Annotated in this window: 56 protein-coding genes (1 of these 56 cut by a window edge); 26 read left to right on the top strand and 30 right to left on the bottom strand. The window is 62.7% G+C overall.

Annotation, left to right across the window (positions count from 1 at the left end):
- The 8 genes from M9978_RS19040 to M9978_RS19005 form a co-directional block, all read right to left on the bottom strand.
- Positions 1-535 carry the 5' end (the start) of an App1 family protein phosphatidate phosphatase gene (locus M9978_RS19040; protein ID WP_254296046.1) on the bottom strand. The gene continues 572 nt to the left of window position 1, outside the view, so the window shows 535 of its 1,107 coding nt (coding positions 1-535); its start codon is at positions 533-535; its stop codon lies beyond the left edge, outside the window.
- A gap of 193 nt (positions 536-728) precedes the next feature.
- Positions 729-1,850 carry a glycoside hydrolase family 130 protein gene (locus M9978_RS19035; protein WP_254296045.1) on the bottom strand — a complete coding sequence of 374 codons (1,122 nt, stop codon included), beginning with the start codon at positions 1,848-1,850 and terminating at the stop codon, positions 729-731.
- A complete protein-coding gene (locus M9978_RS19030; RefSeq protein WP_254296044.1) occupies positions 1,847-2,629 on the bottom strand; it encodes an SDR family oxidoreductase in 783 nt (260 codons plus the stop codon). Before M9978_RS19030 ends, M9978_RS19035 begins: the two co-directional genes overlap by 4 nt.
- A gap of 30 nt (positions 2,630-2,659) precedes the next feature.
- Positions 2,660-4,894 (bottom strand): hypothetical protein, encoded by a 2,235-nt coding sequence (locus tag M9978_RS19025; RefSeq protein WP_254296043.1) that lies wholly within the window; start codon positions 4,892-4,894, stop codon positions 2,660-2,662.
- A gap of 10 nt (positions 4,895-4,904) precedes the next feature.
- Positions 4,905-5,336, bottom strand: coding sequence for a DUF6766 family protein (locus M9978_RS19020; protein ID WP_254296042.1), 432 nt, complete (start codon positions 5,334-5,336; stop codon positions 4,905-4,907).
- Positions 5,337-5,345: 9 nt separating this feature from the next.
- Entirely contained in the window at positions 5,346-5,492 is a 147-nt protein-coding gene (locus M9978_RS19015) for a hypothetical protein (protein WP_254296041.1), read from the bottom strand.
- Entirely contained in the window at positions 5,489-5,668 is a 180-nt protein-coding gene (locus tag M9978_RS19010; RefSeq protein ID WP_254296089.1) for a DUF3606 domain-containing protein, read from the bottom strand. The genes M9978_RS19015 and M9978_RS19010 overlap by 4 nt, the downstream gene beginning before the upstream one ends.
- Positions 5,669-5,676: 8 nt before the next feature.
- Positions 5,677-5,973, bottom strand: a complete 297-nt coding sequence (locus M9978_RS19005) for a plasmid stabilization protein (RefSeq protein WP_254296039.1) — start codon at positions 5,971-5,973, stop codon at positions 5,677-5,679.
- A gap of 246 nt (positions 5,974-6,219) precedes the next feature.
- On the opposite strand from M9978_RS19005, the gene M9978_RS19000 reads away from it, so the two are divergent.
- From M9978_RS19000 to M9978_RS18980, 5 genes are all read left to right on the top strand, one after another.
- Positions 6,220-6,453, top strand: coding sequence for a DUF6894 family protein (locus M9978_RS19000; protein WP_436977204.1), 234 nt, complete (start codon positions 6,220-6,222; stop codon positions 6,451-6,453).
- A 475-nt stretch (positions 6,454-6,928) separates the two neighbouring features.
- Positions 6,929-7,648 carry a Crp/Fnr family transcriptional regulator gene (locus M9978_RS18995; RefSeq protein ID WP_254296036.1) on the top strand — a complete coding sequence of 240 codons (720 nt, stop codon included), beginning with the start codon at positions 6,929-6,931 and terminating at the stop codon, positions 7,646-7,648.
- Between the two features lie 228 nt (positions 7,649-7,876).
- Positions 7,877-8,353, top strand: a complete 477-nt coding sequence (locus tag M9978_RS18990; RefSeq protein ID WP_254296035.1) for an Hsp20 family protein — start codon at positions 7,877-7,879, stop codon at positions 8,351-8,353.
- 174 nt (positions 8,354-8,527) lie between these two features.
- Positions 8,528-9,325, top strand: coding sequence for a DUF1206 domain-containing protein (locus M9978_RS18985; RefSeq protein WP_254296034.1), 798 nt, complete (start codon positions 8,528-8,530; stop codon positions 9,323-9,325).
- A complete protein-coding gene (locus tag M9978_RS18980) occupies positions 9,322-10,536 on the top strand; it encodes an esterase-like activity of phytase family protein (RefSeq protein ID WP_254296033.1) in 1,215 nt (404 codons plus the stop codon). Before M9978_RS18985 ends, M9978_RS18980 begins: the two co-directional genes overlap by 4 nt.
- 69 nt (positions 10,537-10,605) lie before the next feature.
- Here M9978_RS18980 and M9978_RS18975 read toward each other — a convergent pair whose 3' ends face one another.
- Positions 10,606-11,136 (bottom strand): hemerythrin domain-containing protein, encoded by a 531-nt coding sequence (locus tag M9978_RS18975; RefSeq protein ID WP_254296031.1) that lies wholly within the window; start codon positions 11,134-11,136, stop codon positions 10,606-10,608.
- 237 nt (positions 11,137-11,373) lie between these two features.
- On the opposite strand from M9978_RS18975, the gene M9978_RS18970 reads away from it, so the two are divergent.
- Both M9978_RS18970 and M9978_RS18965 read left to right on the top strand, forming a co-directional pair.
- A complete protein-coding gene (locus tag M9978_RS18970; protein WP_254296029.1) occupies positions 11,374-11,958 on the top strand; it encodes a cysteine hydrolase family protein in 585 nt (194 codons plus the stop codon).
- A 603-nt stretch (positions 11,959-12,561) separates the two neighbouring features.
- Entirely contained in the window at positions 12,562-15,363 is a 2,802-nt protein-coding gene (locus M9978_RS18965) for an MHYT domain-containing protein (RefSeq protein WP_254296027.1), read from the top strand.
- A gap of 230 nt (positions 15,364-15,593) precedes the next feature.
- On the opposite strand, the gene M9978_RS18960 is transcribed toward M9978_RS18965, so the two are convergent.
- Positions 15,594-16,907 carry a cation:proton antiporter gene (locus M9978_RS18960; RefSeq protein ID WP_367305134.1) on the bottom strand — a complete coding sequence of 438 codons (1,314 nt, stop codon included), beginning with the start codon at positions 16,905-16,907 and terminating at the stop codon, positions 15,594-15,596.
- 488 nt (positions 16,908-17,395) lie between these two features.
- Between M9978_RS18960 and M9978_RS18955 the strand changes: the two genes are divergently transcribed.
- Positions 17,396-18,844: a M48 family metalloprotease gene (locus M9978_RS18955; protein ID WP_254296025.1), complete on the top strand. Its 1,449-nt coding sequence runs from the start codon at positions 17,396-17,398 to the stop codon at positions 18,842-18,844.
- 612 nt (positions 18,845-19,456) lie between these two features.
- On the opposite strand, the gene M9978_RS18950 is transcribed toward M9978_RS18955, so the two are convergent.
- The 5 genes from M9978_RS18950 to M9978_RS18930 all read right to left on the bottom strand — a co-directional run bounded on the left by M9978_RS18950 (position 19,457) and on the right by M9978_RS18930 (position 21,841).
- Positions 19,457-19,774: a PilZ domain-containing protein gene (locus M9978_RS18950; RefSeq protein WP_254296023.1), complete on the bottom strand. Its 318-nt coding sequence runs from the start codon at positions 19,772-19,774 to the stop codon at positions 19,457-19,459.
- 263 nt (positions 19,775-20,037) lie between these two features.
- Entirely contained in the window at positions 20,038-20,214 is a 177-nt protein-coding gene (locus tag M9978_RS23205) for an excalibur calcium-binding domain-containing protein (RefSeq protein ID WP_302054108.1), read from the bottom strand.
- 197 nt (positions 20,215-20,411) lie between these two features.
- Positions 20,412-20,909: a hypothetical protein gene (locus M9978_RS18940; RefSeq protein WP_254296021.1), complete on the bottom strand. Its 498-nt coding sequence runs from the start codon at positions 20,907-20,909 to the stop codon at positions 20,412-20,414.
- A gap of 172 nt (positions 20,910-21,081) precedes the next feature.
- Positions 21,082-21,309, bottom strand: coding sequence for a DUF6771 family protein (locus M9978_RS18935; RefSeq protein WP_367305136.1), 228 nt, complete (start codon positions 21,307-21,309; stop codon positions 21,082-21,084).
- 121 nt (positions 21,310-21,430) lie between these two features.
- Positions 21,431-21,841 (bottom strand): hypothetical protein, encoded by a 411-nt coding sequence (locus M9978_RS18930; RefSeq protein ID WP_254296017.1) that lies wholly within the window; start codon positions 21,839-21,841, stop codon positions 21,431-21,433.
- Positions 21,842-23,093: 1,252 nt separating this feature from the next.
- Here M9978_RS18930 and M9978_RS18925 point away from each other — a divergent pair.
- The 4 genes from M9978_RS18925 to M9978_RS18910 all read left to right on the top strand — a co-directional run bounded on the left by M9978_RS18925 (position 23,094) and on the right by M9978_RS18910 (position 29,318).
- The gene (locus M9978_RS18925; RefSeq protein ID WP_254296015.1) at positions 23,094-23,672 is read left to right on the top strand and encodes a hypothetical protein; all 579 of its coding nucleotides are present in this window, start codon (positions 23,094-23,096) and stop codon (positions 23,670-23,672) included.
- Positions 23,665-24,060, top strand: a complete 396-nt coding sequence (locus M9978_RS18920) for a hypothetical protein (protein ID WP_254296013.1) — start codon at positions 23,665-23,667, stop codon at positions 24,058-24,060. The genes M9978_RS18925 and M9978_RS18920 overlap by 8 nt, the downstream gene beginning before the upstream one ends.
- A gap of 566 nt (positions 24,061-24,626) precedes the next feature.
- Complete coding sequence (locus M9978_RS18915) at positions 24,627-27,950, top strand: TonB-dependent receptor domain-containing protein (RefSeq protein WP_254296010.1); 3,324 nt, start codon at positions 24,627-24,629, stop codon at positions 27,948-27,950.
- Between the two features lie 54 nt (positions 27,951-28,004).
- Positions 28,005-29,318 carry a pectate lyase gene (locus M9978_RS18910; RefSeq protein WP_254296008.1) on the top strand — a complete coding sequence of 438 codons (1,314 nt, stop codon included), beginning with the start codon at positions 28,005-28,007 and terminating at the stop codon, positions 29,316-29,318.
- Between the two features lie 189 nt (positions 29,319-29,507).
- On the opposite strand, the gene M9978_RS18905 is transcribed toward M9978_RS18910, so the two are convergent.
- A complete protein-coding gene (locus M9978_RS18905) occupies positions 29,508-29,951 on the bottom strand; it encodes a bestrophin-like domain (protein ID WP_254296006.1) in 444 nt (147 codons plus the stop codon).
- Positions 29,952-30,000: 49 nt separating this feature from the next.
- On the opposite strand from M9978_RS18905, the gene M9978_RS18900 reads away from it, so the two are divergent.
- From M9978_RS18900 to M9978_RS18885, 4 genes are all read left to right on the top strand, one after another.
- Positions 30,001-30,327, top strand: coding sequence for a hypothetical protein (locus M9978_RS18900; RefSeq protein ID WP_254296003.1), 327 nt, complete (start codon positions 30,001-30,003; stop codon positions 30,325-30,327).
- 263 nt (positions 30,328-30,590) lie between these two features.
- The gene (locus M9978_RS18895) at positions 30,591-30,770 is read left to right on the top strand and encodes a hypothetical protein (RefSeq protein ID WP_254296001.1); all 180 of its coding nucleotides are present in this window, start codon (positions 30,591-30,593) and stop codon (positions 30,768-30,770) included.
- 156 nt (positions 30,771-30,926) lie between these two features.
- Positions 30,927-31,106 (top strand): hypothetical protein, encoded by a 180-nt coding sequence (locus M9978_RS18890; RefSeq protein ID WP_254295999.1) that lies wholly within the window; start codon positions 30,927-30,929, stop codon positions 31,104-31,106.
- 25 nt (positions 31,107-31,131) lie between these two features.
- Entirely contained in the window at positions 31,132-31,749 is a 618-nt protein-coding gene (locus M9978_RS18885) for a Ros/MucR family transcriptional regulator (protein ID WP_436977203.1), read from the top strand.
- Between the two features lie 31 nt (positions 31,750-31,780).
- On the opposite strand, the gene M9978_RS18880 is transcribed toward M9978_RS18885, so the two are convergent.
- The 6 genes from M9978_RS18880 to M9978_RS18855 form a co-directional block, all read right to left on the bottom strand.
- Positions 31,781-31,957 carry a DUF6771 family protein gene (locus M9978_RS18880; protein ID WP_254295997.1) on the bottom strand — a complete coding sequence of 59 codons (177 nt, stop codon included), beginning with the start codon at positions 31,955-31,957 and terminating at the stop codon, positions 31,781-31,783.
- Positions 31,958-32,077: 120 nt separating this feature from the next.
- On the bottom strand, positions 32,078-32,668 hold the full coding sequence (locus tag M9978_RS18875) for a nuclear transport factor 2 family protein (RefSeq protein WP_254295995.1): 591 nt from the start codon (positions 32,666-32,668) through the stop codon (positions 32,078-32,080).
- A 67-nt stretch (positions 32,669-32,735) separates the two neighbouring features.
- Positions 32,736-34,220, bottom strand: a complete 1,485-nt coding sequence (locus M9978_RS18870) for an META domain-containing protein (protein WP_254295993.1) — start codon at positions 34,218-34,220, stop codon at positions 32,736-32,738.
- Positions 34,221-34,375: 155 nt separating this feature from the next.
- Positions 34,376-35,464, bottom strand: a complete 1,089-nt coding sequence (locus tag M9978_RS18865) for an ATP-binding protein (protein WP_254295991.1) — start codon at positions 35,462-35,464, stop codon at positions 34,376-34,378.
- A gap of 403 nt (positions 35,465-35,867) precedes the next feature.
- Positions 35,868-36,359 (bottom strand): hypothetical protein, encoded by a 492-nt coding sequence (locus M9978_RS18860; RefSeq protein ID WP_254295989.1) that lies wholly within the window; start codon positions 36,357-36,359, stop codon positions 35,868-35,870.
- A gap of 417 nt (positions 36,360-36,776) precedes the next feature.
- Positions 36,777-37,085: a hypothetical protein gene (locus M9978_RS18855; protein ID WP_254295987.1), complete on the bottom strand. Its 309-nt coding sequence runs from the start codon at positions 37,083-37,085 to the stop codon at positions 36,777-36,779.
- Positions 37,086-37,270: 185 nt separating this feature from the next.
- Between M9978_RS18855 and M9978_RS18850 the strand changes: the two genes are divergently transcribed.
- From M9978_RS18850 to M9978_RS18840, 3 genes are all read left to right on the top strand, one after another.
- Positions 37,271-37,621: a low affinity iron permease family protein gene (locus M9978_RS18850; RefSeq protein WP_254295985.1), complete on the top strand. Its 351-nt coding sequence runs from the start codon at positions 37,271-37,273 to the stop codon at positions 37,619-37,621.
- A gap of 69 nt (positions 37,622-37,690) precedes the next feature.
- The gene (locus M9978_RS18845; RefSeq protein WP_254295983.1) at positions 37,691-37,918 is read left to right on the top strand and encodes a response regulator; all 228 of its coding nucleotides are present in this window, start codon (positions 37,691-37,693) and stop codon (positions 37,916-37,918) included.
- A 317-nt stretch (positions 37,919-38,235) separates the two neighbouring features.
- Positions 38,236-38,724, top strand: a complete 489-nt coding sequence (locus M9978_RS18840) for a hypothetical protein (protein ID WP_254295981.1) — start codon at positions 38,236-38,238, stop codon at positions 38,722-38,724.
- Between the two features lie 636 nt (positions 38,725-39,360).
- On the opposite strand, the gene M9978_RS18835 is transcribed toward M9978_RS18840, so the two are convergent.
- On the bottom strand, positions 39,361-40,014 hold the full coding sequence (locus M9978_RS18835; RefSeq protein ID WP_254295979.1) for a PEPxxWA-CTERM sorting domain-containing protein: 654 nt from the start codon (positions 40,012-40,014) through the stop codon (positions 39,361-39,363).
- A 676-nt stretch (positions 40,015-40,690) separates the two neighbouring features.
- On the opposite strand from M9978_RS18835, the gene M9978_RS18830 reads away from it, so the two are divergent.
- Both M9978_RS18830 and M9978_RS18825 read left to right on the top strand, forming a co-directional pair.
- Positions 40,691-41,056, top strand: a complete 366-nt coding sequence (locus M9978_RS18830; protein ID WP_254295977.1) for a hypothetical protein — start codon at positions 40,691-40,693, stop codon at positions 41,054-41,056.
- A gap of 20 nt (positions 41,057-41,076) precedes the next feature.
- Complete coding sequence (locus tag M9978_RS18825; protein ID WP_254295975.1) at positions 41,077-41,310, top strand: hypothetical protein; 234 nt, start codon at positions 41,077-41,079, stop codon at positions 41,308-41,310.
- Positions 41,311-41,784: 474 nt separating this feature from the next.
- Here the strand turns inward: M9978_RS18825 and M9978_RS18820 are convergent, their stop codons facing one another.
- From M9978_RS18820 to M9978_RS18800, 5 genes are all read right to left on the bottom strand, one after another.
- Positions 41,785-43,155 (bottom strand): APC family permease, encoded by a 1,371-nt coding sequence (locus tag M9978_RS18820; RefSeq protein WP_254295973.1) that lies wholly within the window; start codon positions 43,153-43,155, stop codon positions 41,785-41,787.
- A gap of 270 nt (positions 43,156-43,425) precedes the next feature.
- Positions 43,426-45,942, bottom strand: a complete 2,517-nt coding sequence (locus M9978_RS18815) for an ABC transporter permease (protein ID WP_254295971.1) — start codon at positions 45,940-45,942, stop codon at positions 43,426-43,428.
- 24 nt (positions 45,943-45,966) lie between these two features.
- Positions 45,967-46,647, bottom strand: a complete 681-nt coding sequence (locus M9978_RS18810; RefSeq protein ID WP_254295969.1) for an ABC transporter ATP-binding protein — start codon at positions 46,645-46,647, stop codon at positions 45,967-45,969.
- Positions 46,648-46,649: 2 nt separating this feature from the next.
- Positions 46,650-47,972 carry an efflux RND transporter periplasmic adaptor subunit gene (locus M9978_RS18805; protein WP_254295967.1) on the bottom strand — a complete coding sequence of 441 codons (1,323 nt, stop codon included), beginning with the start codon at positions 47,970-47,972 and terminating at the stop codon, positions 46,650-46,652.
- Positions 47,972-48,223, bottom strand: coding sequence for a hypothetical protein (locus M9978_RS18800; RefSeq protein ID WP_254295964.1), 252 nt, complete (start codon positions 48,221-48,223; stop codon positions 47,972-47,974). The genes M9978_RS18805 and M9978_RS18800 overlap by 1 nt, the downstream gene beginning before the upstream one ends.
- A 131-nt stretch (positions 48,224-48,354) precedes the next feature.
- On the opposite strand from M9978_RS18800, the gene M9978_RS18795 reads away from it, so the two are divergent.
- Entirely contained in the window at positions 48,355-49,737 is a 1,383-nt protein-coding gene (locus M9978_RS18795) for a sigma-54-dependent transcriptional regulator (RefSeq protein ID WP_254295962.1), read from the top strand.
- Positions 49,727-51,058, top strand: a complete 1,332-nt coding sequence (locus M9978_RS18790) for a sensor histidine kinase (protein ID WP_254295960.1) — start codon at positions 49,727-49,729, stop codon at positions 51,056-51,058. Before M9978_RS18795 ends, M9978_RS18790 begins: the two co-directional genes overlap by 11 nt.
- A gap of 129 nt (positions 51,059-51,187) precedes the next feature.
- On the opposite strand, the gene M9978_RS18785 is transcribed toward M9978_RS18790, so the two are convergent.
- Positions 51,188-52,318: an extracellular catalytic domain type 1 short-chain-length polyhydroxyalkanoate depolymerase gene (locus M9978_RS18785; RefSeq protein WP_254295958.1), complete on the bottom strand. Its 1,131-nt coding sequence runs from the start codon at positions 52,316-52,318 to the stop codon at positions 51,188-51,190.
- A 93-nt stretch (positions 52,319-52,411) separates the two neighbouring features.
- Positions 52,412-54,610 (bottom strand): catalase, encoded by a 2,199-nt coding sequence (locus M9978_RS18780; RefSeq protein WP_254295956.1) that lies wholly within the window; start codon positions 54,608-54,610, stop codon positions 52,412-52,414.
- Between the two features lie 219 nt (positions 54,611-54,829).
- Between M9978_RS18780 and M9978_RS18775 the strand changes: the two genes are divergently transcribed.
- The 3 genes from M9978_RS18775 to M9978_RS18765 form a co-directional block, all read left to right on the top strand.
- Entirely contained in the window at positions 54,830-55,417 is a 588-nt protein-coding gene (locus M9978_RS18775; RefSeq protein ID WP_254295954.1) for an SRPBCC family protein, read from the top strand.
- Entirely contained in the window at positions 55,417-56,607 is a 1,191-nt protein-coding gene (locus tag M9978_RS18770; protein WP_254295952.1) for a zinc-dependent alcohol dehydrogenase, read from the top strand. The genes M9978_RS18775 and M9978_RS18770 overlap by 1 nt, the downstream gene beginning before the upstream one ends.
- A 4-nt stretch (positions 56,608-56,611) precedes the next feature.
- Positions 56,612-57,304: SDR family NAD(P)-dependent oxidoreductase (locus tag M9978_RS18765; RefSeq protein WP_254295950.1), on the top strand; the 693-nt coding region annotated here is incomplete at its 3' end.

The following is a 57,304-nucleotide window of genomic DNA, read 5'->3' as shown; positions in this document are numbered from 1 at the left end:
AGTTCTTGACGAAGTTGGTGGCACCCGTCTCGACGACGGTGTCGTCGATATCGGAAATGATTCCCCAGTTCTGGTCGGTGCCCGGCGCGATGACCGGCACCTGCACGACAGGTTGCTCGGCGTCGCGGCCGGGAGCCGATAGCGTGACCCGCTCCCACCGGGTGCTTTGCGGCAGCGGCTGATCGATCGCCATCTGCAGATCGAAATAGCCTTCGTCGTCGGTGACGATCTCGCGTGACTGGCCATAGCCTTCGATGTGCACCGTGACGCCAGGCAATTCCTGGCTGTTGTAGATTGCGAGCATCGCGCGCATTCGCACGAGCAGACCCTCGCCCGCGTCCAGTGGCCTGGTGTAGCGCACGACGCGGCCTCTTAGGCGAACAGCCGTGGCGCTGCGGTAGCCGGCATAGGCGAGTAGCCGGACCTTCCCGTCGCGGGCCGCCCCCGCTTCGAGTGCATCGCCAATCCTGTCGATGTCGCGCTCGAGGTCGGCGATGGTTGAGCGAAGCAGCTTGTGGAGCGATGAGCTGGCCATCCCCAGCGAACCGCGAAATCCTCGATGGGTTCCCGCTGAGCGGGCTTCGCTTGTATGGAAGCGCGATGCTAGCCTGCTCGAGCGGCCGGCACCGTGGGATTTGATGACATCGGAACGGGCAATCGTTTTTGCACAATAATCGGGTCCGCAGAGCGGATAGACCGACCCGCCGGACGATCCGCAAGCAGTTAGGCTAGGTGCGGAACACGGACTTGGGGATGTGCGTAATGCGGCACGCCAGATCCGCTTCGCCCGAGGCCACGACATAGTGATCGCCAGCGTCCGCGATGCCCGTCGTGAAAACCACGTCGCGAACATACATCTTGTCTTCGAGCGGCGCGGTTAGATCGGGGGCGGCCTCCAGCAGCGGTTCGTGCACAGTTCGGACAAGCTTTGCCGGGTCGTCGCGTTCGAGAATCGACCAGTAGGTCCGATAGATGCCGACGATCTCCTTGGGTTCGACGCCATGCCACAGGGTCAGCCAGCCCGCATCGGTAAGGATCGGTGGGGTGCCGCCGCCCATTCGCGCCGTCGAGACGGTCGTTGCATGCGGCCGGATGCCGGGCTGGCGATGCGGTTTCCAGTGAAGCGAGTCCGGGGACGTCGCGAGGTTGATTGACGGGCCGCCCCGCCACTCGCTGCCTGGCGGATAGGCGAAGTAGAGATCACCAAGCGGGCGCGTCTGCGCCCAGTATTTCTCGCCGATCAACCCTTCGAAGATCAGCATGTCCTTGTTCTGATGGTCCATGACCATGTCCTCGAACACGAAATCCAGGCCATTGGTGGAACTGTAAAGCGTGGTCGAGTGCCGCTCCGGGCTCACCGAGCAGGTCGTCATCAGCCAGCGGTCGCCTAACCTGGAGACGCGTGCGTCTTCAACGCCGTAGCACTGATAGCTGCCTTGTGGTGCGATCGCCTTGTCATAGTGGACGTCGACGATTTCCAGTCCGTCCGGGGTCAGTTCGACCGGCAGGATCCAAGACAGGGAGGTCAACGCCATCACGCGCCAGCGCCCACCGCGGATCAGGAATTTGCGCGGATCGGACGTATCGACCAAGTCAAGCGCCCAGCCATCGAGCACATAGCCGCCGTGTTCCCAGCGGATCGAGTGAATCTTGCCATCGACGATTGGCTGCTTCAGCGCTTCTGCAACTCGCACGAAGAGACACAAATTGCCATTTGGCAATCGCGTCAGCGCCGGATTGAAAGCGCCAAGGACGAAGGTCTTGGCATCGAACTGGCCGGCCAGGGGCGACTTGGCGAGATCGACATCGTCGGGCCCGAAAACCAGTTGGTCGATGGCGAAGCGGCTCATTCCTCACCTCGCGCGCGGGGCGCGATCACGACCTGCTGCACCACTGCGCGACGGGGCTGGGTGAGCACATAATGGACGCCAACGGCGATATCCTCGGCGCGCAGCATCGTTTCCTTGCGGTTCTCCTCGGCCTGTTCCTCGGCGGTGAAGCTCTCATATTGGAAGTCTGCGCCGGTCTTGGCCGGCTCGATGTTGCAGACCTTGATGCCCTTGCGCGCAAGCTCCTTGCGCACTGCCTCGGCGAAGCCCGCGACTCCTGCCTTCATGCCGGCATAGACACTGCTTTCCGCGCCCAGCAGATGCGCGGACACCGAGCCGATGAAAACAATGTCGCCACGGTCCTTCATCACTTCCGCCGCGGCGTAAGCGGTGGTGAGATAGGCGGTGAAGTCCACGGCAATCGCATAACGGAGCTCCTCCGCGCTCATCGTGGTGAGGCCTTTGGCGGGAATGGCCGCGTTGACGATGGCAATATCGAAGTCGCCGAAATAGTCCCGGGCCGCCGCGACGAACCGATCCACCCCGTCGGGCTCGGCGAGATCGATATTGATACCGTCGCCCTTGCCGACCTCGCAAATGCGCTCGAGCCCATCCTTGAGATGCTGCGGATCGCGGCCGCAGACGAACACGTCGACGCCTTCCGAGGCAAGCAGCACGGCGATCGCCCGGCCAATTCCGGTCGTACCGCCGGTGATGATCGCCTTGCGCCCGGCGAGCCCGGGCATGTCGGTATGCGCGTCGGACAGCTCAAGAGCGGGCGGCACGGCAGGGTCGGTCATTTGCTTCTCCTCTCGACGCGATCAGTTGCATCACCAGATCAGGGTGATGCGGCTTTCGGCGGGAACGCGGAACTCGATTCGATCGGCCGTGGCAGCGCGCGGACGGATGCGATCACCGCCTGCCGTCGTCACGGCGACGTCAGGCAGCTTGGCCCGCCCGGTGCGTATCAGACTGAGTCGTGCTTCGCGGCCTTCGCATCCGCCCAACTGAAAGCTCAGCGCTCGCCCCGAGGGGCGGTCGCTGCTCAGCAGGAAGTGATCGCAGAATAGGCGAAACGGCGCGCCGCTGACATTATGGAAGCAGCGGCTGGCAAAGACGAACGCAGCGCCGATACCATAGATTTCCTGCCCCACCTGTCCGGCCTGCTGCCCGTCGACATAAAGATCCTCGACTGGAAAGGAGAGCTCGCGGTCGACATGCCCGTTGCTCTCGCGCTGCTTGGGCGAGATCACCTCGTGCGGCAGGGCGTCGGGATAATAGAACCAGGCGCGATCGAGCGCGTAGCGGCAATATTCGGTAAGCAGCAGGCGGACCGCGGAATCCACGTCGGGTCCGCTGTCCTTCAAGTAGCGCTCGAACGCGGCGAAGCTGTCGAAGCATTCGTAGAGCGCCATATAGGGCGCGTCGTGCAGCGCGGTGACGCCCAGGAAATTGCGGTAGTGCGCGGCGTGCCCGATCTCGGACTCCCACATCGCCGTGTTGTGGAAGAAGCTCGCCAGATAGACGTAGCTTTGATGCAGATATTTCTCGGTCTCGGTAATCCGCCATAGCCGAAGGCAGGCGGCCGCGCCCCAAGCGGTGAGGTTCGCCTGATAGTTGAGCTCGAAGCGCATCCCCTCCGCCGCATCGATCGCGGCACGCGCCTCGTCGAGATAGCGTTTGTCGTCGGTCAGCTCGAAGGCCTGGAGCATCACATAGGCGTACATGCCGCCGACGTCAGTCTGGCCAAGCCCTTCGTCGTCGCGCGCCTCCTGGAGCACTCGAAAATCGCGGACGTCGTACTGAATTGGCCATTTGTACTTGAAATGATGGGCTGCCTTGATTCCGTATTCGATCGACTTCTCGAACAGTCGCATCGCCTGCTTGTCGCCATCGCTCGCCAGCCGGCCGAGCTGGGAGAGCGGATGATAGAGATACCAGCTGTCGACCGCATTCTTGTCCTTGTCCTTGCCGACATTGGGAAGGTAGCGGCGCAGCGTCTTGAGCCTGGGGTCGTAGAATTTGCCAAGCCCGGCGGCGAGATCGGCACCGATCGGCGCCTTCACACCGCTCCAGACTTCGAAATCGCGCAGCGACGCCAGCACCGTGAGCTGCACCATCGAATCCGGATATTCGGCGGCCGTGTAGGGGTGGACATAGCGGTGGCCGTAATGGCGGACTGTCGCCTTGGGGGATTGCGCCAGATCGTCGAGCGAGCGTCGCGCTCGCTCGACCCAGTCATGATAATCCAGTTCCGGCTGCGCAACGAGTGGGAGCATTGTTCCGAGCAGTGCGAGATAGCGCCGCGCCATATCGCGCTCGTCGCCAGCCGCCTCGTCGTGAAATGCGATCAGCGCGTCCGACAGGATCGTCTCTTCGCCCGCGGGAAGCGCCTCAACCGGCGGGGTGCCTTGCTGCGGCGGCGTTGGCAGGAGATATCCGATCTCCGGCCACACGCCGCCGACCGCGCCGTCAGGCTTGGTGCCGGTGGCGAGGAAATAGGGGTTCAGCCGGGTCAGGTCCTGGAAGTAGAGCACGCTGCCAAAATCAGGTTCCTGCAGTCGGAAATAAATGGCGCCGGTGTTGAGGCCACGCTGTGCTGCTTCGACGGTCCCCTTGGCCCCCAGCGGATCGTCGTGAGTATCGAGCGGATAGAGATCGCGTGGCACGAAGGACATGAGCAGCGGCGCGGCCGGTTCGATGCTTGTACGAACGCGCAGCACCGGGATTGCTCCTTCGATCAGGCAGATCGCGATGCGGTGGAGGCCCATGGCGCTGTCTATCTCGAACCGCGCCGCCTCGCCCGTTTTCGCGCGTACCGGCTTCGCATGATAATGGCCGACCGGCATGAATGCCGCGCGCATGGCGATCCCGCCACGGTCCCGGCGTCGGATGATCACCCAGATCGCGTCATGGCCCGAGCAAAGAGTGATCTTGCGGTCGCCGAGTTCCAGCGCAGCGAGTTCGCGAAGCGTGCCTTTGGTCAGTTCCTCCCGCAGCAACAGCACCCCGGGAGAAGCGGGAGTCGTGCAATGCTGCGCGGTCTGCTTGGTCGGTGTAGCCACTCTGTGCCCCTTATTCATGACCGGGCGCCAGCTTGCGCGCCGCGGCCCGTTCGTCGGCATGCGCATGGGGCTGGGCATGTCCGCCCGTGCGCAGGAAGCGTTCGTCGATATCGGCAATGATCGCGTCGGCCTTGTCGCCAGCGTGAAGGCGGATCAGCGCATCGAGCTTCGCCTCGGCACGATCATCATTCTCCTTCGATGATGGCGAGCCGACATAAAGGAAATAGGCGAGCCCGACGACCTGCCAGAGCAGCTGCAGGAATTCGGATTGCCAGTTCTCGAACGTATCCCGGCCCATTTCGACCAGATAGGCGCCTATCTCGGCTTGCTGACCGTGCGCGTTCGTCTCGTCAACGAAAGCATACCAGCCGAACAGCCAGTGTCCGACGATTGATATGACGAAGAAAGCGACCGTCAGCCATGCATATCCGTATCTGCGCATCGGTTCACCTCAGCCCTTGGGGGGACGCTGGGGCGGCGGGCTGTCGTCGGCACCTTCAGCCGGCGTTTCGCTCGGCCCGCCGGTCGGGTTGGTGTCGGTATCACCCGGGTTGCGGCGTTCCTCTTCGCTGGGTCCGGTGCCCTTACTGCCATTCATGCCGTCCGCTCCCGACCGAGATATTCCTTAATCCGATCTGCACTGCTGCAGACGGCATCGACGGCCTGTTCTAGCCTTGGGCGGGTAACGCCGAACCGCTCGCTCCAATTTCGGACTTCATAGTCTTTGTCATGGGACCCGCTGCAGCGCTGGGCGTGCGGGGACGCGTCATGCATGATCGGCATCAGGCGCTGGCCTTGCGGCGGCGCGTTTCCCAACCCTTCTTTGCGGCCGCCGAGCGCTGCTCGGCACTCTGACTTGAGCTGCCCTTGCGGCCACCCTTCCTTGAACTCTCATGGTTCTCCGTCTTGCCGCGGCCAGATCCTGATTTCTTGCCGCCGCCGCTTTCCTTGTTCACAGTCGCCCAGGCGCGGCGTTCGGCCTCATCTTTGGAGACGCCACGACCTTCATACCCTTCCTCGATATGCTCGGCCTTGCGCTTCTGCTTGTCCGTATATTTGCTCTTGTTACCCTGCGGCATCGGCTCTCTCCGCGACGATCCACGGCAGGTCGAACCCCGCAATGAGCCTGAGGTTCCGCGCCCGCGCGCTCTTCTTTCGCGGTGATTAACTTACTTTAATCACAAAGATAATTCCTGGCAGCGAGGGGCACGTGGGCCGGCGATCGCCGAAACACGAACAGCGGCCCCAGAACCAGCGGAAGCCGAAACCATGTTAAACTAGGTTGGAGGCCTGCAACCCGCGCCAAGGTCGTGCATTCGTGCGCCATGACTCGCTACTTCTTCCATTTGTATAACGACGAAATGACGCACGACGAGGAAGGCGTCGAACTGGCCGACCTTGACGCGGCGAAGGAGGTCGGTCGACGCGAGGCCCGATATCAGGCCGCTGAATCGGTCAGGGCGCACGGTCATCTGATCCGGAGTCACAAGGTCGTGATATGCGATGCCAGCGGCGAACTCGCTACGATCGCATTTGGCGACGTCGTCTCGATCGGTTGAGCTAAACGCTTGAAAGCGTCGCGAAATTTTGCGCGGAGGACCTTCGGAATCTATACTGCTTTAATGGCGCTGGGGGACGCTCGGTCTATCCTCAATGCGAGCGGGCAACAGGGATATCGTCATGACCCAAGCAGACGATCGGACATACTTTGAGCGTCGCGCAAATGAGGAGCGCGAACGCGCAAGGTCCGCAGCGGATTTGGCGACTGCCAATGCGCATCGCCGCCTGGCGATGGAATATGAGCGGCGCCTCGAGCTGTTGCCGGCTGAATCGCTGGTCATGGCCGACCTCGCAGCGACCGCACGGCTCTGAGCAGCGTCAAATAGGCAGCCCGGCAAATGCCTATGGCGGCGCATATCGCCTGCTCAGCGCAAATGCGCGTTTGGCCTTTGGAACCTGACAGTTCCGATCATGGTTCAGCTCCATCGAAAGGATCATCGCGGGCGATATCAGCCGCCCTCGACCGGTAGAATCATGATCGAGAAACATCTGTTGAAGTTGCGAGCCCGGGACATCGTGTCGGCCGAGGAAGAAACGGCGGTGCGCGCGCTCGTTGCCGAAACACGCGCTATTCCGGCGAAGACGACGATCATTCGCGCCGGGCAACGGCTCGACACTTCCACGCTGCTGCTTGACGGCTGGATGTGCCGTTACAAGGATTTGTGTCAGGGACAAAGGCAGATCACCGAATTGCACGTAGCAGGCGATTTCGTCGATCTGCACAGCTTCACCCTGAAACGGCTCGACCACAATATTATGGCACTAACCCCGTGCCGTATCGGCGTGGTACCCCATGAGCGGTTGCGCGCGCTCAGCGAGGAACAGCCGCATTTGACGCGGATCTACTGGCTCACAACCAACATCGATGCAGCCGCGCATCGCGAGTGGGAACTGTCACTTGGGCGCCGCGACGCGACGGGCAGGCTCGCGCATCTGTTCTGCGAGATGCATGTGCGGCTCGAGCTTGTCGGTTTGGCGAGAGGAATGCGCTATATGCTCCCGCTGACGCAGCAGGATCTCGCGGAGTGCACCGGCCTCACGCCTGTCCATGTCAACCGGATGCTCAGGGACCTGCGGGAGCAGCGCGTCGTGGAAATGCGGCGCGGCGTCGTCCACATACACGACTGGGATCGGCTCGTCGCGATTGCCGAGTTCAGCCCGGACTTTCTGTATCTTGATCCCGAGCCGCGCTAGGCAACCTCCCAGGATAGTCTGATCGGAAGGGGGGCCACCGCCGTACCAGGAGGCCCGTGGCAGTGCCGGCGCTGCCTCGCCGAGACGAAAAAATCTCACACAAGCTCTTGAAGTCTGGTTCTGGATTTCCAGCTTTACCCCGCCGGATGCGAGTTTCGGTCCGGTGACCCTGAGGGCACCGGCTCTCCGGTGTTCTTGTGCTCAAATTGCTCAATGGAGGATTTGGATATGAGGACCAATTTTGATTTCACGCCATATCGTCGCTCGACCGTCGGCTTTGACAGGCTGTTCGATCTGCTCGAAACCAGTGCGCGCGCCGACGCCGAGGGCTATCCGCCCTTCGACATCGAGCGCGAGAGCGAGGACCGCTACCGTATCACGCTGGCAGTGGCGGGATTTCGGCCTGAGGAAATCGAGATCGTCGCACAGAACAACCAGCTGACAGTGTCGGGCCGCAGGGGCGAGGAACGCGACATTGGCCGGTTCCTTCATCGTGGAATTGCCACCGGGGCGTTCGAGCGGCGTTTTCAGCTGGCCGACTTTGTGATTGTCGAGGAGGCGAGCTTCGATAACGGCCTTCTTCGCATTGGGCTCAAGCGCGAGGTGCCGGAGGCGATGAAGCCGCGTCGCATCGCGATCAATGGCACTGACACGCCGGCGAATGACCGTCTCGAGGCGCCGAGCGAAGCGCGCGACGCTGCCTGAAAGGAATGGTCTGCTCGCGCATCACGCGCGCGAGCAGACGTTCTACCGCCGCGTGTACGTTCACTTGGCCAGGACGGAAAAGGCCGGGGGCTGGGCCGCGCCGCTTCTGTCCGCACGAATTTCGGAACGTAACCAGCTCCGGGGCGCTTGGCCTTCCACTAGGAGGAGACCCCGATGAATGCGAGCTCGCGGCTGACCATGCTCACGCGGATTGGTTTCGCCAGTCGCGGCGTGCTGTACCTCGTCATTGCGTATCTGATCTTTCGCACCGGCCACGCCGAGGATCAGAGCGGAGCCTTGGCCTATCTTGGAGGAGGATCCGGAAAGCTCTTGCTCGGCGTCATGGCCGTCGGGTTGCTTGCCTATGGATTGTGGCGGCTCTCTGACGCGGCATTCGACATCGAGGGACATGAGGCTGGCCGCAACGGTGCCGCGGAGCGCGCTGCCGCCGCGGTCAGCGGAGTGGTTCACTTGCTGCTCAGCTGGCAAGCCGTGTGGCTCATCCGCGGGGCCTCGGCGACCGGCGATGGCGCCGAGGAGGGCGCAAGGACAGCGCTGGAACTGCCCGGCGGCAAGATCCTTCTGCTGGTCGCGGCGACACTCCTGCTGGCGGCCGGCATATTTCAGCTGGTCAAGGCGGCCAAAGGCAGCTTCCTTGAACATCTTGACCCGCAGGTCGCGGCCAGGCCCTGGGTGCGATGGAGCGGTCGAGCCGGCTATGGCGCACGCGGAATCGTGTTCCTGATTTGCAGCTATTTTCTGATCAATGCGGGTCTTGAAGCACAGCCTGACGAAGCGGGCGGGATGGCGGAGGCGATCGAGTGGCTTCCCGATCCGTTCGATGTTGTGGTCGCTATGGGATTGCTGGCTTTCGGCCTGTTCAGCCTCGTGGAGGCGCGATTTAGAAGCTTGCACGATGTGCCCGTCGATGCGCTCGCCCGGCAAGCCGACAACCTGCGCCACAAATTATGAAGGTCCAGAGCGTCCAGCGGCTGAACTGGCGCGATCCGGAGATTTGCTCGCTGGCGTTTCCGGCGGGAACGATGAAACTGCGCTACGGCTTTGGTTCGGGTCTCGCGCGTCGGCCCGGCGACCCGACCGGACATGTCTGGGCGATCGGCGACCGCGGCCCGAACATCAAGGTTCGCGACGCGGTTCGTCTCTACGGTCTGGATCACTTGTTGCCGCTTGGCAAGGTCGAGGGCGCGAAGATCATGCCCTGGCTGGATGTCGGACCGACGCTCGCGGAGCTGCGGGTTGCTGGAGACGATATTGAGCTCCTGCGGATCATGCCGCTTCGTCATCCTGAAGGCCAGGCGGTCACGGGGCTACCTCATCCCGGCGGCGACCATCTGCAATCCGAGCCGGTATTCGATATCGATGGGAAGCCGATCGCTGCCGACCTCTTCGGCCTGGATACTGAAGGATTGGTTGCGCTATCTGATGGGGACTTCTGGATTGGCGATGAGTTCGGACCTTCGCTTGTGCGGGTCGATGCGACGGGTATGGTGACGGTCCGGCTGCTCCCACAAGAGCGGGCCGGGGTAGCTGGCCAGCAGGCGCTTCCGGCAATTGCCGCAAGGCGTCAGCTCAACCGCGGGTTCGAAGCGCTCGCTATTTCAGGGGACGAGCGATTCCTGTACCTCGCGTTTCAAAGTCCTCTCGCGCATCCTGACCAAGCGGCGCATCGCGCGGCGCGCCATGTCCGGATTTGGCGGTTGGATGCGAAGACCGGTGCGGTCCTCGCGCAACATGCCTATCCGCTCGACCGTCCTGAAAGCTTCGCGCGCGATATGGCGGCCGGTGATTTCGGGCCGAGTGATATCAAGGTGAGCGAGCTGCTATGGTTGCCGAGCGATGACCTGCTCGTGCTCGAGCGCGGTTCGAAAACAACGAAGATCTACCGCTGCGTCATGGCTGCCAGCCTGCTCGATCGCTCGCATCTGGAACTCGAGGCTCGCCCGACGCTTGAGGAGCTCAGCATGGCTGATGAACCGGCGGCCTTCCCGGTGCTCGGCAAGGAGCTGCTCTTCACCAGCGACGAGCATCCCGAGGTGGCCGCTGACGTCGAAGGGATGGCGCTTCTCTCGGCGTCCGAGCTTCTGCTTGTTACCGACAACGACTTCGGTGTCCAAGGGCAGGAGACGACGTTCTGGCGGATCACGCTTGCCGCACCGACCTGACGTCATTTGCCGCCCGACATTGAACGCCAAGGGCGTGGAGCGGGATGAGCCGAAATTCAGTCGCGCGGCTCACGCTGCCGGCGCCCCAAGCCTGATCTTGACCTCGCTCAGCGTGCGCGCGGTCGGGGTTGGCAAACCATCGGCCTTGAACTGTTGTTTGAGAGCGGACTTTCGTTCCGCCATCTCAACGCCGAGCGTGTTGAGGTCGACCTTTGCCGCGCGTGCCTGGGCAAACATGCCTTCCTTGGGCGTCTCCTCTTCATGGACATGGTGGTTGATCTGCTCGGCAAGCACCGTCACCTTCGCATCGAAAAAATCGTCGCCCGACGCGCCGGCCATGATCTGGCCGATCAATAGCTTGGCACCGTCGTGCTCGACATGGGCTTCATCATAGATTTCATCGTCGATCTTGCCCTTCAGAGCGGGATAGAAAATCTCTTCCTCGATGATCGTATGGATGATCAGTTCCGTGCAGATCTCCTTCGCCAGTGCCGCCTTTTTGTCGGACGACTTGGTACTCTCGAATTTTTTGAACAGTGCTTCCACCGTCCGATGATCGGCTTTAAGCAGCGCGATTGCGTCAGGTGCATTCTGGGACATGTCGGCTCCCGCCAGTTACAGTCGCCATCGCGGCGAACTGGTCAGTGAGTGAAATCGACAAAGAAGGAAATCGCTCCCGTTGCAACTGATTCGCAGCTTGGGTTCTCGTCGGGGCTAAAGCGGGAAACCCCTGGTTTCCCAAGCGTTAGCGTTGCAGGAGATCAAACCTTGGCAAGAGCCCGCGCTACCGAACCGACAGCGCCCGTGCATGACCGTCCGCGTGGACGACCGGCATTGTTGATCATCGACGTCATCAATTGCTTCGATTTTGCAGGGGCTGACGTGCTGGAACCCAAAGCGAGGAAGGCGGCTCACGTGATCGCCGGTTTGCGGTCTGAAATGGCCAGAAAGGGTTATCCGACTATTTTTATCAACGACAATTTCGGTGAGTGGCATTCGGAACGTTCCAGGCTGGTAGAGCGCGCGCTCGCAAAGCCGAACCCGGTCGCTGAATTGCTTAGACCTTGCCGTGAAGACTATTTCATTATCAAGCCCCAGTTCTCGGGATTCTACGCGACCAATCTGCCCGTATTGTTGCCCAAATTGGGCGTCAGCCGTCTCATTCTGACCGGCATCGCAACTGACATCTGCGTGCTGTTTACCGCTGCTGACGCGCATATGCGCGATTATGCGTTGTGGGTTCCCTGCGATGCAGTCGCGGCGGAAGATGACGCGCGTGGCGCCTTTTCCCTTGCGACGATGTCTGCGGTGATGGGCGCCGAGACGCAAGCGAGCGGTAATCTCAGTCTATCCAAATGGACGGCGCGGCTGGACGAGGCTGGTATCGCGGGAGTGCCGAGTAGACGCATTTCGATGGGTTGAAAACGCATAAACGGTTTGAAGACGGTCATGCCGAGTCCGCCCCTCGCGACCGCGTTCAGCTCACGTTCCGCTATGATGCTCGACGATCCTGTCAGCGAGTTGCCGCCGCCCCGATCGCTTCACGCGCGCTTCTTGGCTGAAGCAAGGCTTTCGACGATGTTTGGACTTCGTAGCCCCACCGAGACTGATGCGGTCGCGATCGGGCTAGCCTGTCCCTTCTTTGTCGTTTGTCATACAATTCTCCATTACAGCCATGCGCCGCGGGATAGGCCGGGGTTCAGGACATGCGAGGGATAAACGTCACCCATGCTACCTGGGCTTGCACGAGCGATCCGCTCTGGCGCGCATCGCTCGCCAGCGATGCACTCTTGGAGGACAAGTTCCCTTCCATGTCGTTTTTGGGGTGAGGGGCCGCAGCAAGATGCCTCAGTCAATTGTGCTCGTCCATCCACCGGGCTGCCGAAAGGTGAAGCCATAACTCTCATTGCGCTGGACGGGACGGCCCGGCAAATCATCGACATCGCCTCCGCTTTCCCACCGGGCGCTGGTCAAGCATCGTGGTTGCGCGCGGCAGTCGCCTGTGGAAACGTTGTGCAGATGATTATGACCGGGACGCACGACGATTATCTGGTTGCGCTGTCCATCCTGGTAGCGATCTTCTCGTCGTTCACCGCGCTCAGTCTGGCAAGCCGTATCCGTGCCACTCAGCAGCCTGCCCGGCGATTCTGGCTTTGGGCAGCAGTCATCGCCCTTGGCGGCGGCATCTGGTCGATGCATTTCGTCGCGATGCTGGCGTTCACCATGCCGACCATGCCGATAAGCTACGATCTGGCATTGACACTTCTTTCGCTTGCGCTCGCCATCGGGTTCACGGGCGCAGGTTTCGCGACGTTCAACTGGCAGCAGGTGTCCAATGGACGGATCGCCGTTGCTGGTCTGCTGATCGGCACTGGCATCGTCGCCATGCACTATGTTGGAATGGCCGCGATGCGCATGCGGGCCACATTGAGCTACGACTGGCGTTGGGTCTTGCTATCGATCCTGATTGCTCTGATCGTGGCGATCGCTGCCATATGGCTGGCATCACGCGAACAGCGGACGAACCAGCGTCTCGCGGCTGCGGTCGTCATGGGCGCGGCGATCGCAGGCATGCACTATACCGGGCTGCACGCCGCGATCTTCTCGGCGGCAGACCACATCGACGCTGCGAAAAGCGTTGCCGGCGTGGGCCAGACTTATTTCGCAGTTGCAATCAGCTTGGTGACCGTGTTCATCCTGCTGCTCTCGCTGGGCGCGGCTCAAATCGAGCACATGCTCCAGCGCGCAGCCCGGCGGGAAGCGCGCATCGCGCTGCGGCTGAAGATTGCCGACTCGCTGAGAGGGGCCACGACCGAAGGCGCACTTCACGAGGTCGCGGCGCTCATGGGGACGCACTTCGGTGTGACGCGCGCCGGCTTTGGGGATCTCGATCCCCTGGAGGATAAATTCGACTACAGGATCTGCTGGACCGATGGCTTGGTGCCGCCGCTCCTTGGCCAGTTTCCGGCCGCCGCATTCGGCGTCAAGATCGTCGCTGCACTCAACGCCGGCCAGACCGTGGTCATCGACGACCTGGCTGCCGCGTCGCTGAGCGATGAGGCACGCACGCAGGCGACGGCGCAAGAGGTGGACACGAGGGCCATCCTGGTCGTGCCGTTCGTGCGGGATGGGCGATTGCGGACGATCGCCTATATGAACGACCGCCGGCCGCGCCAGTGGCGTCCGGACGAAGTGACCTTCATGGAGGAGACGGCTGAACGCGTCCGGCTGGTCATCGAACGGCTGGCGGTCGAGGATCAGCTGCGCGAGCTCAATGCCAGCCTTGAGGCGCGCGTGGAGGCGCGTACGCAGGAGGTTGCCCGGGCCGAGGCGGCAAGGCGGGAGGCGGACGCGCTGCAACGCGCCTATTTCCAGAACACGCCTGATCCGCTGTTTGTCGTCGCGGTCCAGCCGGACGGCAGCTTCACCGCCGAGCAGATCAACCCTGCTCACGAAATCGGAGTTGGCTTCAAACTCGAAGAGATCAAAGGAAAGCGGGTCGAAGAGTTTCTGCCGCCAGAAGCTGCCGCACGCGTGCTTGAAACCTATCGTCATGTGGTGGCGACGGGCGATATCTACCATTATCGCGACACGTTCCGTATTGCGGGCGAGCCGCAATATTGGGACACCACGCTGGTGCCATTGCTCGATGAGCAAGGTCATGTCACACGGATCATCGGCTCGAGCCGCAACGTGACACGGCAAGTGACGGCCGAGGAAGCGTTGCGGCAATCGCAGAAAATGGAGGCGATGGGCCAGCTGACCGGTGGCGTCGCGCACGACTTCAACAATTTGCTGACGCCGATCCTTGGTGCGCTCGACCGCTTGCAGCATAAGGGCCTCGGGGATGACCGGGACCGCAGGCTGATCGCGGGCGCGCTTCAGTCAGCCGAGCGAGCGCGGACCCTGGTTCAGCGGCTGTTGTCCTTTGCGCGGCGTCAGCCGCTCCAGCCTGCGGCGGTTGATGTGTCCGCATTGGCCAGCGGCATGGTCGAGCTGATCTCGAGCACCATCGGGCCGCAGATCAAGGTGACGGTCGAAGCACCGGCTGCCTTGCCGGCGGCGCTTGCCGATCCCAATCAGCTGGAAATGGCCTTGCTGAACCTTAGCGTGAATGCGCGCGATGCCATGCCGGACGGGGGGAACCTTCACATCTCGGTGTCGGCAGCCATGGTCGGGGAATCAGAGCCCTCAAGCCTGGCGCCCGGACAATATATCTGCGTCTCCGTCGCGGACACCGGCACGGGCATGGACGAGGAAACGCTCGCGCGGGCTGTCGAGCCCTTCTTCTCGACCAAGGGCGTGGGACGGGGGACGGGTCTTGGCCTTTCCATGGCGCATGGCCTTGCCGCGCAACTCGGCGGCGCACTCACTCTCAAGAGCATGGTCGGCTCGGGAACTGAGGTGCAACTCTGGCTTCCGCAGAGCGAACGGACGACGCCAGCAGCGGAAGATGTTGCACCAGAAATCGGCGACGCCCCGCCTGCGGGGATTGCCTTGCTGGTCGACGATGAGGAACTGGTCCGTGAATCGGCAGCCCAGATGCTGAGTGATCTTGGCTACGACGTCAGTCAGGCCGGGTCAGCCATCGAGGCTTGGCAGATGATCGAGCAAGGGTTGGTGCCCGACCTGCTCGTCTCCGATCATCTTATGCCGGACATGACAGGCACGCAGCTGGCGCTCCGGGTGCGCGAGCGACTGCCCGGTACCAGACTGCTGATCATTTCAGGATATGCGGATGCGGCTGGGATCGACCCACAGCTCGCAAGATTGACCAAGCCATTCCGTCAAGCGGATCTGGCGTCGATCCTCAGAGAAATAGGCTAGCGTCGTCGCATCGTGCCGAGCTCGCTCGCGCCGATGTTGCCAACGCGATGAAACGCCTCGAGTTCAGCAACGGCTTGAGTCGCTCAGGGTGTAGAAGCACCAGAGCCGGCAATTTCGCCGCTGGGCGCGGGCTCAGTAAGGACGAGCCGCCAGGCGCCAGGAGCGCGATGGTACGGTCAACCGGAATGCATGCCACCACGACGAAATTGCGTTGTTACTTCTACTTGGCTTCATCGCAGGATCTTCACACTGAGCGGCGCCGTCTCCTCGGCGTCCGGGTCGCGCCCCTGTTGGCGGTCGAGCGAGCGCATGATCGGCGTCACCGTCAAGCCGTGCAGCAGCACCGAGCAGAGGATGACCAGCCCGACGATGCCCCACAGCCGTTCAGCGTGATCAACCGTCATATGGTTGATGCCGAAAGCGAGGTAGTAAATCGAACCGACGCCACGAATGCCGAAGAATGCGAGCGTCAGCCGCTCACCGCGATCGGCTCGATGCCCAAGCAGCGACACCCAGCCGGCAAGCGGCCGGATTAGCAGCAGGATGATGACCGCGACGACCGCCTCGATCCAGCCGACTGGAGCCAGCAAGCCGCTGACGAGCGCCCCCCCCAAAAGGATCAGCAGCACCATCATCACAAGACGTTCGATTTGCTCGGTCAGCGCGTACATCTCGAACTGGAAGCTGTGGTCGCGATGGGTGTGGCGAAAGGTTAGCGCCGTGACGAACACCGCCAGGAATCCATAGACGTGGACCATTTCTGTCAGGCCATAGGAAACGAAGGTTGCCGACAGTGCGATCAGCCCGTCACCAGTCTTGGCAAGTTTCGTTTCGGCTGGGACATGAAAAGTGAGCCAGCCAAACAGCTTGCCGACCAGCCAGCCGCCGGCGATTCCTCCGATGATCTCCCACGCGACGTGATAGCTCAGCCACTCCCCCAGCCAAGGCCCGCCGCTTGTCGCGGTAGCGCTGAGCAGAATCGCCAGGTGAATGAAGGGAAAGGCGGCGCCATCATTCACGCCTGCTTCCGACGTCAGCCCGAACCGAACTTCGTCCTCCTCACCGGACTTGGGTGGGCCGACCTGCACATCGGCCGCCAGCACCGGGTCGGTGGGGGCCAGACTGGCGCCAAGCAACAGGGCGACGGCGAGCGGCAAGCCGAGCGCCCAGTTGGCGAGGCCGGTGATCGCGAGGATCGACAGCGGCATTGCAATGCCGATGAGCCGCCAGGTGATCGCCCATCGCCGCCAGCCGATCACACGATCGATCTTGAGGCCAGCGCCCATCAAGGCGATGATCACCACAAGCTCCGCGAACCGCTCCGTCACTTCCGGATAATTGATCGGGAGGGGTCTGAGCGTGACTTGCGGCAGCAGGAAGACGCCCGCTCCGATGGCGATGCAGACGATTGGGAGCGAGAGCGGAAGCCGCTTGAGTGCGAGCGGCAGCCACGCAACCAATGCGATGAGGATCCCGGTGCCCGTCAGGATCAGGATATAGGCTTCGGGCTGCAAGACATTCCACATCCCCAGCTCAACGTTCATTGCGGCAAGACGGCTCCTCTTGGCCGGTGTCGGCCACGTGTTGGGCGGTTGCCGTCTGCCGGGAACTAAAGCTCACCCTGAGCGGTCTTGGCTGACGCCGGAGGATATGATGTGTGTCAGCCAGAAGATGACTTTGCTGATGCGCTTTGGCTTTTCTACCCGCGGATTGTTGTATCTCGTCATCGGCTGTCATCATCGGCACCGGGCGCATGGAGGACCGAGCCGATCCGCTGGAATATCTGGCAGTCCGACGGCGAGCGGGAATTGCGCATCGCCATGGCAACGGGATTGCTCAACTGCGGCATCTGGAGAGCCGTGCGATGCGGCGCTCGACTTCGTGATCACTGCGGACCTGTGCTGCTTTGGACTGTTCAGCTTCGACGAAGCGCGTTTCAAGCTGGTCCACGATGTGTCGGTCGACGGTTCGGCACAACGTGTCGCGGGCGGACGGCCGCGAAGTCGAACAAGATGATGTGCTGGAGAAAGCAATGAAGCGACTGCGCTTGGCGGCCTTGGCCCTAGCTTGTCTGGTTTCGGCATGCGGCAGCGGCTCGGGCGAGGACACCGCAGGCATTTCCGAGGCTGACCGAGCCTATGGCGAAGAAGCGCACCCACAGCTTCTTGCCGAATTCGGTGGCGCCTATGCCGGGGACGAAGCGCAATATGTCCGCACGGTGGGCGAGCGAATCGCCCGCGCGGCAGGGCTTGCTGGCCAATGCTCATTCACTCTCGTCAACAGCGACGTGGTCAACGCTTTTGCGGTGCCGGGCTGCTATATCTATGTCACGCGCGGCCTGATCGCGATCGTGACCAGCGAGGCGGAGCTTGCATCCGTACTCGGCCATGAAGTTGGACACATCACCGGCCGGCACGCGCAGCGCCAACAGCGGCGCTCGATCTGGCGAACCCTGGGCGTAATCGCGGTCAGTGCGACGGGATCCGAACGGCTGGCGCGGCTCGCGACGCAGGCCGGCGCGTTGTTCGGCCTGCGCTATTCACGCACGCAGGAATATGAGGCCGATGATCATGGCGTCCGCTACCTGGAGGGTGCCGGCTATGACGTCTTCGCCGCATCGGAGATGTTGGCTGCGCTTGGCCGCCACAACCGGTTCATGGCGCAGACCGGGGGCCGCGACGACGCCCGCAGGCTGCCGGAGTGGGCGCTCAGCCACCCGCTGACCGAACGACGGATAGAGCGCTCGCGGGAGGCTGCAAGCAGGTCCTCGCTCGCCGACGATCAGATGCCAGAGCATGCCGACCGCTATCTCGCCGTCGTCGACGGCCTGCTTTATGGCGACGACCCGGAGCAAGGCTTCGTCATTGGCCGGCGCTTCGCCCACCCGACCATGCGGATCGGGTTCGAAGCGCCGACCGGCTTTTCACTGACCAACAGCCCACAGGCTATCCGGCTCAGCGGGCCCAACGGCGTGTCGGGCGAGTTCGCGGGCGGTTCGCTTTCCGGACGGAACGTCAAGCAGTATGCGGACGCGCTGATCGACCGCCTCGTTGGCGACGCACCGGCTAAACTGCGGGCGCTGACGGCCACCCGCATCAATGGCCTGGACGCGGTGATCGCGACGATAGAAATCGCGGTTCAGGACGGCAGTGTACCGCTGGCGATCGCCGCCTATGATGGCGGCGATGGGCAAGCCTATCACTTCATCATCGTCTCGCCGCCGGCGAACAGCGAGGCGACGGAAATCGAAGCGCTGTTCCGCTCCTTCCGGCGTCTGGCGGATGACGAGGCCGGGCAATTGCGTCCGCGGTTTGTCCGAACCGTATCTGCGCGTGCAGGGGACACGCCCGACGGTCTGGCGCGCCGCATGGTCGATCCAGCGCCACGCGCGCTGTTCGATCTCCTCAACGGGCGCGATGGCTATGCGCCAATCCGGCCGGGAGAGCGTGTGAAGATCGTGACCTATGGGGACATACGCTGACGATCGCCGCGAAGCTCGAAGAGCTGCGCTGGTCCCACCCCGTTCGCGAACGCCAGCTTGCAGGCACCCTTCCAACTGCGACCAAATCGGTTAGACCGGGCCGTGGCAGCTGCGGAAGGACTTCAAGCTGGTTCTGAATCATCGCTGGACGAACCGCGGCAAATTATTCCGAACAAGCAGCCAGAGCGGGGCGGTTTGGAGACTGGCGATCGATGATGACTCCTAGTTTGCAAGTGCGCGCGCGGCGCCCGAGCGCGGCGACTTGCAAAGACGATCCCGCACCGCTCGCACATGTGTGCATGGCCGACGAACAAGGCCGTCGTGCCGGGCATCTTGCAGTCAAGCTCATGACCGTTCCAGCGTAATCCGACCGAGAACCGTAACCCAGCCACTGCCCCAGGCGGTATCCGCGTGACGAAGCGTTGAGAGCGGTCGGGAGGCGGTGGTGCCAGACAATCGAAAGGTTGCCGTGGCTTTTTACCACAGCTCACTCGATCTTCTCCGCGATCGACCCCAACGCCGCCCCGCAGGAGGGGCGATCGTCTCGTGATCGCACCGCGGGTTCGCAAACCTGCGGCGCAAACTCGGCCAACGGCGAAATGAACCAGTTAGCTACCCAAAATGGGCTTTCGGGGGAATCGCAGCGTTACCGAGCGCCTTGCCGATGTCGATGGCCTGGATGAACTTCAAGCCAGCGAGGCCTCCTCGCACCCATCGCACCTGCGCGGCGACTTCGACTAGCGAGCCGATACTAATCACGAGCGTTTCGTTAGGCCGACATTCGCTCGCCCGATCGATGCAAGCACCGTCCGAAGAAAGATTTCGTACGCGGTGCCGGGTCACATGATCCTGACCGAACCGTTCGGCACTGGCCGTCAGGAAAACCTGGTAGCGTTGGTCACGCAAATTGATTGTGGGGGCGGTCTGCATAGCATCCCGAATAACCCTAGATCAGTTAACATGGCGTTCGACAGGACGACCGCTTCAAAATCTGGGTTTTCCGCGGCGCCTAATCAGTGCGTCAGCAAGCCCATCGACGCCTTCGTAGAGTGGAGGATCAGCCCGCTTTTTTCCGCCAGGCACAGCAGCCCGGGCAGGTCAAGGCGAAAAGCTACCGCGACTTCGCTCCCCATTCCGTGGGCTTGGGAAATTTTCATCGACACGCGCTCTGGATGCGCAGCGCATTTGGCCGTTCAGCGGTAAGGCTCGCACGCAACGCCGTCAAAATCCCCGTCCATTTCCTGCCGGTAGCCCGGTTCGCCGCGTCGGATTGGCGCGGCGCCTGCCGCAGAAGCCACCTTGCAACCCGAATAATGGACACTTCGCTCGATCCTGGCCGCTCTTCTGGCGATTGGGTAGCCGACGACCAAACCGAATTAAGTTCGGGGACTGCCAAAAACATCACGCCGCCCACGCAATCACGATTTCGGCTGCGCCGGTCGTATGGCGGGGTCCGCGCGCGCGGCGCTGACCACGTCCCTTCATCCGACGCTCGTTCGCCGCACGGCTGCTGTGAGTGTCGAAATCACGCATCGCGTCACCTTGGTGCAGCTCGATTGGGAGAGGTTTAAGCCTTGGCAGAAATTCTGCGCTCCGGCCTCTCGCTTTCAAAAATCATGGCTTCGCCAATCTGGCGATCCTCCTTGCAGTCGCGATGGAACATTGCGAAGGGGCCGAACCAAGCAAATTCCTTTTCTTCGCGCCGCTCGCGCTCGACGCGCTGATCATTGGTTTCGTTCGGGTCGACCACGCTTTGCGTCTCATTTTGCTCGAGATGGCGAGAAGCGATCAGCGCGCGGTAGCTGTCGGCAGTTGAATCAAAGGGGCCGTCAACGGGCTCGCCATATCGGATCGACGAGAACATGCGCAGCTTGATAAGCTCGCGTTCGCCATTCCTTTCATCAAATAGAAGATCTGCGCCTTTGTCGCTCAGCGTGTAACTGCCCAATCGTTCGCCAGTTTGTCCGTCGAATACCTCACTGGCCCGCAGCTCGTATCTTCGCCAGTTTTTGGCACTGAACGGCTCATCGTAGACGAGCAGCCACCATTTGCCTTCGATGGACATCACCGTTCCTCAATCGCCATAACAACGCTCTCTATTCGCTTTGGTTCTGCCCGGTCGAACGGAGGCGAGTCTGGCGGCCCGAATACGGCATTGACCGCTTAGGGACGCCAAGCGCAGCGGCGACGGTCGAAATACTTCGCCAGATCATGATGATCGTGGACCATTCGAAAGTTCAGGCATCGTACGGGAGCGCGATGGCGCGGGCGACCGACGAGTGCCTACACTGGATTTCGGTCGGGCATTCAAACCCTGTTTGTGGGTAAGAGCACATCGTCAGGATCAGCTGCTGGGAATCGTCGCCATGGTTTTCGATGGACCAAGCCAGTTCAAGCGCCGCTTCCTCGCCCATGCGCTCAACGGGTGCGGTTGTACCAACCTTGGCCCATATCGGGGTCGCCAGGATGGCTCAGGCTAAACGGATCCGGTTCGACCCTTTCCGTGGCGAATTGTGGGGCAAAGGGAGAGGTTGGCAAGCCCATGACGCCCCGCGGCGTCGAGAAGTCGCTCGCTTAGGGTTGCGCTCAGCGTCGAAACGGAATGATTGTTGCGCTGTCTAGAAATGCGGTCATACCCTCAGCTTCCAAGGCTTCCCGAAACGCCACATCAGCTGCTTTATCTGTGTCGAACACCTCGTCCCAGACCGTTGACGTGCCTTGGCTGTTCACAACCTCAAGGATCCAGCCACCGCGATCTTCAATTCTGTAGATCTCGACCCGCACGGTCACCCCTCCGCGGTCCACTTTGCGTGAGAGGCTTGACGTTACCAGGTTCGGGTCGCGGTCAGCCACGTTGTCCTCCTCGCCGACCACGATAGCGTGGTGGAATGGCTGCGCCAATATCAGCGTGCGTCCACGGTTGCGCCGGACAGCAGCGCCTGAAAATGAGTTTGGAGCGCGCATTCGAACACGAATGCATTGATCGACACCGGTCAACTTCTTCCCCCTTAGTCCCTTCAGCCATCCGCACGCTGAACAAGATGCGGCGCGGAAATCGCGATGATGACCGCGACCGGCGCACAAGCGGCACGCGCAGCGCCCGGTGGAACCGAACGGCAGGCAGCTCGTCGAAAGCCACAAAGCTTGTCCAGTCCCCGGAGATATCTTCACCGGATGGGTCAACCTGATCTTAATAATACATGAGGCAGTGCTGATTAAGAATCATAGTAAACAATCCTACCTCATGCATACACCATGGTAGATAGATAAAAATGTTAACTATAGTTCATGAAACCCATCTAGCTTTAGGTTTAGAATACGGCAGGCTCTTGCTATGGAACAAGAGTATGACTTGATATGTTCAGCGAGTATGTCCGGTTTGGACACGGGAGCTTCATCATGCGTAAATTCCTATTGTTCGCAAGTTCGGTTGCCATGGCGGCCAGCATGCCTGCGCTTTCGCAGGGACAAGGCAAGGGCAAGGGGGCGGCAATGTCTTCGGCTTCTGCCAGCGTGCAGCGAGATGGACAGGCACGCGGCCAAGGTCGGACTTATGTCAGGGCCCGCACGGACTCGCGTGCAAGCGCGCGCGCAAGACTGCGCACTGGCGCTTCGGTCGACCGCAATCGGCTCGGGATTGAGGACCGCGTGCAATATGGTCGGGGGCGCAAGGCGTGCCCTCCGGGCCTTGCCAAGAAGACTCCGGCCTGCGTGCCGCCAGGCCGCGCGAAACAGGAGACAAATTCGGCGAGAGAGTTGGCAGACCGGGTGTTAGGGTTGGCGGATTGACTGCTGCCATGCCTTGGCGTCGACGCGGTCCACCGGAGCGCCTTCTATTTCGTTGCGCCGCACCGAATGGTGCGGCGCAACCTCGGCGGTATGAGCCGCAAACCGGTGTGGCAGCGTGACTCAGACCAACAAGCCTCGGCAACCCTGGCGCGGTTCGGTACGACGTCGCATCGATGCGCGACTTGCTTCAGGGGCGTTCGTACGTCTGTTGGCCGCCGATCTCCACCGGTAGCTGACTGACCATCCCGACTTAGGTCTCGAGGAAGCGATTGCAAGCTCCGAACGGCGGATCATGTCGGATCGGTAAAGCCCGCAAATGCGCAGCTCATTCTCTTGATCCCGGTCTCCGTTATTAACTGGAACAATGACCTTCCGGCATCGTTCTAATGGGCGATCCGATCACGTCCAGAAAGGCTGCGGGGAGCCTGGACGCGGCTTATTCGTCATGAGGAGACTGCCCATGACCTCCACCGAGATGGTGCTCGTCGCGCTAGTTGTGGCGCTTGCCGCGCTCCTAATCTGGCTTTGGATGCGGACCCGACGAGTGGCAGCGCTCAAGGATCGTTTTGGACCAGAATACGAGCGAACGGTTCACGAGGTCGGCGATGAGCGAAAGGCCGCCACCGTGCTTGCGTCACGGGAGAAGCGGGTCGCCGGATATACGATAAAGCCGCTGCCGGATGATATGCGCGGCCACTTCGTCGAGAGCTGGCATCAAGTCCAGGCCCAGTTCGTCGATGACCCTAAATACGCGGTCACGAGGGCCGACGACTTGCTAGGGGAGGTTATGCGTGTACGAGGCTATCCCGTAACCGACTTCGATCACCGAGCCGAGGACTTGTCGGTGGACCACCCGCAGGTCGTCCAAAACTACCGAAGTGCGCACGACATTGCCGTCCGCCATTCGCGCGGGGAGGCGAGCACAGAGGATTTGCGCGCTGCAATGATCCATTATCGCACGCTGTTTGACGACCTTGTGAACGAACCCAAGTCTGACCGTGGTGTTGAGAAAACCCGACAGGAGAAGAGCCATGGTTGACGAGAATCCGGTCCGCACGAACTTGGACCAGCGGCCTATGAGTACGGCGGATCTGGCGAATGCTGGAGAGCCAGCCGATGTGCAGGCGACCAGGGCGCAAAATATCGAGGCCACATCCTCAACGCCGCTCCTTCCCGAAAACGAGACAGGTGAACTTCGCCGACAGTGGGATGTCGTTCAAACGGGCTTTGTTGATGAACCACGCAGGGCGGTGGAACAAGCCGATGAGATGGTTGCCAGTGCGATGAAGCGTCTCGCTGAAGTTTTTGCGGCGGAAAGGTCCGAGCTCGAGGGTCAGTGGGACCGAGGAGACGACGTCTCGACGGAAGACCTTCGAATCGCTCTTCAGCGATATCGCGCGTTCTTCGACCGGTTGCTTTCAATTTAACCGCAGTTCGCTTTCTCGTCATGTCGGGCATTGGCTCGACGACCGCAGGTCAGGCAGGCTAGATCGCCGACGCGACCTTCGCACAGCTGCTTTTGCGCATGAGGTCGAGAATGCGAAGCGGGAGACGGTCCCGTCCGCAGTGCTCGCTGACCTAGATTTCTCCAGCGTCATCTGCATGGTTACATGACTGAGGGCTTTGCAGAGCCGCGCTGACAGCATGCCATGCCCATAATGAGAGTCCGTCGGACCAATTGTATCTGTTCGCGCCAGCGCAGTTGCACGCGGCCGGTCCGCATTTGATAAAGGCTCCGACATCCGCGCTTCGGCGTGCTGGAAATAGTCGATGCTGCGCGTGCCCACATCGTATCTCGCCGCGGCAGCCGGGCCAGGCGAACTCAACGACCGGCCCGAGCATTGCGCCGTGACGATCCTGCCATAGTGGCGCCTCTAGCGCGCTGTAGTAACCGAACGCCTCGATATAGATCGGTTGCGTCTTCTCGAACGTAATGATACCGGTGTCATCATGCGGCCGCACAGAGCTGCAAGACAAGTCGTGGGGAGAGGTCATGCCGGAATCGAAGTGGGAATCGTTAGCCGGAGTTTCTCGGATCACATTGCTCGTTGCCGGCGTGCTTGCGATCACGTCCCAGGCCGCTGCGAATGAAACCCCCCAAAGCCCGAGGAGCATCGAAGGAAGCGCACCGCAAGCAGCGCCGCCACAAGAAGTCCGGACAGCGCCGGACGGCGACGATGGTAACGAAGAGGCGATTGTGGTTACCGGGTTCCGCGCGTCGCTGCAGAATGCGCTGAGCGAAAAACGGCGCGCAAATCAGATCATTGATGCGATCACGGCTGAGGACATCGCCGACTTCCCCGATGCCAATCTTGCTGAATCGATCCAGCGCTTGCCAGGCGTTTCAATCGACCGCGACAATGGCGAAGGGCGCTCGATCACGGTGCGCGGCCTCGGCGGTGATTTCCAGATGGTGCGCCTCAACGGCGCTGATGCCCAGAATATCGCGGGCGGCAACAGCGCCGATGCGGGCAATCGTACGCGCGGCTTCGACTTCAACACATTCGCGTCGGAACTGTTCGGCGGGATCAAGGTGACGAAATCGACTGCTGCGGAGAATGACGAGGGCTCGCTCGGCGCCATCATCGATCTCACGACCGGTCGCCCGTTGACCTACAAGAGCAATCGCTTAGCCCTGGGGGCTGAGGTCGAATATCGCGAGAATGGTGAAACGTGGAATCCGCGTCTGACCGGCCTGGCTTCGATCAGGATCACGGATAATTTCGGTATCTTGGGATCGATCGCCTATCAAAAGCAGGAGCAGCAGATCGACCGCTATTCGCGCTCGATTGGCCAGTTCGAATATGCGTACCGCAATTCACAGATCAACGGCGTCACGCCCGCCACCTTCGGCTTCGCTCGCCCCTCGACCGCCGGCAGTGGCGCCACCTTCGGATCCGATCCGGCCGCTTATTCCCTTATCACGCCAACGACCATCATCCCGGCATTGCCATCGATCAATCGCCAGAGCCTGTCGTACGAACGACTCGGCGCGACCGCGACGATGCAATGGCGCTCCGACACGACCGAAATTACCCTCGACGGCGTGTATTCGCGATACGATCAGGATACCGAGACGGCCGGCGTCACCACAATCGGTCTCAACCGGAACGGCACCAACGCCAGGGCCCAGCAAACCGGCACGGCCGGATTGCGCGCGGTGGGCACGGCCAACGGCAATGCAGATCGCGTCGCGCTCTATGCGAACTGCGTGCCCAGCGCTGCGATTGACTGCAACGGCGAACAGCCCGGCACCGGCGTCGGCCAGGCTGCGCTGCCCGGCTATCTCAACAGCCTTAATCCGTTCAACCTCAACCCGTTCGATTATTACAACAATCCCGCCTCCCCGGGCTATGTCGCGACCGCCAGTCAGACGGGATACTATGATCAGCTGATCGGACGGCCCGCCACGAAGGTGCGTGCCGCAAATGTCAACAGCGCGGGGCAGGCAGATTATCTCGTGCTTGACGATGTCGACTGGCGCAGTTCGTCGGAAGCGCAATATGCGCGGACTGAGTTCAAGCAGCTGACGCTCAACGCCCGTCAGGACATTGTCGATGGCTTCACCATCGACGCAACGGCGGGCTGGTCGAAATCGCAGTTCCGCGCCACGGGGCTGCTGGCCGAATTCAACGCCATAGATCGAGACAATTACGTATTCGATGATCGGGGTGGCTATCAGATGCCGATCTTCAGCCCGGGCTTCGACGTCGCTTCGCCGAGCAGCTGGTCGCTCGTGAAGGGGCTGTCGACGATCCGTTATTACCAATCGCAGGTTGATAACGAATTTCGTGTTGCCCGTCTGAATTTCACCTACAACGCACTCCCCGAAATGACGCTGAAGTTCGGCGGCACTTGGAAGCGGTTCCACTATGAGGCCGATCAAGCACGCCGCAGTCAGGATATCGAAGCTATCAATCCGACCCTGGCAGAGGCCGGGCTGCAGATCGCCGATCTCGGCCGGCTCTATGGCTTCGGTCAAGGGCTGAACGTCTCACAAGGTTCGCCCACGGCTTTCTATGCGCCGGATCTGCAGAAGTTCAGCGACAAGCTCCAGATCGACTGCAACTGCGTCAACAAATGGGGCGACTATCGCGCCGTGGTTGATGGCCGGCAGCGCAACGCGGTCACCGAGCGTGATGCCTCCGCCTATTTCCAGGTCGACTATGATCTTGTCCTGTTCGGGCGTCCGCTGCGTGGCAATGCCGGCCTGCGCGTCGCCAACACCCGTGTGACCGGCGATGGCAATGTCGGCGGCACTGATGGCGTCGCGGGTCTGGCCGTTACGGCGCGCAACGAATATTGGGATTGGCTGCCGTCGATGAATGCCAATTGGGAGGTTGCCGATGGCTTCCTCGTACGCTTTGCCGCGGCCGAGGTCATCTCGCGTCCGCAGCTTGCGTCGCTGACCCCTGGCACCACCTCGTTCGCCAGCGGACTGAACGCAACCACCGCGCCGACCGTGACGGTAGGCAACCCTTATCTGGACCCGTTCCGGGCGACCAATTTCGACCTCAGCTTCGAGAAATACTTCCGCAACAATGGCTTGATCGCGCTCACGCTGTTCCACAAGAACATCAAATCGTTCCCGCAGCAAATCGCCACCGAAGCGCCGCTACAGACCGTGTTCGAACCCGCCGTCTTCGATCAGGTGGTCGCGGCGATGACCAGTCAGACGCTGCGCGATTATACGTTGGCGGGAGGCACGTGGGGCATTCGGCAGTTCCAGGATGCGCCGGGCGGCACGATCAAGGGCGTCGAGGTCAATCTGCAGACCGATTTCTGGTTCCTGCCGGCGCCGTTCGACAAGATGGGCGTGATCGCGAATTGCACCCATATCGAATCCAAGCTGAACTACCTGACCGGCACGGCGCTCGCCACGACCCGAACGGGCACCACGCCGACAGCGGCGAATACGTTTGCGGAAGGCCCTTTCCTCAACACCTCGCCCGACGCTTTCAATGCGACGCTCTACTACGAGAACAGCGTGTGGTCCGCGCGCGTGTCGGCGGCGTATCGCACGCGCTACGTCAATCGTTTCCCGCTGGCGAGCGGCACCTGTGCCGTCGGCACCACGACCAACGGCGGCGCAGCATGTAACTCGCCGATCGTCGCCGATTTTGGCTATAATGAGGACACGCTGAACGTCGATTTCGCGTTTGCGGTGAATGTCACGGATTTCGCGAAGTTCACGCTGGAGGCGCGCAATCTCACCAACGAAACGCAGTACCGCACCATGTATGCGGCAAACCCGGTCACGCAGACCTATGCCAGCACCGGTCGCATTGTCACCGCTGGCGCGCGTCTCGTGTTCTGATCGACCGGCGGCGGCGCCTGATCGCGTCGTCGCCCTATTCTAGGCAGGTATCAAATGCTTCTGCTGGCTCTCATCGCGGCGCTGTCGGCGACGGCGCCGCTACCTCAGCTCGCCTTTCCCGGTGCCGAAGGCGCCGGCCGATTCTCGCAGGGCGGGCGAGGCGGTCGCGTTCTGTTCGTTACCAACCTCGATGACAGCGGCCCTGGAAGCCTGCGCTCAGCAGTAGAGACGAAAGGGCCGCGCACGATTCTGTTTAGCCTGTCCGGCACGATCAAACTGGCCAAGCCGCTCGTGATTCGGGAGGGGCAGGTCACGATTGCCGGGCAATCGGCACCGGGCGATGGCATCACGCTGCGCGACCATCGGCTTGAGGTCGCCGCCGACGACGTCGTCATTCGATACATCCGCTCGCGCCTTGGAGACGAATCCAAAACCGAATCCGATGCGATCTGGATCAATCGGGGCCGGCGCATCATCCTGGACCATGTGTCGGCGAGCTGGTCGGTGGACGAGACGCTGTCCGCCTCGGCGCGCTATACCAATGCCGATGAGGGCTTTTACGACCTCACTGTGCAATGGTCGATCATATCGGAATCGCTGACGCGATCACTTCACGTGAAGGGCGCTCACGGCTTTGGCAGCCTGATACGGGGCGGCCGAGGTTCGCGCATCAGCTTTCATCATAATTTGTGGGCCAACCATTCGGCGCGAATGCCGCGGCCAGGCAATTATGACGGTCCCGCGGTCGATCCGGTTGGCGCATTGTTCGACTTCCGCTCCAACGTTTTCTACAATTGGGGCGGGACGCGCAGCGGCTACAATGCGGATAAAGCGGCGCACGCCCAGTACAACTTCGTCGACAACGCCTATGTCGCGGGCCCGCAGTCGACCAAGCCGATCGCGTTTCACGAGTCCAACATGCTGGCGAGGGCGTATTTTGCCGGCAACAGCATGAACGGCACGGTCCCCGCAGATCAGTGGAGCCTGGTCACGGGCGTTTCCCCGCTCGGCTATCGCCTTTCGAAGCCGGTCGAGGTCGCGCCGGTCGCAACGGATCCAGCAATGTCTGCCTATGCGCGTGTACTGGCCAAAGCAGGCGCGTCGAAGGCACGCGATGCCGTCGATACTCGAGTAATTGCCGGCGTACGCGTTCGCACCGGCCACCTCATTGACAGCCAGAGCGAGGTGGGCGGATGGCCCGAGCTCAAGTCTGCGCCACCCCCGCGCGACAGCGATGGCGACGGCATGCCGGACGATTGGGAGCGCAGGCACGGCCTCAATCCACGCGATGCGCGCGACGGGAACGGCGATCGTAACCGGGACGGCTATCTCAATCTGGAAGAGTGGTTAGCTAGGCTGGCGCAATAAGGGGCTCGCTTGCGGCCCGGCGCGGCAACTTGGCAACGGGACGGATGATTACCCATTTTGATAGATGCGTCCGGACATGAAGAGGAGCAAATGGCAGCGCTTTGATGATGGCCTTTGCATGATCGCGCGCGAAGCGGTCCGTGTGACAGCCACGGATCCGGATTCTGGTAAGATTAACAATATGCCCGCTTAGTTCAGCAGCCGCCAAAGATCTTCCAGCGCCTCTTGGGAAACCTGGATGGCGCCGTCACGAGGCCGGTCGAGATCGAGAATGATGGTCAGGGAGATCGTCACGAGCAGCACCAGGATGGCCGTCGCCACATAATGGCGTCGGTTCTTGTAAGCCAGGACGTAGCCCAACATGACCATCGACAACGCGGCGTAGAGGATCAGCACCTGGAACACTCGATCCGGGATTCGCGCAGCGCGGGATGATGTGCGCATGGCCGCGAGATCGAAACTTTGCTTCATGCCTTCGAGCAGGCTTTGCGACAACGCGGCCTCGGGCGTGGCGTCGAGAACCCTGCCGACGTCCACCCATAATTGTTGCTGTGACGCTCTGGTCTGCGCGGCAGCCACCGACAGGTCCTCGGAATTGGACCAGATGATCCGTAGCTTGAGATATTCCCGCAAATCCGCGCTGAGAACGCCGCGGCCCCGGCTCGTCGACCAGTTGCACCAGATGCCATGTCGTACGGATCGCGTTGGCTTCCTGCGCTACCAGTTCCTGCCGGGACTCGTACCGGCTGAGGGCCATGGAAAATGTAAAGCCGAGCAACAGCGCAAGAAGGCCCAGCACCGCCGAAAGGAGGTGATCCTGCCCCGCGCTGTCGGCGGCGGGTTTGCGCTTCGATTTCATCAAAGCCCATTTATGGGCGCCGGAATAGCCGAGCTCCGTGCTGAAGAGCAGGATCAGGAACACCAGAATGGCGATCACCGGCAGGGGAAGCGTTTCATGGAACGACATGACAGACCCTCGCTGCGGCCTTCAGGCTGTCACAAGGTCTAATTGTTGCTCGTTAAGGGACCGTGAGCGCATTGAGGCGCACGGCGAGGATGTCGATTGCGGGAGAAGATCGCTGGCACTCTCCGGGCCGCTGAACGGCGCCGATCCGCCGCCGAGACGAACAAGCTGAGTGCTTGGTCGCTTGCCGGACCGCCATCGAACGGGACGTTCTGTCCCACTTCAACTTGATTCGAATAGTTGCCGGACGATCCGCCCTGGATTATTTTATTCGAGTAGCCAGAGCGGGGGCGTTTTGGAGACGGGCGATGGATGATGCCGCCTATTTTCGCAGGCGTGCGCGCGAGGAGCGCGAGCGAGCCGCTACCTGCGAAGACAACCCTGCCGCGCTCGCGCACTTGCGGATGGCCGACGAATATGAACGTCGTGCCAGGCACATCTCGATGCAGCTCATGAGCGTTCCGTCGCAATCCGAACAGGGTCGGTAAGTGAGCCTCCGCAGACATTTCGTAAGGCATGCCCGGTTCCGGATGGGGTAGGGACGCGGCTATATTCCGCGAGCGCCCGAAACGGTTGCACCTTACGGGCGTGGCGGCGCGTTGGGGCGGTCGGAGGCGAAAGTGCCAGACGATCGAATCGTTTCAGTGGGTTTTCTGACCGCGGCTGACCTCAAGCGTCTCGGCGACGGGTTCGCGCGACACTTTCCGGTGGAGCACGACGATATCTTTGCCGACTTGCTGAGAGGTCTGGACGCAATCGAAGCTTCACCACTGGGCCATGGCGTGACGCTTCAGCCCGTTATCAGAAACGATATGCCGAAGTGACCGTCCGGAAGACCGTGATCGAGTATTGAGCATCCTCGATGGTCGAACCGTCTCGTCGAACTTGCGACCATCGCTGACCACAATACAACCACACGTTGATCTTGCGCGCCGCGGCTCTAAACATCGTCGCTCCATGATGCCGGAGGCGATGATGAGCGACGAGAACACCCTGAGCCCGGTTGAGCTTGCCGCTGAACTGACCGCCGCCTGGCTCGCCAACAACAATACTCGCGCCTCGACCGAAGAGGCGGTGGCGTTCCTGACCGCGATGCACAAGACGGTCGGCGATCTTTCAGCGCGGGGATCATCTGAACCCGATGCCGCCGCAGCGCCCGAGTTCACGCCGGCGGTCACCGCGCGCAAGAGCCTCGCCAGCAGGGAACACATCCTCTCGATGATCGACGGGCGTCCCTACCGCACCCTGACCCGTCATCTTGGCACTCACGGACTCACCGCCGACCAATATCGCGCCCGCTATAACCTGCCCGCCAGCTATCCGATGACCGCGCCGGCTTACTCCGAACAGCGCCGCGAGATGGCCAGGAAGATCGGGCTCGGGCGCAAGCCGGCATCGAAGGCCGGCGCCCAGCCTGCGCGCAAGGCAGGGGGCAGGGGCAAAAAGACGGCAGTACCCGCAAGCTGACGGCGGGAAGACCGGCCGGTCAGGGCACGCGTTAGCCAGCCTCGTTATCGTTCGAGCTGGCCACCGCAGCTGCAATCATCGCTGCGAGGCTTTCTTCGGCCTCGCGGCGGATCTTGACCTCCTTCGACAAAAGGCCCTGCTTCAGCCAGTCCGGCGCGCGCGCCAGGATGGCAGCCACAATCTGCTGCAGGTCGGAACTCGCTGTCATGATCGGCCATGACCACAGCGCAAGAAGACAGACAAGGGGCGAGAGGCCGCAAACGCTCCTCGACCGGCTCTGCCCGACCCAAAAAATTGCGTGCGAGCGCAGGTCCCGATACAGCAACGGCTACTGAAAGGCGTGCGACCCTGCGGGTTGTTTTGCGTGCGCAATCTCGGCTGTGGAAAGCGAGACACCTTGAAAAATTCCGCAGGGAAGGGCGGTTTCAGCGCCAACACGACGGGCAGCGAGTTGAGCAATCCGCCAAGCGCCTGCCTGGCGCAATGTGAAGCGGTAGTCATGGAATTCTGAAAGGCCGCCATGGCCCATGTCGATCACCAGGCCAGAGGCTCGGACGACGACTTCACGACGGCTATGTCCCGGCTCGATCATTACCGAAGTGATGACGTGCCGCGCGGTCGCACTTCCCTCCCTTTGAATTCGGGCGGCCGCTTCAGCCAGCTGCTCCTTGCCGCGGGCGCAGTCCTGTCCCTCGCAGATCAGCGCGCCATCGGGCGTGAACAGACTTGCCCAGTTTCGCGGTTCCCTGTCGTCGATATAATGGCAGAACCGAGCGAGCACCTCGTGAATCTCAACCCGTGTCTGATGATCGACCATGGATACGCAAGTCATTCCTCTCTCCTCATGATGGTCGATCAGCGCGCTGCGCGATGGCTGTCGCCTTGCGTCCATCATGTACAGCCCGTCGTCCTGCCGCAACCGGAACTGGACGGGAACGCCAAGGGGGCGGCTGCGGAACGGGGCAGGGGTCCCCATCCATGACGGGTTAGCGCTGTAGTCGGGCGCGTACCGCGCCAGAGCGGCCAGCGAACAAGGCAATATCGCGATTGGGCCCGATGACCACGTCCATATTGCCGAGGAAAGCGCGTTGCAGTGGACGCGCAGCGGGATCTCGTTCGCAAGCCTCTGCTGGTCTTTCCGGTGCAAAGCGGATCGCTCCGTCGAGCTCCCGCGGAGCTGCTCGCCAACGCCCCTCAGTCACGCCGCATTGCTGGGTCAGACGGAAGCGATTTTGTGGGAGGATATCAAGGCTGCCCCCGGGCTTTCCGAGCACGAGGAATCGCATGCCGTGGACAAGCCGGGTGCTCGACGTTCCAGCGCCCGGCGGGATGTCACCCGTGCGCCGCAGTCGAACGGTGCCGGCCGGGGAGGAAAGCAGCAGGCCGCCCGGAATTTGGCCGATCCGCGGCTCGGACAGCACCACGCGCTTGAGGTGATCGTCAGTATGGGCAGAGGGACAATTGGCAAGCGTGGCGAGGCCATTGGGGTGGAGGAACAGCTGGCGTTCGAATGCAATCGCAAGGCCTTCGGCACGGTTGCAGCCATCCCACAGGGAATAGGCATCAGAGGCAAGAATGAGCTCGGGACGCCTCGCGCCATCGCGCTGTGCCGCGCCGCTGCTGCGCTCAACCTCATAGCGGCCGGCAAGCGATCTCGCCTCGCTACTGCCGCGGCGCACGAGATCGCCGGACATCCAATGTCCGCCGCCTGCCAGCAGGATCTCGCCATTGGGCCCGTTGCCATAGCGCAATGCCCCGCGCAGTGCCGTGACCCAGGCATCGCTTTGCACCCGCGAAGCGGCGTTGCAGCTGCGCGCGGTACGACGTTCAGGCTTCAGCGTGGCCGCGCCTGGGCCGGTCTGAGCCCAGCTGCCTTCCGCCACCACACAGGGCGTCTCGATGGTGAAGCGGTCGCCTTCCACTGTGAGGACTGGGCCAGAGCGCGCGCCTGGCATGTCGATCGCCTGACCGTCCAGCGCACCAAAGCTCCAGGCGGTACCGATCAGCGGCATGGCTCGCGTCACGAACCGGTCGGGCGGCAGCGGTTCGGCTCGGACGAGCTCGATCCGGTGAGCGGGGGAGATGAGGGCGACCCGGTCAGGCCCACGCCATTCGATCTGCGGGGCGCTCGCCAGCAGGCGCTGAACGCTTTTTTCCTGCGTATCGAATGGCGGCCCGCAAGCCATGGCGGTGGACAGCGCAAAGCCGCCATACAGCCTGCCTTCGTGCGCCAGCCCTTGTCCGCCAAATGCGTTGCAGCCGACATAGGCGCCATAACCATGCTCGTCGAATGTGAGCACGGGCTGCCTGCCATCTCCCCCGACGACCAGAGCGCGCCCGTCGAGCATGATGACCCGCCACTTGCCAGGCAGGCCGGGCTGCGCTGCTTCGCGAGACGGTGCGGCCGAAGGCGCCGAAGAGCAAGCCGCAACGGCGAGCAGCAGGGGGAACGGGCGAAGCATCACCGACATAACGCCTCACCCCGGGAGAACAGGACCTTAACGGCCTCGTTGCTTCGCGATGGACGCGTCCCGTGGCGATTTGCGACTGCGCCATTTGTCAGGCAGAGGCTTGCCCAGCTTGTTGGAGCCCGTTTTCATGCAGTTCTGCTGGGCCGCGCCTTCCGCTAAAGTCTGGCGCTGTGCGGGAGATGAAGCACGAACGCACAGCCGCTTTTCCAGCGATGATCGAGCGCCAGCGTTCCCCCGAACATGGCTGCCATGCGTCTGGCCGAGGCGAGGCCGAGCCCGAATCCGCCCACGGAAGACGACCCGGCTGCGCCCTGGAAATAGTTGTCGAACAGCCGTGCCGCGTCGCCCGTGGGGACGGGCAGCGAATAATTGGCCAAGGTCTGCGTCGGGTTGGCGGGATTGACGAAGCCGAACGTGAAAAAGGCGTTCGTCTCGGGCACGCCACCATAGCCGATTGCCGACGTGAAGATCTGCGCGCCGTTCGGAAATCCTGCGCCGACCGTGTTGAACAGACTGACATCGGCGCGATTGACGATATTACCGTCGCCCATCAGCATCAGCCCGTGGATCGCGTCGGGCGACGACGCGACCGTGGTGACCGTGGTTCCTGCGCCGCGTGCCTCGATCCCTTCGACCTCGAACGTGATGGGCAACGCCGCGCCGAGGCTCGCACTCGCCGAAGCGGCGTAGGACCGCACCCAGAAGTCGATGCCGTTGCCCGCCGTGATCGAGCCGGTGACACCGGTCGACGCGCTGCGCTGCACAAAGAGCTGGCTGCCGAATTCGGCGGGCTGACCGGTACCGAGCACCAGATTGCCGTTCAGCACGCCGCCGTTGGCGACATACATCAGCGCGCCCTGGACGTTGCCATTGATCGTGCCGGCATTGATCACCGTCAACGGATTGGTGCCGCGGGTCGCGGTGCCCCCGGTGCCGGCAATCGTCGCACCGGCGCGGTTGTCGACAATCGCCATCACCGGCGTCGGCGTGTCTGCCGGGATGACCCCTGGGCCATTGACTATCACCCCGTCGATGCCGGAAATCGTCCCCCGTTTGATCAGCATCGCCGGGGAAGCCAGCGTAACGCTGCCGGTCGTCCCGCCATTGTCGATCACGCAATAGCCCAGCTCGGCCGGGATGCACGGCGGCTGAGTCTGCGCAATCGCCTGACTCGACCCTGCTAGCGCCACAGCACTGACACTCAGACCGAGACGTTTGATATGCCGTGCACGCCGATCGACCATTGCAACCCTCCAGATGAACTAACGGAAGGCGGATAGGTCCGGCTCGTGATCGCCGCATCCCCCGGCTAGGGTAGGACCGCGTCTCATGTTCGGTTTTCTCTACACAAGAATGCCAGTCGTAGCCCGCTTTGCCAGGACCGGCGATCCTGCTCGGTGTGCGGTGGCTGGCCATCGCCATCGAGAGCGACGCGGGCGCTCAACACCATTGTCCGATGGGTGCTTGATTGCGAAGGAATGGCCTGGTTCTGCCCGCATCGCGGATCCCCGCAAGAAATCTCAATCCCTTGCATGTCGGCCCTCTCAACTGCGCCTCAATGTCCGCGGCGTCGAAGAATGATCAATGGTCGCATGCGGCGGTTTCGATGCTCTGCTCAGTAGCAACCATGTAAAGCACGCGCCGACATCATTGCCCGTCTGGTGGCGTTGGCGGTGCAGGCGAGGGAGAAGCGCGCGGCGTAGCGGCAGCGAGGTCAGCATCGGTCAACGTCACCGGCTGATCGCAAGCCGCTGTTTTGTGGACCTTCCGTCCGTCCGCAAGTTCGATCACCACAGAAACAAGTCTTGTGCAGGAGGTGCTGGCGACCGGTAGTTCGACCGAGCTGCGCGCCGCGAGCGGAACATTGCCAGGCAACGGCAAGGTGATTCCGAATGTGCTTGTACTACGAACCAGCTGGCCAAAGCCTTGGCGCGACGACTTCGTGACGCGGATTGCAATACTGCTGATCACCTCGCCGCTTTGGTTGTCAATGCGGATGGATTTGTCCGACACGCCGGTATCGCAGTTGCCAGCTTGCACAATCGCGCGCTCGCCCGACCGCGTCGGGTTCGAAGGCCGCACTTCGCCACCGCCCTCCTGCGTCATGACGGGGGCTAAGAACGCCGCGATCAGCAGCATGTGCATCGTCTTTGATTAGCACCGCGACGGCTCGGAGTCGCTGCCAAATTGTGACCGCTTGTTCCTGGCACCTTGCCGGCACGTTGAGCCGCCCACACCCGGCCTGCCATGTCGCGATGACCTCATGCGAACCGTCTCGTCACAAATGGCGATATCAGGTTCGACGGGTAAATCCGTGATATTGCGAAAGGATAGCGGGAGGCGACCGTGCATCAGAACGACGAGGTCAATCCTCTACGGCGACGCGCTGAAGCAGTGGAAGGGGGAAGGTGGCTTGTCTGTTGCGTCCGGCTCACGCGCCACCTGTCGATACCAGAAGCGCGCGGGCGCTGGCACGTTGGCCTGACGTCGTTCCGATGTTTACGCGACGAAAGGGGCACGCAAGGCGCGCCCCTTTCCAGTTCAGAGGGAAATCCCTTAAAGCGCGCGATCGGCCGCGTTCTCGAGCCGATCGACTGGCCCCCTGTTCGGGTCATCCCGACCATCAAGCGCGTTTTCGGTCCTGTCGAGGGGGCCGCGATTGGGATCGTCTGTGCCATCGAGGGCATTCTCCGCTCTGTCGATCGGGCCCCTGTCAGGGTCGTCCTTCCCTTCGACCGCGTTGACGAGGCGATCGATCGGTCCCCGATTGGGATCGTCATGGCCGTCCAGCGCATTGGCGATCTTTTCGCCCAGCGTATCGTTCGGCTTTTCCGAACCCTGATACCGCGGATCACGATCTTCCATGATACTCTCCTACATTGGTTTGCCCCGGCTTGGCGGGTCAGGCGTCTCAACGGACTCGCCGGCATGAGAGTTCCTTGCCTGCGGCGCGAACCGGTAACGATGCCAAAGCTGCCAGACATCGTCAGCGGACAGGAACGCCGCCGCCTTCCTTGAGTTATCCCAGCGCACGAGCGGAGGAGGTTCCGTTGAAAAGGCTGTTCGACCGTTTCGCAACTGGTTGCGCTCGTTTCAGCGGCCGACCGGCCATGCTTATGGTTTGCATCGCGCTCTCGATCGTGGGCGCGGCAGCTTACGCGTCGGGAGACGAGCATTTTCTCGGCGGCGCCAATATCTCAATCAGCATCGTCACGCTGTTGCTGTTGCCTATTCTGCAGGCAACGCAAAACAGGGATGGGGCGGCTCTACAGGCGAAGATCGACGAGCTCATCAAGGTCAATGCGGCCGCGCGCAACGACCTTATCGGTTTGGAAAATCGTGATGAAGAAGAGATCGAACGTGTCCGTCAGGATCAGGAAGGACTATGTCCCCGTGAATGAATGAAACGGCCGCGCCCGCTCGGCCAACCTCGGCTAACCAGCGTGGCTCCAGTGTGAAATGGGAGACCAATGCCGAACATGTCGGGTGAAGAGGTCGCGGACAAGGCGCGCGCGATTCATCGGCAGCTGAAGGTCTTGTTCGCTTCGGGCTACACGCGCGACGCGATCATGCGCGACGACAGGCTGGAAGCAGGTGTGGACCTTATTTCCAAGCCCTTCACTGATGCGAGCCTGGCCGCGAAGGTGCGCGAAGCGCTCGGTCGCGATGCTGTGCTGGACGAGCGAAGGGCCGTATGAATCGTTTGCTAGAATCGAGCGCGACGAGAAGTTTCGGGTGGTCGGAATGATGGTTTCCCGTCACTGATAGCAGTCAGCTGGTAATTTGCGTTCGGACCGGGAGTTGTGGGGCAGCTCTTATTGTGAACTGCCCGTCAGCGACGCGCCCTGATCGCGGACATTCCCGGGCAGATCGCTGGTTCCGGCAAGCGGAACGTCCGCCGGGGAAGCGCCGTGGCGTGATTGAATGGCCTGGTTTGCGTCGCAAGCGGTCCTTGCGAGCGTTGCAATCGCGGTTCATTGCTGGCTGGGTCGCTCACGAGCCATAGGAGGACGCCATGCATCTCATCGCTGCATCCACTCTAGCCTTAGCCTTCATTGCTGTGCCAGCTGATGCTCAGGCTCAGTTATCCAGCGTCGATCGGGCTGCAGCTTTTCGCGCCGCTGGCTTCAAACAGGTAAGTGGACAATGGCGCGCGTGCGACGCACCTCGGGGCAGCGTTTACGAGCCGGGCAAGATCGAAGAGATCAGAGACCTGAACGGCGATGGTCGACCTGAAGCGATTATCACGGAGGGAAGCAGCTTTTGCTACGGCGGCGATGAAGTCGGCTTCGTGATCGTCAGCAAGCAGGCAAATTCCACCTGGAAGCTGATTGTCGGTAGCGAAGGGATCGCGAACGTGCTCAAGGAAAAGGGAACTCGCGGCTGGCCCGACATCGAGATAGCAGGGCAGGGTTTTTGCTTCCCCGTGCAGCGGTGGAACGGCAAAGAGTACCGCACCGTCCGGTTTCAGTACCAGGGAAAAGCTTGCAGGCGACCGCGTTAAGACGTGCAGCCCACCATTTGCGCTAGTCCCGAACCAGGGTCGCGTGCAGCACGCCCGCTGCCGGCGCGCCGCCAGGAGGACGACGACGCAAATTGGGTGGCAAGCGAACGGGCAGGCAACCCCTTCCTGCGATGATCAGCGCCGCTCGAGATGGCCCTCTTTTTCCCGCACACCAAGTCATGTCTGAAACGGGGCGTGACCCATCTCCCCAGACGGAGCCGTTCCGCCAATCGGCCGTTATGCGCAGCACAGGATTCGATCATCGGAATTGAGGATGGCGACCATATTACTGGTGTCGAGTTTTGTTGGTCTAATGGTCTGTTGCGTTGGCCTTGCACGCTATAATGCGCCAGGCCGTAGAATTGCTCGGCAGCGCCGACGCGAAACGGAAGCCTACCGTCAGCGGATGATCGAACGGCATGGGACATTCGGGCGCAAGTCCGATGGCGACGGCGCCTAGTGCCGCACGATGCCAAAAAACACACCAACTGTTCCGTGCGGCAACCGCTTGTCGAGAGCAGTCGCACAAGCATGGCTGCAGCGTGCGAACCCCAGAATTCCCGGAGTCGATTTGGCGTTGCGCACGTAAAGAGATGCCGGGCGTGAGGCCCGGCATCCTTCACGAACATATTTGTGTCAGGCAAACACGACCTTAGGCTGGCGACGGCGCGAGCGGATTGCCATGCCTGCCAAGCCAAAGCCCAACAACATCATCGCCCAGGTCGAGGCTTCGGGTACCGCGAAGACGACATTGTCGACTTCTGCCGAATTGAAAGCGCTGCGGATCCGAATACCGCTGATCAATGCATCGCCCTCGCTACGCGCGAACGTGATCCGCCGATTGGTATTCGGGATTTCCTGATTCCCATTAGCCGGCGTCGAGAATGCCCAGCCTTCCCAGCTTCCAATGACATTCCCAACCGCATCCAGCAGATCGACGCCATTGAACGCATCGATCGAACCCAGGAAAATGCTGACGGTGTTGTAGCCAACAGTCGCATTCGCCAGGGTTGCCGCGCCACCGCCGGCCACGGAGAGATAACGGCTGCCATCGCTGAACGCCGGCTCGGCCGAAGTGGCGGTGTCACCTGTAATCAGCTGAACCAGCGGCCCGCCGGAGAGCGTGAAGCCGGCAGGAAGCGCTCCGTTGAAGTTGATTGTCGCATTACCGGCAGGTGCTGCAAACGAGGCGGCCGACCCGGGCGTGGTAAAGAAACTGGCCGCGTTGGCTGAACCAGCAACTAGGCTGGCGGCAAGCGCGGCAGCCGCAAAAAGCGTCTTCATCGTCATGAACGTGAACCCTTAGACTGTGGTGATGCGTGATACGGCGAACCGCACAATCTTGGATCCAAGATCGCATTAACGCTAATTAACCAGATGCCTCAGAGTTCCGATCGATCCTCACTTTTTGAGCGGATGCCCCATTTTGGGACAGCAAAGGGTCTCAACACCTATTGCGTATGGCGCCAAATCAGGACGCGATTCCGATCTTCCCGTGCGTCCACGCAGGTACGAGATGTAACTGGACGGTCGCAGCTTCCAGTCGCCTTTCATATGCATCAGCCATTTCGAGATGGACGAGCGCCACCGCGTTGTTTTCGCAGCCACACGCCTTGACCCGCTCCTGGCGCGCCCGCTCACGATAATATGCTATATCGTCCGATCGCATTGCCGCCTCCACCGCTAATACGTCTGCAATCGACCTTAAGCCGATATTGGTGCGATCACATTGATGCTGGTTAATGGGCGGTAGGCATTTCCGGGCCAGTAGCCTTTGAAGCGACGGCCGCCCCGGCGGATGCTGTCCGATGCCGGGGCGACCTCGCTCCACTAGTCCCAGGTCGTGAACAAACCCCTATGATTTGATAGGGTGTTCAGCAGGCAATGGCTCCCAGATCAGCTGCAAGTCGAAGATCTGCAGGGCGCTCCCGTGGCCATCGCAATCGAGCCTTGCTAAGTCTGGCGCATGCGACCGCCCAAGTTCTACATTCCCGGCGTGTCCGCTGATCGGCAAGAAGCGATTTACGGCGCGTTCGCGGCGACGGGTGGTGGCTCCGTTCCGCCCAACGAGGAGCGAATATATTCGATCACCTTTCAACTGGGTGGGGTCGACTGGACTGCCACCGTTGGTTCTCAATTGCGCGGCGTTCGAGCGCGGGAGAGAAAGTTCTCTCGTAGGCACTGGATGGATGCGCCGGTCTTCAGCGACACCGAGATCGCCGCGATCATCCCCGGTCACCCCTGTCTGATTTTCCACTGGGGCGAGCGATCGCCGTGGCCCAACCCTTTTTTCGCGAAGGATGTGAAATCGGTAACGAAATTCAGCGCATGATGTTTCGGGGAGGCAACAACATGTGGTGGATTGTCTACGGGACTGCAGGTGCGGCCCTCCTGGCGAGCTTCAAGGGCGAGAAAAGCGCCATTTGGGACGGGTCGACAATCGGCATGTCCATCGGCCTTGTCGTCGCTGCGCTCAACGGCTTCGAATTCTCAATGGTCGCCAAATGCGCGGCAATCGGCGCATTATGTGGCCTCGCCGCACAGATGCTCACAATGTTCGGGGATCCTCGCACAAAGGGCGCTTGAGACGGCGGACCGAGGTCAATGAGCCGCTTGACCGCGAGGAGTGGTGGTCGGCCCGAACCCCTGCTGGCGGCGCGCGCGGAGCGCGGGAACGTCGAATGATGGGTGATGGGGTCGTCCAATCGCAGTCACTGCTGCAAGCAGATCTTGAGCTGGCCGTATGCGGCGGCAGGGCCGTCTCACGGTCGGCACAGGCCGCAATATGGTGGATCTTCGGCGAACGCAGCGGGGAAATCGCGCCCGGCAAGATAGGAAATGACATCCGAATTCCGCCCCAGACGCCAACCCCGCGGCGATTGCACCAACCAGGGCGTAGTGGGCTCGGCATCGTCCCTCAACGGGCCGTAGGCCAGGACCTGCCGTCTCGTCAGCCGGAACGGCGCAGCATTGCTCGCAGCCGAGGCGATAGCTGCAGTCCATTCCAAGATCCATGCATCCCCGTCCCTGTGGAGCCTTCCAACGCCTCGAATGCTGCTTTTAAAATTCAGAAGTTACCCGGGCGATTCGTCCACGCTGGGTCGCCAAGAACACGCCGAGGGTAAGCACCACCAGCAGGGCCAAGGCTTGTGCCGCTGTCAGCGCGTCCTCGACGAAGAAGGCGACCAGGAGTGCCGCGTTAACTACCATTGCGAATATTGCCGGGAGCGGGAAAAACGGCATTGCATAGGGGCGCGGCAGGGTGGGGAAGCGGCGCCGCATGACGACTGCCGCCGCGTTGACGCAGACGCCAGTCGCCGCGAGCAGCGACACACTGAAGGCGAGCAGCATTTCGTAAATGCCGATCGTCGCCAGCAGTGCGCCCGCCGCCACGGTCACCAGCATGGAAAGCCGTGGGGTGCCGTTGTCCGCGACGTGCGCCAGGTGCGGAATCTCCCTTGTGCGCGCGAGAGCAAAAAGGATGCGGGGATAGATCATCACCGCCGCATTCAGCAGGGTGACAAGCGAGATTAGCGAGATCGCGGTGACAATCATATCTGCGCGCGGACCGAAGACCCGCGCCGCCGCATCCGCCGCGACCAAGTTCGAGCCCGCCATCTCGGCGGGCGAGAGCACGCTCAACAGCGCTAGGTTGACCAGCACGTAGATCGCCGTGACTGCCAGAATGCCCATGAAGGTGGCCCGCGCGATATCGCGTTTGGGATTGTATACTTCCTCGCAAAAATAGGCCGCGCTGTTCCAGCCCGAATAGGTTCCGAACACGCCGCGGATAGCGACGATGATCCCGCCCGCAGTGACCGCTGCCGGTGGGATGTCGGAGGGTACCGACACTCCGCGCGGCGCAAAGCACAGCGCGCCGACCAGGATGGTGAAGAGAGCCGCCTTGATCGCGCTGCCCACTTCCTGCGATAGCCCGCCGATCTTCGTGCCACACAAATGGATTGCACCGATCGCCAGGACCAGCAGCGCGGCGAGCACGCCGAGCGGTATGGAGGTGGCAATGCCGAGGCGGTGTAGATACTCGCCGAAGACGACGGAGACGAAGCCACAAACGCCGATCCCTGCGAGCCAGTCAGCAATGCCCACAGCGAGGCCGAGGATCGGCCCGAAGGCCGCGTCAACGAAGGCGAAAGGCCCACCCGTGCGGCGGATCGAGGATGCGAGCTCGACCGTCGACATGGCATCGACATAGGAGACAAAGCCGCCGAGCAGCCAAAGGCCGATGATCAGCGCCGGATCGGGGACACCCGCGGCCACAAGCCCCGGCGTGCGCAGGATACCCTGGCCGATGGTCCCGCCGACAACGACCGCAATGCCGAACGCCACGCCCAATACGCGCAGCAGATGGCTGCCATCGCCCTGATGCATCTGCTTGCCCCCGATGTATTTGCCCCGCCACAGGTAGAACACGTATGGTCGGGAGCGCCAAACGCTAATCAGCGGGGCTGCGCTTTCGGCAAGTCGTGTCAAGGCTTGTCCGCAGTCCTGTCTCCTCGCTGATGCCCCATTGAGAGGATCGACTGGCAATTTTTCGGCAACCAGTGACCGCCGAGAAGCGGCAATGTCGGCATCATCTGAACGTTGAAATTTGGCGATCGTAAGAAACACCCCGACGGCGGCCGCAAGTTCCGCACACCATCGCACCGAAAGCTGCCGCGAAATTCCGTGACGATGCGCGCTTCACTCGTAGCGCAGCGCTTGAACCGGGCTCGTCCGCGCCACTCGGAATGCGTGCCAGCCCACGGTGTTTATCGCGATCAACAATGCGAGTGCGCCAGCGGTGATGAAGGGCAACGGGGTCAACGCAATCCGTTGATCGAAGCCGTTGAGCCAGTCGCGCATCAGCCACCATGCAACGGGCCAGGCGATAAGATTGGCGATGAGGACGGGGCGGCTGAATTGCCATACCAGCAGGCGGACGATGTCGCGCGTCTTCGCCCCAAGCACCTTGCGGATGCCGATCTCTTTCGTGCGGCGCTCGGCGGTGAAGGCGGCGAGACCGAACAGGCCAAGACAGCCGATCACCACGGCCAGCAAGGCGAAGGCGGCGAACAGCTGTCCGCGTGCCGTCTCCTGATCATATTGCTGACGCACGATGTCCTCGGCAAAGCGCGCACCGAACGGCACCTGTGGGATGGTGCGTTTCCAAACCGTCTCGACCTGCTCGCGCACTTTGGCAGGATCGCCCGAGAAGCGGACGAGGATGTCACCAAAGCCGTTGCGGCGCATCGTGTAGATGATCGGCTGAAGCGGGTCGCGGACCGACCGGAAGCGCGCGTCGGCGACCACGCCGATCACTGTCAATTCGATCAGTCCATTGTCGTTGCCGGCCTCGGTGCGGACGCGCTGGCCGACCGCGTCCTGCGGTGACTTGAAGCCGAGCCTTCGCGACGCTTCCTGCGTGATCACGACGTTGAGACCGCGCTGGATGAGCGCCTGTACTGCCGCCTGATAGGCGGGATTGCTCGGCGGCGGGGTAGTCGCGTCGTCCTTGCCCTGCGCTTCGGAGAAGAGGCGTCCGGCGAGCAGCTTCATGCCCATCGCCTTGAAGAAATCCTGTTCGACCGCATAGTCGCCGATATCGACCGTCTGCGTCGTGCTGCCGGGCAGGAAGACGCGGCTCATCGAATTGTTGCCTGGGTCGACGCCGATCTGCGAGCGCGCCACGGCTTCGATCCCGGGAATGCGGCGCAGCTGCTCGGCGACCTGGCCGTCGCGGTTGTCGACGCCACGATAGCCGAGATTGCCGACCTGCAGCAGCCCGTCGCGGCGGTAGCCGGCGTCGGCGGTCTGCGCATAGACGGTCTGGGCATAGATGACCGCGGTGCAGATGATCAGTGCGATCGAGACTGCGAACTGGCCGATCACCAGCGCGTTGCGCAAGATGCCCGAGCCGTGCGCGTCGGCAGCCGACTTGTTGGCCTTGAGGATCTTGGCCGGCTCGAACCGTGCGAGGAAGAGGGCGGGATAGAGCCCGGCAGCGATGCCGACCAGCAGCACCAGCCCGATCGCCGGCAGCGCGACGCCGCCCGCGCCGAAATAATGCAGCTCGAGCTGCGCATCGAGGAACGCGCTGAACGCCGGCAGCGACAGCTCGACCAACCCGAGCGCCAGCAGCATCGCGATCGCGGTGACCAGCACGGATTCGCCGAGGAACTGGACGATCAGCTGGGGCCGCGAGGCGCCAAGTACCTTGCGCAGCGCCACTTCGCGCGCGCGCTGCGAGGCGCGGGCTGTGGCGAGGTTGGTGAAGTTGACGCACGCCATGCCGAGGATCAGCAGCGCGACGATCGCAAAGGTGATCACGGTGAGGCGGTCGTTACCCGGTCTGACCGCGGCGTCCTGTGCATCGCCGAGATGGACATTGCGGATGTTGGTCAGCCGATAGTCCTGATACTCGCCGGGGTTGCGGCGCTGGTCGCCGGTGACTTCGTCCGGAATGTTGCGCTTCTCGAACGCCGGCATGCGCTGGTGGATGAGCTTCGCGTCTTCGGGCGAGCGCAGCCGCACGAAGTTCCATCCCTGCTGATTGTCCCAGCCGGTCACCTGACCCATGCGGTCGGCGAACTGCACGCCCAGATCGAAGCGCGCGACGGCGTTGGCGGAGAAGCTCGAATTCTTCGGCCAGTCCCTGAATACCCCGGTCACGCGATAATCGACATTGCCCATATTGTCGACGATCGTCAGCGTCTTGCCGACAACGTCGAGCGTGCCGAAGCGGCGCTTGGCCTCGCTCTCGCTCAGCGCGATCGAATTGGTGTCGGGCAGGGCGGTGGCGCCGCTGCCGCGCACGAACGGCACGTCGAGGATCTCGAACAGATTGCCGTCGACCATGCGCAGATCCTCGATCTCGCCGGCCTGGCCGTCCTGGATCACGATCGGCGAGAAGCCGCGCACCCAGACCAGCTTCTCGACCTGATCGGGATAGTCTTTTTGCAGCGTCTTGCCGACCACGATGCCGCTCATCTGGAGGTGCATCTCCTCGCCGCCCTGCGGCGTCGCCTTGTAATCGGTCTGCACCTGGAAAGCGCGGTCGGCACCCTTCATCCAGCTGTCATAGCTGGTCTCGTAGCGGACATAGAGCAGGATCAGCATGCATGCAGCGAGGCCGAGCGCGAGTCCGACGATATTGATGCCGGCATAAACGCGGTTTTTGGCCAGTGCGCGGACGGCGACGGTGAGATAGTTGCGCCACATGGGCTGTGCTCCGAAACAAGGGGATCAGGCGGCGCGGCGGCGTTCCTGGAGGATGCGGCCATCGAGCATGTGGACGATGCGGCCGGCATAATCGGCATGCGAGGCCGAGTGGGTGACCATGACTATGGTCGAGCCCTGCTGGTTGAGCGTCTGGAGCATCCGCATTACCTCCTCGCCATGATTGGTGTCGAGGTTGCCGGTGGGTTCGTCGGCCAGGATCAGCCGGGGCTCGGCCACCAGCGCGCGGGCGACCGCGACGCGCTGCTGCTGGCCGCCCGACAGCTGGCTGGGGCGGTGGCGCGCGCGATGGGCGATGCCGACGCGATCCATCACCTCGTCGGTGCGGCGCTTGCGCTCGGCGGCGGGAACATCGTGGTAGAGCAGCGCCAGCTCGATATTCTCGCGCACAGAAAGCTCGTCGACGAGGTTGAAGCTCTGGAAGATGAAGCCGATGCTCGCCTTGCGCACCTCGGCGAGCTTGCTCTCGGAGAGGTCCGCGACTTCCTGGCCGGCGAAGACGTAGGAGCCGCTGCTCGGGCTGTCGAGCATGCCGAGGAGGTTGAGCAAGGTCGACTTGCCGCAGCCCGATGGGCCCATGATCGCGACGAACTCACCCTCGGCGACGTCGAGATCGATCGCGTCGAGCGCAGTCGTCTCGACCATGTCGGTGCGGTACAACCGCAACAGCTGGCGCATCTGGAGCATGTTCATTCCTTTCGGCCTGAGAGGTCGAGCCGTTCCTTGTCGGCGAAACCGGTATAGGGGGAGGTGATCACGCGCTCGCCCGGGTCGACCCCTTCGAGCACCTCGATCGAGCTGGCGTTGCGGCGGCCGAGGCGAACCGGGCGCTTGACCGCGCTGCGCCCGTCTTCGGCAACAACGAAGACATATTGGCCGCCCGTCTCGCTGTAGAAGGCGCCGTTGGGGATCAGCCGCGCCGGGGCGGGATCGCCGAGCGTCAGCTTCGCCTGAAGTGTCTGGCCGCGCTGGAGATCGGCGGGTTCGGGGCCGATGAACTGCAGATCGACCTGAAACTGGCCGTTCTGCACTTGCGGGTAGATCTTCGTCACCTTGGCCGGGAAGCTCTTGCCGGCGAGCTCGATATTCGCCTTCTGGTTGAGCTGGACGCGGCCGAGATAGAATTCATCGACCCCCGCCATCAGCTTGTTGCGGCCGGGGCTGTCGATCTGGCCGATGCGTTCGCCGCGCGACAGCGACTGGCCGACCTGGATGTTGAAGCCCGAGAGCTGTCCGCCGACCGGCGCGCGCAGCTTCAATGCGTCGAGATTGGCACGCGCGATGGCGAGACCGGCCTGCATCGACGCCATCGACGCGCGCTGCTGGGTGAGCTGGCTCGATTGCAGCTTTTCGTCGGTCGCGCGGCTGCGGCGCATCGCGTCGAGCCGGCGGCGCTCGTAGCGATTTTGCGCCGTGGTGTCGGCGAACGCCTTGCCGCTGACGAAGCCGCGCTCGGCGAGCTTCGCCTCGCGCTCATATTGAAGCCGCGTCTTGTCGGCGGCGAGCTCGGCCTCGAGCACGGCGCGCTCATTGGCGAGGCGCGTCTGGGCGAGCGCCAGTTCCTGGCTGCGCATATTGTTGATCTGCTGCTCGACCTCGGTCTGGCGGGCAAGCGTGGAGAGCTGAAGTTCGGCGTTGGACAGCTCGACGATCGGCTGGCCTTTTGCAAGCTGCGTGCCGTCCTCGACCAGCACCTTCTCGACCCGCCCGCCTTCGATCGCGTCGAGATAGACGGTGAGCAGCGGCGTGACGCGGGCGCGCAGCGGGATGAAGTCCTCGAACGTGCCGTTGGTGACGGTCGAGACCGTCAGCCGGTCGGCGGCGACGGTCTGCGCGTCGCCGCGCGGGGCGTAGAGCCAGAACACCAGCGCGGCGGCGATAAGCAGCGCGCCGCCGAGCGCCCAGGGCGTCCAGCGCGGCAGGCGGCGCGTCTCGACGACGCGGTCCATGCCGCTGCCGTCGACCGGACCGCCGGTCCGGGATGTCGGATCGGGAAGCTTGAGCAGGCGCATCACCGGACCTTGAGCAAGGCGCATGCCAATGGCGCCACCAGCGCGGCGGCGCTTGCCGGCGGGCGGACACTGTCCGGGTTCGGACAATCCTGTCCGGAAACGAACAGGGCGAGCGGCGCCAACAGCGCGGTCGCGCGCGCGATCGCGTTCGAGATCAGCCAGCACAAGATCGCGCAGAGCGCCGCGACGTGCGCGAAGCGAACGGCGTGAAAGCGGCGGTGGGCACTGGCGGGGCAGTCCGGCTGGTTCATGCGATCCTCCACAGCATCAGTCGTGCCAAGTGCCGAAATGCGCGGAATCCCCGGAAAAATCGGCTGTCGGCAATGGGGTGGCATGGTTATTGATTGTCCGGTTCCGCACAGCGGTTGTACGGGAGCGGTCAATGACGACGGGGGATCGGTTCGGACTTTGTCTCGTCGTCGATGACGATGAGGACGTGCTGATGGCGGTCCGCCTGCTGCTGCGCGGGCTGTTCGACGAGGTGGTGACCTGTGTCGCACCCGCCGCGGCGCTGTCGGTGGCAATCGGGCGCAAGCCCGATGTGGTGCTGCTCGACGCCAATTTCGCGCGCGGCGCGACCGATGCGAAGGAGGGGCTGCAACTGCTCGATCAGCTGCTGGCGGCCGATGGCGACCTGATCGTGGTCATGATCACCGCGCATGCCGGAGTGAATGTCGCAGTCGAAGCGATGAAGCGAGGGGCAGCAGACTTCATCTCCAAGCCCTGGGCGAATGAGCGGCTGCTCGCCACGATGCGCACCGCCGCGGCGCTCAACCGTTCGCGGCGGCGCGCGGGGGCGGCGGGGGTGCGGCCGGCATTGGGCAGTGGCAGCGATCTGATCGGCGGATCGGCGGAGATGATGCGCGTGCATTCCCTGATCGCGCGCGCCGCGCCGACCGACGCCAATGTGCTGGTGCTGGGCGAGAACGGCACCGGCAAGGAGCTGGTCGCGCGCGCCTTGCACCGCCAGTCGCGGCGCGCGGACCGGGCGATGGTGACGCTCGATCTGGGTGCGGTGGCGACCGAACTGATCGATTCGGAGCTGTTCGGCCACGTCCGCGGCGCGTTCACCGGGGCGAAGGGCGACCGCGTGGGCAGAATTCAGGCGGCGGACGGGGGCACGCTGTTCCTCGACGAGATCGGCAATCTGCCGCTGCATCTCCAGCCCAAATTATTGACCGCGCTCGAACAGCGGCATGTCACCCCGGTCGGCGCCAACCGGCCGGTGCCGGTCGATATTCGCGTGATCGCCGCGACCAACCTGTCCGCTGCCGCGCTGCGCGATTCACGGCAATTCCGCCAGGATCTGCTGTTCCGGCTCAACACGGTCGAGATCGAGCTACCGCCGTTGCGCGAGCGGCGCGAGGACGTGCCGGCGCTGATCGACCATTATCTCGACCTCTATGCCGCGCGCTATGGCCGCCCGCGTCCGGCGCTCAGTCCGGCGGCGCAGGCCGCACTGGCGGGGCATGACTGGCCCGGCAACGTCCGCGCGCTGCGCCATGCGATCGAGCGCGCGGTGATCCTGGCCGGCGATGCGCCGATCGAGCCGGGCGATCTGTCGCTGACCGCGCCGGCGCCGCGCATCGCGCCCGGGGCGGTGGTGACGCCGGCGCGCGACGCCGATCTCAACCTCGACCGTGCCGAGCGGCGGCTGGTCGAGGAATCGCTCAAGAAGCACGGCTACAACATCTCCGCCGCCGCCGCGGAACTTGGCCTCTCGCGCGCGGCCCTGTACCGGCGGATGGAGAAGCATGGGCTCTGAACATCGCTTCACGCTGGTGCTGTTCGGCTGGATCGCGCTGCTGCTCGCCGCGCTTGCGGCGGCGGTTTGGGCGTTCTCGCAGCCGGGACTGGCGGTGGTGCGGCTGGTCGCGCTTGGGACCGCGGCGGGGAGCGTCGCCGGGCTCGTCGGCCAGGTGCGGCGGACCAATCTGCTGCTGGCGCGCTTTGTCGAGGCGCTGCGCCATGGCGACTTTTCCGCGAGCTTCGATGCGGGCGGCGGCGCCGGATTCGACCGGCTCGGCAATGCGCTGACCGGTGCGATGCGCGACCTGCGCGCCGAGCGCGCGAAGGGGCTGGAAGCACAGCGCTTTCTGGAAGTGCTGCTCGATGACCTGCCGGTCGCACTTCTGACGGTCGATACGGTCCACGGCGTTCAGTTGCGCAACAAGGCGGCGCGGCGGCTGCTGACGCGCGATGTCGGGACCCGGCCGGAAGATTACCGGGTCTATGGTGAGGCCTTCGCGCAAAGAATGCTGGGGTCGGGTGGTCTGAACGAGGTCCTCGAACTGGAAGTCGGCGGGGTCAGCCAGCGCTGTCTCGTCCGCACGGGCCTGGCAGAGCGGCCGGGTCTGCCGGTGCGGATCGTCACGATCGAACCCATGCAGGGCACGCTCGACACGGCCGAGATGGGAATGCAGACCGATCTCGTGCGGGTGCTCGCCCATGAAATGCTGAACTCGCTCACGCCGGTCACCTCGCTCGCTGGGAGCGCGGTCGTCCTGCTGGGCGAGGAGAACCCGAACATCGCTGAGGCGCGCGCTGCTGTGCTGACGCTGGCGCGGCGCAGCGAAGGGTTGCGGCGGTTCATCGAGAGCTATCGTGCGGTCGCGCACCCGCTCGACCCGCGGGTTCGCAGCTTCGCGGCGGCACCGTTCGCGGCCGAACTCGAAAGGTTGTTCAAAGCGGACTGGATCGAGCATCGCCTGACCGTGTCGGTCGATCCGAGCCTGATCCTGCACGCCGACCCTGATCTGCTTGCACAGGCAATGCTCAACCTGTTGCGGAACGCGGCGCAGGCTGGGTCGAGCAATGTCCGCCTGTCGTTCGAGCAGCACGGCGGCGCCGTCCTCATTACGGTCGAGGATGACGGCGCTGGGGTTCCGGAGGCGATCCGCAACGACGTTTTCCTGCCGTTCTTCACCACGCGGCGAGGCGGCAGCGGCATCGGGTTGAATCTTGTGCGGCAGATCGTCGTTGCGCATGGCTGGACAATCTCGCTTGCCCACAGCCCGCTGGGAGGGGCCCAATTCAGGATCGTCGCCCATCGCGGAAGCTCGAACCCTGCGCGCGCACCTGATTGATTTGTGATTGCGGTGTACGGCAGCTGTGCGCCCCAACGGCGTCATTCGGCCTGCTTGCCGGCGATCCCGAAAGCTGCCGTTCGCTTCGCTCTCCAACGGGTTCCGCGCTCCAATTCGAGCTAACGGAAATCAGCGCATGAGGCCGGCGGCTCGTAACGCATCCTCGATGATCCTGCCTGCACCGCCCCTGGCATGGGCGGACACGGGCTTGTGATCGTCGATCGCGACGGGTTGGACACGCTCGGACCGGGTCACTTTGGTTCCAGCCTGCCTTTCAGCCGCCGGAAGCTGTGCGCCGCCCTCCAATAATCCCCAGAAATTCGCGATGTGCCGCGTCGACGAGATGGCGGCCTCCAGCATGTGAGGGCCAGGGGTGCCGTAAGCGTCCTCGCCGCGTGTCGAGAGCGGTGTTCCATGGGCCATCCCGCCGATCCGATAGTCCTCGATGACCGCATTTCCCGCAGCATCCAGCCAGACCCGATGGGGATGCCCATCGACTCGATCGCTGCGATTGGGACTGGCGGGAACGCCATGGACGGACCGCCACTGGGCCAAGACTGCATCTGCGTTGGATGAATCGACGATGGGATCGGCGCCGCCATGCCATATCGAGATGCTCGGCCATGGACCGGGGTGGGACGAGGCTGCGCGAACCAGCGCCCCGAGCGCTGCATCCTCGGGACCGCCATGTCCGCGCATGCGGTCGAAGGCCTGCGGCACGCCATTGGCGGTGCCGAAGGGGAGGCCCGCGATGATGGCGCCGCCAGCGAAAGTCTCGGGATAGGTGGCAAGCATGATGGAGGTCATCGCGCCGCCCGCTGAAAGGCCGTTGATATAAACCCGCGCAGGATCGACGTCATGGCGATCGACCATCGCGGCGATCATCTGGACGATCGACAAGGGCTCGCCCGCGCCGCGCTGGCCGTCGGCCGACTCGTACCAGTTGAAGCAGAGGTTCATGTTGTTGGCCCGGCGCTGCTCGGGAAAGAGCAAGGCGAAGCCATATTGGTCTGCGAGCTGCGACCAGCCCGCGCCGCGATCATAGGCCGCGGCGCTCTGCGTGCAGCCGTGGAGCACGACGACCAAAGGGGCGCCGCTCCGCATGGTTTCAGGGACATAGCACCAGGCGCCGAGCGCGCCTGGGTTCGATCCGAAATCCAGCAGTTCGCTCAAGCGACCCGCCGCGGCTGCCGCATCCTGCCCGGGCAACTGGCTGCGCAGCGCGGCGAGGCGGCCGATCGTGTTCGAGAGCGATCTCATATCGTTAACTCCTTCGGCCCGGGGGAGCCGAAGTGGCCGGACATGAATAGAACGCCCGCCATTCCCGATCGTTGCTGCAATGCAGCATTTAATTTACGGGGTGGCGGGCGGTTTCGCTCGGTTCGCCTTGGCGTCAAGATCGACCGCCAGTTCGCGAGGCCAGTGGCGCAGCTTTGCGCACGCCGTGAGAAAGGCGCTCGCATCCCTGGCGCTGGCGAGCGGCAGGCAGGCCTCGTCGAGATCGTCGGCGATCCCGGCCCTTTCGAACAGCAACTGCGCCTCGCGACTGATGCCGATGAACTTGCAATGCGCGAAGGCATCGGTGGCGAAGTCCTTCGCTGCCGCATCGCCCGCGAGCAGCGCGGCACCCGCATCGGAGATCAGCACCGCGATAGCATCGAACAGCACCGACGGACCGCCATCGATCTTGTGCTTCGCCGCAACCTTCGTCCCGTCGGACAAGGTGGCGCCGGCGATCTTGGGCGCGACCACCTCATAGACTGCGCCGGCCTTCTCGATCGCCGCGACCAGCGCATTGAAGATCGCCGCATCGGCGCCGTCGCTCAGCAGAATGCCGAGCTTGCGGCCCTTGAAGCTGTCCGGCCCGTTCTTGACGATGCTGAGCGCATCGGACGCCGGCAGGTCCATCATCGTGGGCCGGGCTGCCTGGGCCGGTTTGGGGAGGTCGAATCCCAAGCCGTCCGCAACCTTGGCCGCCAGCATCTCGTCGATGTTACGCAAATGCGAGACCGTCCGCGCGCGGATGTCCGGCCGCTCGACCTTGCTCAACTCGAACACGAGCGCGTCGCCGATATGCTTCTGCTCGATCGGCGTCTGGCTGGAAAAGAACAGCCGCGCCTGGCTGTAATGGTCGGCGAAGCTCTCCGGCCGCGCCCGGATCTTGGGCTCCGGCTCGGCCGCAGGCACGCTTGTGAAACCGCGCGCCGGATCCTCGCGCGGGCCGCCATCGAACGGGCCCCAGCTGTTGGGCTCATAGTTGACGCGGCCCTTGGGGTTGCGCATCGCCATGTGCCCGTCCTGCTGGAAATGCGCCATCGGGCATTTGGGCGCATTGATCGGGATATGGGTGAAGTTCGGGCCGCCCAGCCGCTTGAGCTGGGTATCGAGGTACGAGAAGTTGCGGCCCTGAAGCAGCGGATCGTTGCTGAAGTCGATGCCTGGCGGCACGTTCTGCGTCATGAACGCGACCTGCTCGGTCTCGGCGAAGAAATTGTCGACCACGCGGTCGAGTACCAGGCGCCCAACGATACGGACGGGCAGGATTTCCTCGGGGATCAGCTTTGTCGCGTCGAGCACGTCGAAGTCGAACTTGTCGGCGAATTTCTCGTCGAACAGCTGCACGCCGAGCTGCCACTCCGGGAAATCGCCCGAATTGATCGCATCCCACAGGTCGCGGCGGTGGAAGTCGGGATCGGCGCCGTTGATCTTGACCGCTTCATTCCAGCAAACCGACTGGAGACCCGCCTTGGGCTTCCAGTGGAACTTGACGAAGGTCGACTTTCCCTTGGCGTCGACCAGCCGGAAGGTGTGGACGCCGAAGCCCTCCATCGTCCGAAACGAACGCGGGATCGCGCGGTCGGACATGGTCCACATGATCATGTGGAAGCTCTCCGGGGTCAGGCTGACGAAATCCCAGAAATTGTCATGCGCCGATGCCGCCTGAGGGAAGGCGCGGTCGGGTTCGGGCTTCACCGAATGGACGAGATCAGGGAATTTGATCGGGTCCTGGATGAAGAAGACCGGGATGTTGTTGCCGACCAGGTCCCAATTGCCTTCCTGGGTGTACATCTTGACCGCGAAGCCGCGCACGTCGCGCGCGAGGTCAAACGAACCCTTCGAACCCGCGACGGTCGAGAAGCGCACGAACGCGGGCGTCCGCTCGCCGACGCGCTGAAAGACATCGGCGCGGCTGACGTCGGCAAGCGAGTCGGTCAGCTCGAAAAAGCCATGCGCGCCATAGCCGCGGGCATGGACCACGCGCTCGGGGATACGCTCATGGTCGAAGTGGAACATTTTCTCGCGGTAATGCGTGTCCTCGATCAGCGCGGGACCGCGTGCGCCCTGGCGCAGCGAATTCTGGTCGTCAGCGACCGGGTGACCATTGGCGGTGGTTAGCGTGGCCACCTCGCCGCCAGCGACCTGATGCGTTTCGCCGCCCCCGCCCTGAGTCTCGGCGTAGGTCGTGGACAGCGCGGCGGCAGGCGGAAGCTTCGACGCCTCGGCGGGGCTTTCGCCGGACTTGGGCGCGGACGTCTTCGGAGATTTGGCCATTTGGGGATCCTCGTCGTGTCGATTGAATGAATTGGACGAGGCGATGCGGGGCTCGCGCCGCCGCAGGACAAGTCAGGTCTGTGATCTGTGCAGCGCTCAACCGGCAACGTGCGGTGAAGTTGCAGCCGGATCGCCTCGACTGATCTGGATCAGCACGAATTGTCGGAACGGCGGCTCCAGCGCTTTGTTGTCGGCACAGCTTTCTCGAAAGGACAGACGATGGGCGACGGGCTCGACGCCGCGGACGATGCGCCGCTGGCGACATCCAAGCACGAATTTGCCGCAGCGGAGGCGGTGGCCGGCACGCTGCCCGGCGCCAAAGGCGCCACGCTGACCTCGCGCGCGGTGACGATCAACCGGCCAAGCGCGGACCTGTTCGCCTATTGGCGCGACTTTTCGAACCTCCCAAGCTTCATGGACAATGTCGAGCGGATCGATGTGATCTCGTCCACGCGTTCGCACTGGGTCGTCAAGGCGCCCGCCGGGAAGACCGTCGAATGGGACGCGGTGATTACGGAAGAGGTCGAGGGCGAGCTGATCGCCTGGTCGTCACAGGAAGGCGCCGACGTGCCCAATAGCGGCCGAATCGAGTTCCGCGACGCCGGCGCGCGCGGCACCGTCGTCATCGTGACGATCCTCTACGATCCGCCCGCCGGGTTCATCGGCAAGGTCGTCGCCAAGATGTTCCAGCGCGAGCCGGCGATCCAGGCGCGCGGCGACCTGCGCCGCTTCAAGCAGCTCATGGAAACCGGCGAGATCGCGACAGCCTCGCGCACCCGCGCCCAACTCGAAGCGGAGCAGAACTGATGCGCGCGCTCACTTGGCACGGCAAGCACGACGTCCGCGTAGATACCGTCGACGATCCCGAGATCCTCAATCCGCGCGACGCGATCATCAAGATCACCTCGACCGCGATCTGCGGATCGGACCTGCATTTGTACGACGGCTATATCCCGACGATGCAGGCAGGTGACATCCTCGGCCATGAGTTCATGGGCGAGGTGGTCGAGGTCGGCGCGAAGTCCACGCTGCAAAAGGGCCAGCGCGTCGTCGTGCCCTTCACCATAGCCTGCGGCAGCTGCTATCATTGCGGCAAGCACCAATATTCGGCCTGCGACAACGGCCTCCCTGCCGACAATCAGGACATCGGCCAGGAGATGTACGGCCAGCCGATGAGCGGGCTGTTCGGCTATAGCCACCTCACCGGCGGCTATGCCGGCGGCCAGGCCGAATATGTCCGCGTGCCGTTCAGCGATGTCGGGCCGATCATCATCCCCGATGGCGTCGAGGACGAGAAGGTGCTGTTCCTGTCGGATATCCTGCCCACCGGCTGGATGGCGGCGGAGAATGCCGATATCGAGCCGGGCGACACGGTCGCTGTGTGGGGTTGCGGACCCGTCGGGCTGTTCGCGGTGCAGTCCGCGTTCCTGATGGGTGCCGAGCGCGTCATCGCGATCGACCATTTCCCGCACCGGCTCGAACTGGCGAAGAAATTCGGGGCGGAGACGATCAACTTCGAGGAGACAGCGACTTACGAAGCGCTGCTCCAGATGACCGGCGGGATCGGTCCCGACGCGGTGATCGACGCCGTCGGCCTCGAAGCGCACGGCTTCTTCGTCGACAACGTGATCGATCAGATCAAGGCGTCGACCTTTCTCGGCACTGACCGCATCCACTCGATCCGGCAGGCGATCATCGCCTGCCGCAAGGGCGGGCGTGTCTCTATGCCGGCAGTCTATGGCGGCTTCGTCGACAAGTTCCCGCTCGGCGCATTCATGGAAAAGGGGCTGACGCTCAAGACCGGCCAGACCCACGTCCAGCATTACATGCCGGCGCTGCTCAACGCGATCATGGAGAACAAGATCGATACGACCTTCCTGATCAGCCACACGCTCGGGCTCGAGGACGCGCCGCAGGGCTACAAGATGTTCCACGACAACCAGAATGAAGTGACCAAGGTCGTGCTCAAGCCCGGCCTGGCGCTCGCAGCGGAGTAGGCGAATGGCGACCAAGCTCGCGATCATCACCGGCGCCTCGACTGGCATCGGCTTCGAACTGGCGACGCTCGCGGCGAAGGACGGCTATGACCTGATCGTCGTCGCCGACGAGCCGCTGATCGAGGCGGCGGCAGAGGACTTCAAGCAGTTCGGCACCGACGTGCGTTCGGTCCAGGCCGATCTCTCGACGCTGGAGGGGGTCGATAGGCTGCTGGCGGCGGCAGGCGGACGGCGTATCGACCTGCTTGCGGCCAATGCCGGGATCGGGACCGGCGGCGCGTTCCTTGATCAGGCCGTGAGCAACTGGCGGCACTCGATCGACACCAATGTGACCGGTACGGTCTATCTGCTCCAGAAGGTGCTGAAGGATATGGTCTCGCTGCGGCAGGGCAAGGTGCTCGTGACCGGATCGATCGCGGGCTATGTCCCTGGCGCGTTCAACGCGGTGTACAATGCCACCAAGGCGTTCGTGGACAATTTCACCGAGGCGCTGCGCAACGAACTCAAGGATGTCGAAGGCGTGACGCTGACCACGCTGATGCCGGGCGCGACCGACACCGAATTCTTCGCGCGTGCCGACATGCTCGACACCAAGGTTGGGCAGGACGAGAAGAAGGCCGATCCCGCGAAGGTGGCCAGGGACGGCTGGGATGCGTTGATGGCCGGGCAGGGGCACATCGTGTCGGGCCTGTCGAAC

The sequence above is a fragment of the Sphingomonas tagetis genome (assembly GCF_024211275.1).
Taxonomy (GTDB): domain Bacteria; phylum Pseudomonadota; class Alphaproteobacteria; order Sphingomonadales; family Sphingomonadaceae; genus Sphingomonas; species Sphingomonas tagetis.
The sequence above is the reverse complement of the archived record's forward strand: the minus strand, read 5'-3'. Positions and strand labels throughout refer to the sequence as shown.

Coding starts and splice junctions, on each gene's coding strand:
- M9978_RS18910 (WP_254296008.1), top strand. CDS start 28,005: ATGCTTCTGCTGGCTCTCATCGCGGCGCTGTCGGCGACGGCGCCGCTA.
- M9978_RS19010 (WP_254296089.1), bottom strand. CDS start 5,668: ATGCATGACGCGTCCCCGCACGCCCAGCGCTGCAGCGGGTCCCATGAC.
- M9978_RS18920 (WP_254296013.1), top strand. CDS start 23,665: ATGGTTGACGAGAATCCGGTCCGCACGAACTTGGACCAGCGGCCTATG.
- M9978_RS18835 (WP_254295979.1), bottom strand. CDS start 40,014: ATGACGATGAAGACGCTTTTTGCGGCTGCCGCGCTTGCCGCCAGCCTA.
- M9978_RS18790 (WP_254295960.1), top strand. CDS start 49,727: ATGGGCTCTGAACATCGCTTCACGCTGGTGCTGTTCGGCTGGATCGCG.
- M9978_RS18855 (WP_254295987.1), bottom strand. CDS start 37,085: ATGGAAGATCGTGATCCGCGGTATCAGGGTTCGGAAAAGCCGAACGAT.
- M9978_RS18900 (WP_254296003.1), top strand. CDS start 30,001: ATGCCATGTCGTACGGATCGCGTTGGCTTCCTGCGCTACCAGTTCCTG.
- M9978_RS18830 (WP_254295977.1), top strand. CDS start 40,691: ATGCGACCGCCCAAGTTCTACATTCCCGGCGTGTCCGCTGATCGGCAA.
- M9978_RS18955 (WP_254296025.1), top strand. CDS start 17,396: ATGAAGCGACTGCGCTTGGCGGCCTTGGCCCTAGCTTGTCTGGTTTCG.
- M9978_RS18865 (WP_254295991.1), bottom strand. CDS start 35,464: ATGGTCGATCGGCGTGCACGGCATATCAAACGTCTCGGTCTGAGTGTC.
- M9978_RS18960 (WP_367305134.1), bottom strand. CDS start 16,907: ATGAACGTTGAGCTGGGGATGTGGAATGTCTTGCAGCCCGAAGCCTAT.
- M9978_RS18895 (WP_254296001.1), top strand. CDS start 30,591: ATGGATGATGCCGCCTATTTTCGCAGGCGTGCGCGCGAGGAGCGCGAG.
- M9978_RS18860 (WP_254295989.1), bottom strand. CDS start 36,359: ATGCTGCTGATCGCGGCGTTCTTAGCCCCCGTCATGACGCAGGAGGGC.
- M9978_RS19030 (WP_254296044.1), bottom strand. CDS start 2,629: ATGACCGACCCTGCCGTGCCGCCCGCTCTTGAGCTGTCCGACGCGCAT.
- M9978_RS19035 (WP_254296045.1), bottom strand. CDS start 1,850: ATGAGCCGCTTCGCCATCGACCAACTGGTTTTCGGGCCCGACGATGTC.
- M9978_RS18870 (WP_254295993.1), bottom strand. CDS start 34,220: ATGTCGGTGATGCTTCGCCCGTTCCCCCTGCTGCTCGCCGTTGCGGCT.
- M9978_RS18775 (WP_254295954.1), top strand. CDS start 54,830: ATGGGCGACGGGCTCGACGCCGCGGACGATGCGCCGCTGGCGACATCC.
- M9978_RS18975 (WP_254296031.1), bottom strand. CDS start 11,136: ATGTCCCAGAATGCACCTGACGCAATCGCGCTGCTTAAAGCCGATCAT.
- M9978_RS18980 (WP_254296033.1), top strand. CDS start 9,322: ATGAAGGTCCAGAGCGTCCAGCGGCTGAACTGGCGCGATCCGGAGATT.
- M9978_RS18840 (WP_254295981.1), top strand. CDS start 38,236: ATGCATCTCATCGCTGCATCCACTCTAGCCTTAGCCTTCATTGCTGTG.
- M9978_RS18985 (WP_254296034.1), top strand. CDS start 8,528: ATGAATGCGAGCTCGCGGCTGACCATGCTCACGCGGATTGGTTTCGCC.
- M9978_RS18780 (WP_254295956.1), bottom strand. CDS start 54,610: ATGGCCAAATCTCCGAAGACGTCCGCGCCCAAGTCCGGCGAAAGCCCC.
- M9978_RS18805 (WP_254295967.1), bottom strand. CDS start 47,972: ATGCGCCTGCTCAAGCTTCCCGATCCGACATCCCGGACCGGCGGTCCG.
- M9978_RS18770 (WP_254295952.1), top strand. CDS start 55,417: ATGCGCGCGCTCACTTGGCACGGCAAGCACGACGTCCGCGTAGATACC.
- M9978_RS19015 (WP_254296041.1), bottom strand. CDS start 5,492: ATGAATGGCAGTAAGGGCACCGGACCCAGCGAAGAGGAACGCCGCAAC.
- M9978_RS18990 (WP_254296035.1), top strand. CDS start 7,877: ATGAGGACCAATTTTGATTTCACGCCATATCGTCGCTCGACCGTCGGC.
- M9978_RS18880 (WP_254295997.1), bottom strand. CDS start 31,957: ATGACAGCGAGTTCCGACCTGCAGCAGATTGTGGCTGCCATCCTGGCG.
- M9978_RS18800 (WP_254295964.1), bottom strand. CDS start 48,223: ATGAACCAGCCGGACTGCCCCGCCAGTGCCCACCGCCGCTTTCACGCC.
- M9978_RS18845 (WP_254295983.1), top strand. CDS start 37,691: ATGCCGAACATGTCGGGTGAAGAGGTCGCGGACAAGGCGCGCGCGATT.
- M9978_RS18795 (WP_254295962.1), top strand. CDS start 48,355: ATGACGACGGGGGATCGGTTCGGACTTTGTCTCGTCGTCGATGACGAT.
- M9978_RS18995 (WP_254296036.1), top strand. CDS start 6,929: ATGATCGAGAAACATCTGTTGAAGTTGCGAGCCCGGGACATCGTGTCG.
- M9978_RS18810 (WP_254295969.1), bottom strand. CDS start 46,647: ATGCTCCAGATGCGCCAGCTGTTGCGGTTGTACCGCACCGACATGGTC.
- M9978_RS18965 (WP_254296027.1), top strand. CDS start 12,562: ATGACCGGGACGCACGACGATTATCTGGTTGCGCTGTCCATCCTGGTA.
- M9978_RS18940 (WP_254296021.1), bottom strand. CDS start 20,909: ATGTCCATCGAAGGCAAATGGTGGCTGCTCGTCTACGATGAGCCGTTC.
- M9978_RS18950 (WP_254296023.1), bottom strand. CDS start 19,774: ATGCAGACCGCCCCCACAATCAATTTGCGTGACCAACGCTACCAGGTT.
- M9978_RS19020 (WP_254296042.1), bottom strand. CDS start 5,336: ATGCGCAGATACGGATATGCATGGCTGACGGTCGCTTTCTTCGTCATA.
- M9978_RS18925 (WP_254296015.1), top strand. CDS start 23,094: ATGACCTCCACCGAGATGGTGCTCGTCGCGCTAGTTGTGGCGCTTGCC.
- M9978_RS18785 (WP_254295958.1), bottom strand. CDS start 52,318: ATGAGATCGCTCTCGAACACGATCGGCCGCCTCGCCGCGCTGCGCAGC.
- M9978_RS19000 (WP_436977204.1), top strand. CDS start 6,220: ATGACTCGCTACTTCTTCCATTTGTATAACGACGAAATGACGCACGAC.
- M9978_RS18825 (WP_254295975.1), top strand. CDS start 41,077: ATGTGGTGGATTGTCTACGGGACTGCAGGTGCGGCCCTCCTGGCGAGC.
- M9978_RS19005 (WP_254296039.1), bottom strand. CDS start 5,973: ATGCCGCAGGGTAACAAGAGCAAATATACGGACAAGCAGAAGCGCAAG.
- M9978_RS18815 (WP_254295971.1), bottom strand. CDS start 45,942: ATGTGGCGCAACTATCTCACCGTCGCCGTCCGCGCACTGGCCAAAAAC.
- M9978_RS18915 (WP_254296010.1), top strand. CDS start 24,627: ATGCCGGAATCGAAGTGGGAATCGTTAGCCGGAGTTTCTCGGATCACA.